Raw genomic sequence first — 57671 nt, 5'->3', positions numbered from 1 at the left:
CAAAGCCGCAGAGGGACGATCTCTGCAATACAGCAGAGCCGATATGCTGAGGTAAAGCAATATCTGGTTCCGCAAGCAGGGCGTGCCCCTCATTATTCCTGCACGTCAGCGTGCTCTCGACGCGTTCCCGCGCTCCGTGCCGTGGATTCTGTGGGTGAGCATCATGCACGTCTGCTATATCTTCCTGCGCGATATCCTCATCTTCATCCTTGACGGAACTAACGGTTCCCTCCCGGAGTACCTTAGGGCCATTGCAACCGATACTGCCCTGAGCGAGGACGTCGTTCCCCTACTCGTGCTTGGTGGCATCTTCCTCGTGATGCCGATTATCTCTGGTGCGTTTATTGCCCTGGTACATCTGCTGATGGTGCGCTCCCCGAAGTGGGTACAAATTACCGCAGGTGCTTTTACCGTACTCGTTGCAGGGGCTCAGCTTCCCGCGTACCTGGGCTGTTCTGGGGCTCATGGGGCTACTCGCCGTGTTCGTGGTCGTCACGGCCTCTCTAGAGCGCACAGCGCGCCTTCTGGGTCGCAACAGAGGTGACAACGTCGCAAGCTTTAGCGAGAAAACGACTACGAGCGCGCCGCAGCCCTCGAAGGCGGAATCTGGAACACCGCCCAGGACTGGGTCGAAGAAAAGAAAATCCACGAACACCGACCCCTCAAAATCGCGCCCTGGGGCAACCTCATCATCATCCCCATGATTGGGTAGATTATTCAGGCAAGCTTCTTCATGCTGCTCGTCTTCGGGTTCTTCATGGGGTTCTCATCCGTAGCCATTAGCGACACCATCATCGAATCGTGGATGGCCGTCAAACCCAAACACCTCAAAATCCTCGGCGTAGACACCAATATCAACGCCGTGGTCATCAAGGTGTCCATGATCGTTGCCGTGTTCTCCGGGCTCAGCTTCGTCGCAACCACCAGTAGCGACGAAAAATATGCCCGAAGCTTCCTCAAACCCATGATTGAGCGAATCAAGCACATCCTGATTATTCGCGATATCTACCTGGGGCTTGCTCACCATGCCTAAAAGCGAAGTACTCGTACCCCTTAGCGAGGAGGAGACTGCGGAAAAAGAGCCTGACAAGGGATAAAAGGTATGGTGCTAGTGGGCGGACAGGTCCATGGTGAGCAGGTTGAATACCAGATACACCATGAGTAGGGCCACCGCCGCGTCAAGTACACGCCAGGCCTCCGGGCGGGCGAAGAGCGGACGTAAAATTCGTGAGCCGTATCCAATCATGAGGAACCACAGCACGCTACCGCAACAGCAGCCCAGGTAATACCACCAGCGGCCGGGATCGCCCTGCGTATTAGCCAGAGAACCGAGGAAAATCGTTGTGTCCAACCATGCCAGCGGGTTGAGGTAGGTGACCGCCGCCGTGGTTAGCAGGGCCGCCTTCAACGACTGCGCATCCTCGGTGCCCTCCTCAACGACAACCGCATGCGGGGTGAAAACACGCTTCGCCGACTCGTAGCCGAACCACGCCAGAAAAGCTGCGCCGACGTAGCGGAGAACCTCCATAACCCACGGGGCGGCGTCAAGTAGCGCACCAAGACCCACAACACCCAAGCCAATCATGAGCGCATCCGAGAGCACGCAGAAGATAATAATCGGGGTAATATGCCGACCCGTAATGCCCTGACGCAACACAAACGTGCCCTGGGCGCCAATGGCGGCCACCAAAGAGATAGTGGTGGTGGCACCCAGAAACAGCAGGGACAGGGATGTGGACATCGTGAAACTTTCTATGTCGATCAAACGGGGTATGAACCCGCGTACGCAGTGGCGGGTAGCGGCTCTCTTACTACCAGCTTGCCAGGCAAAAGCTCGCGACGCAGGGATAAAGCCTGCGTTAGCAGGAGTATGAAGCGCCAGAGACGAGAATACGGGAAAAAGGACCCTAAATCTATCTAAATATTTTCACACTGCGTAAGATATTCTTATGACACGTTTCAGTACCGACCAGCTCACCACCTTCGCCACCGTCATCGAATATGGCACCTTCGACGCGGCGGCAGATGTTCTACGGGTGAGCCCCTCCGCCATCTCCCAGCGCATCAAAGCCATGGAGCAGATCGCCGGAAAGGTTCTGCTGCGCCGAAGCAATCCCGTGACCCCCACGGATGCCGGACAGAGCGTGCTGCGCATCGCCCGCCAGAGTGAATTCCTGCAGCAAGAAATGGAACGCGAACTCATGGGTGCCGGCGGCTTCCAAAGCGTGTCTGTGGCGGTCAATGCCGATTCGCTTGCCACCTGGTTCATCGACGCCGTCGGAACCCTCAGCCGCGAAGACAGCATCTTCTGCGACCTGCGACGAGAAGGCGAATTCCACTCCTCCGCCATGCTCCGATCCGGAGAAGTCATGGCAGTCATCACCTCCAAACCCGAAAAAATCCCCGGCTGCTCCGTCGAAACCCTCGGCGTGGCACGCTACTGGTGCGTTGCCACCCCCGACTACGTGCAGCGGTACCTGCCCGGCTGGCCCAAGACCATGAGTCACGAAGAGCTCAATCGTGCCCCCGTCGTCGAATACGACCGTAAAGACTTTGTGCAGGATGTGGCACGAGCCCTCATTGAAAAAGAGGTAGGCCTAGAGGCTGAAGAAACCTTCGTTCAAAGCCCCACCATCTACATTCCCTCATCTCCAGACTATGCGCGCGCCGTTAGCTCCGGTATTGCCTGGGGCCTCATTCCTGAGGCGCAATGCGCCGAAGAGCTCGAAAATGGGCACCTCGTGAAGCTCGCCGCAACCCCGGTAGAATTTCCCCTCTACTGGCAGCGGTGGAACATTAACTCGCCCGTTATGGAGACCGTAACCCGCCGCGTCCACGAAGCGGCGCGAGGCGACCTTATCTACTAGAAGGGGTGGTTCCGTGGGTTTTGTGGAACGTCACCAGGTGGCCCTCTACCTCGTCTCCATGGCTGCGGGAGTTGCCTGCGCGGGGCGGGGCGGATGGAGTCAGGTCTCCGAGCAGCTCGTGCCCTACGCGCTCGGTGCGCTACTGTGGACCAACTTTGCCCTCATGCCCCTAAGCGGCATGAGCGCCGGTCAGCACAAGAGGCTCACCCATACTGTGGTGCTGGTTGCTGCTTTGGGGACTCCAGTTCTGGTTGCACTGCTCGTTCCCCTCTTTAATCCCGAGGGCGGTCCCGTTGCTTTAGCTGTAGCAATTGTTCTGTTGGCTCCATGCGTGGATTACGTTGTGGTCTTTACGTGTATTACCGGAGGGGAATATCGAGGTTTGCAGGCGGCAACACCCTACCTACTTGGCGCCCAGATCCTTTCTATTCCTATATGGACTAGTGTATATATTTATATGAGAATATTAAATATGGGGGTAGTGGGAGAAATATTCCCCCTCCCCGTCGAAAGCTACCTCAGCCTTGCACCGCTCATCGTGCCCCTAGCAGCCGCTTACCTGGCGCAACGCTGGTCAGCCCGCTCACCGTAGCGTCAGCAAACCTCATGAGCGCCACCGTACTCACCCAAACCCTCACCGAACTGCTCATCATGGTCGCCATGACCGCAATCTTCCGGGTCAGAACAAAGAAAAGCACAGCAGAGGCTCTCTAGCCCCAGCCCTACCAAACACTCAACTCCCAAACGCAGAGAGGCGGCCGCCACATACGGGACGACCGCCTCTCTCATAAAATCTAACGCCTAAGTCTTAACGCCAGCGGGTCATCATCAGCATACTCACCATCATGGCGCCCACGCCGATGCTGACGTTCCACATACCCAAGTCAGGAATCGGGAATAGGCCCTGCGTAATGTAGAAAACAATAATCCACAGGATGCCCAGGGCCAGCAGCGAAAACATGATGACCCGGTACCACAGCGGAGTCTGCTCCTTCAGCTGCGTACCGCTCTCCATCTCATGGGCAATCTCGCGCAGACGAATCTCGCTTGCGTCCTCCACCTCAGATTTCTCGGACTTCTGAGACTTCTTCTTGGACGATGCCTTAGCCGAGTTGGACGACATACTTCCTCCGCTTATTGTTGTATGGGTAACCTAAAAATATACGTTTACACCTATCTTTGCAGACTTGCGGGATGATTTCACCTCGCCCGAGCGTTAAACACAGCGTATGACGGCTGAGAAACGCAATGCCACTAACCCCAAGGAGAGAGCATGAGCCACGGAAAAGCACATAATGCTGCGCGCCGACCCCGCACCGTGCTGCAATGGATCATCCAGATTACCGGCGAGCTCCTTATCACCGCGGGCGTTATTCTGCTTCTCTTCGTTGCCTGGCAGCTGTGGTGGACCAATATCGACGCCGACCGTACCCAGTCCCAGGCCGTCAGCACCCTCGTGCAGGAGTTTGACGCGCATCCGGCCGAAGCCCCGCCCAGCTGGGACCCTAACACCCCTCCCGCCGGGCTGAGCGAACCCGAACACGGTGAGGTCTTCGGAGTCGTCTACATCCCCAAATTTGGCGCGGATTATCATCGTCCCGCCACCCAGGGCACCAGCGCCGACGTGCTCGACTCCCTCGGTCTCGGACACTACGACGGGACCGCCATGCCCGGCCAGATCGGCAACTTCTCCCTCGCCGGCCACCGCCAAACCCGCGGTAAGGTCCTCAACGACATCGACCTGCTCACCGAAGGCGACCACATCTACGTGCGCACCAAAGACGGCTACTACACCTACACCGTCTACAGCCACGAAATCGTGCAGCCTGACCAGGTTGAAGTCATCGAACCTGTGCCCGGCCAACCCGGTGTGGCCCCCACCGAGCGTCTCATGACCCTCACCACCTGCCACCCACGCTACGGCGATACCGAACGATACATCGTGCACGCCCGATTCGAATCGTGGCGTCCCGCCTCCGCCGGCGCCCCCGCAGAAATCGCCGCTTCGGTGGCCGGATCTTAAGGAAAGGAAAAGAACATGTACGGATGGATTTTCCGACACCTGCCCGGGCCCCTGTGGCTGCGCATCATTATTGCCATCGTGCTGGTGCTCGTAGCCGTCTACCTGCTCATGGAGTACGTCTTCCCGCACTTCGCCGAGTACGGCCCCTTCAACCAGAACGTCACCATCAACCATTAGCACTAGGACAACACCATGACCCGCATCCTTGTCATCGACAACTACGATAGCTTCGTCTTCACCCTTGTGGGATACCTGCAGCAGCTCGGCGCCGAGACCACGGTCATCCGCAACGATGAATACGACCTGGACCACGTGCTGAAGCTCGCGGAAGACCACGACGGCGTGCTCATCTCTCCAGGCCCCGGAGCGCCCTCTGAAGCCGGCGTCATTATTGACACCATCCGCTGGGCGGCTGAGGCAAAGAAGCCCCTGCTGGGCGTCTGCCTGGGCCACCAGGCCATTGCCGAGGCTTTTGGCGGCACCGTTACCCACGCCCCCGAACTGATGCACGGCAAGACCTCGAAGATGGTGCACGAGAACGTTTCCGTCTTCAAGGACGTGCCCTGCCCCTTCACCGCGACCCGCTACCACTCGCTTGCGGTCGTACCCGAGAGCATGCCGGACGTCCTGGAAACCACCTCCACGACCGACAACGGCATCATTATGGGCCTGCGCCACCGCGAAGCCCCCATGCACGGCGTGCAGTTCCACCCCGAATCGGTCCTGACCGAAGGCGGCTACCTGATGCTCGGCAACTGGCTTGAAGAAACCGGCCTGCAGGGCGCCGCAGAACGCGCTAAGAGCCTCTCGCCCCTCATGGCCTAACCCTTATAGCCTTTAGAGTCCTCAGTGGCTTATATCGCCTCCAGAAGCTCCGTAGTAGGCACACTACAGGGAAGCTGGAGGCGATACTCTATCTGAGCCCATAGTCGCGAGCAAGCCCGGGCACACGGGCAGGCACACGAAAGGGGCGGCGCCCCACACCCAACGGTGTAGAGCGCCGCCCCTTTTTTTCGCGGCTAACCTCTAAAACCCCTTAGCGGGAGTTAGCGTTATTTGCATTGGCGTTCGCGTTATTACCCTGAATCGTACGGGTACCTGCAGTAGCGGACGCAGCCGGTGCCGGAGTAGCCGAAGCGGTAGAACGCTGCTGGTTCTGGTTACCGGTGGTAGCGTTCTGGTTACCGGTCGAGGCGGCAGGCTGAGTAGCCTGCTGAGTGGCCTGACGCTGCTGGTTACCGGTGGTAGCGTTCTGGTTACCGGTCGACGCTGCTGGCTGAGTAGCCGCAGCAGTCGGGGCAGTCGTCTGAGTCGGGGTAGCAGCCACGCGAATCGTCACGGTGCTGTTCTGCGGCACCAGGGTACCGGCCGCAGAGCTCTGCGAAAGCACGGTACCGGCGGGACGCTCGGTCGTCTGAACCGTCTCAATGTTGGTGTTCAGCAGAACATCCTGAGCGGTCAGAGCGGCAATCGCCTGATCCTTGGTCAGACCCACCAGCGAGGGGACCTTCACCTTACCCGAGGACAGGACAATGTTCACGGTGCTACCGGCCTCAACCGTCTGAACACCCTTATCGTCCGTCGAACCCTTCTCGGGGGACAGCTCAACCACCATACCGGCAGGCACCGAAGCGCTCTCCACGGTGGAGACACGGCCGTCCACCAGACCCAGGTCCTTCAGCGCGTTACGCACGTACGCCTCGCTCTGGCCCTGCAGGTTATCGGGCAGCTTAATCTTCTCCGGGCCGCTTGAGACGGTCACGGTCACGGTCGAGCCCTTATTAACCGTAGAACCGACACCCGGCTCGACGCTGATCACGTCGCCCTTCTTGATGTTGTCGGAGTAGCCCTGACGGTACTCCACCACGAAGCCTCGGTTACGCAGCTGGTTATCGGCATCATCGCGGGAAATGTTCACCACGGCCGGAACCTGAACCTGCGGAACCTCGTTCAGCTTGTTCTGGTAATACAGCACCGAGCCGACGCTAAATGCCAGTAGCGCGGCGATGAGAATACCAACCAGGAAGCGCGTCCACGCACGCTTACGGGGCGAACCCTCATCGTATTCGACGTACTCCTCATCCTCGTACGGTTCCTCTTCATCCTCGTAGTCGAAGAATCCGTTGAGACCGCCGTCCTCCACCGAAGCCTCGGTAATCGAGGTGGTGTACGGGGCGTAATCTTCGCCCAGAGACGCGGTGGTTGCCGACGGCACGAACGCGGTCGTCATGGCGGCGTCCTGAGCCACGGTTTCCTCGCCGGGACGAATCACGGAGACCAGTGCCTGCTCGAACTCGGCAGCGCTCTGATAGCGGTCGTCCGGGTTCTTAGCCAGACCCTTCAGAATGACCGCATCCAGACCTGCCGGAACCTCGAGCGGGGTGAACTTGCTCGGGGGCTCAGGGGTGTCGGAGAGGTGCTTAGCAGCCAAATCCACATTCGACTCGGCATCGAAGGGGGAACGGCCGGCAATCATCTCGTAAATCACGCAGGCGGCCGAGTACAGGTCGCTACGGGCATCGACCTCCTTGCCGCTGACCTGCTCGGGGGACATGTAGCGTGCGCTACCCATCACCACGTTCGCCTTGGTCAGCGCCTCGCCGGCCTCCTCAATCGCGCGAGAAATGCCGAAGTCCATGACCTTAATCTGGCCCGGCTGACCCTTCGCGATATCCTCGCTGGTGCGGTCCAGCACCATGATGTTCGCCGGCTTAATATCGCGGTGAATGATGCCCATCGAGTGGCTGTACTGGAGCGCGCCCAGCAACTGCTCGGCGTAGCCCAGCGCATCGCTCACCGGCAGGTGACCGCCACGCGACAGGATGGTGCGCAGGGTGTGACCCTCCACGTACTCCATCACGATATAGGGGATGAGCGTAGACTCGCCCGCGGCCTCATCCACGCCGTAGCTCTGGGAAGGATCGAACGAACCGGTGTCATACACCGCAACAATCGCAGGATTGTTCAGAGACGCGACGGCCTCCGCCTCCCGCTTGAAACGGGCACGGAAGGTCTCATCCTGGGCCTGCTCCGGACGCAGAATCTTAAGAGCCACCTTGCGGCCGAGGCGGGTGTCCTCGGCAGCGTAAACGGTCGCCATCGCACCGGTACCGATTACCTCGAGTACCTTGTAACGGTTATCAACCGTGTCGGGAACCGACAGGTCCATAAGTTCTCCTGGATCAATAAGACAAAAACTAAATCAAAACGTAGGGGCTAACGCGCCGTGGCGGAAGCCGACGCAGACGGTGCAGCGGAAGCGCTGGCACTCGATCCCCTACCCGAATTGGAAGAGGCCACATACATGTCTACATTACTACCAACCGTCACCTTAGTGCCAGATGAAGGCGTAGTACGAAGAACCGTGCCGGGGGCCGCGGTATCCGAATTCTCGTAGTGAAGAGAAACATTCACGCCGAGCGCTGCGACGGCCTTCGAAGCCTCGTCCACGTTCTTACCCTCAAGGTTCGACGGGAGAGTCACCGACTTCGGACCGGTCGAATAGCGCACCGTGACGCTATTGCCCTGCTCCAAAGTACCCGTCGGAGAAACCGAAATCACCGTGTTCTCCGGTTGAGTGGACTCCACACCCTCCGTCTTGGGGGAAAGGCCGAGGTTCTTCAACTCGTTCACCGCATCCTGCAGCTCACGACCCTCGTAGTTCACCGCGTTCACGGTCACCTTCTTCTTGGAGGAGGTCGTGGCAGCAGCCTCGCTCGTCTCCACCGTCGACACCTTACCGGTGTTTGTCGGTTCCGAAGAGGCCGAAGCGCTCGCCGATGTCTCCGGGGACGTGCCGCCTCCACCATTATTGGTGAAGAACACGGTCCAGATGCCGCCCAGAATCAGCAGGATTGCCAGCAGCATCGCAATCCACATCCACACGTTCGGGCCACGCTTCGTCGAGGAACGGGGCGCCGCGGCAGAACGCTCCGTACTCGTGCGCACCGTCTGGGCGCTCGTGCGGGGGATAGGCGCCGTGGTCGGTTCCGGCGAGAAACGCCCGCCCGAACCAAAACGCGGTGCGGCGGAGGCGCTAATCGGCTCAGCCGCAACGTTCATGGCGTCCATGGCCACGGTTGCATCGTCGGCATTCTCCTCGGCCAGGAACTGGGCCAGGGAGGGCACAGCCTTCACCGCTGCCTTCAGGTCGCGGCGGCGAATCGCATCCACCGCGGAGGCCAGGGCGGTTGCATCCTTGGGACGCTGCGCCGGGTCCTTCGCCAGCAGGCACATAATCAGCGCGCGTGCCGCAGCCGGAATGCTCTCCGGAAGCGGCGGCGGCGGATCGTTCACCTGAGCCAGCGCAATCGCAATCTGCGACTCACCGGTGAACGGGCGTCGTCCCACCAGGCACTCGTAACCGATGATGCCCAGAGAATACATATCAGAAGAAGCGGTCGCAGCCTGGCCGGTAGCCTGCTCGGGAGCCAGGTACTGGGCGGTACCCATCACCTGACCGGTCGCAGTCAACGGCACCTGGTTTGCCAAGCGCGCGATACCGAAATCGGTCACCTTCACGCGGTCGTCCGGGGTGATAATCAGGTTACCGGGCTTCACATCGCGGTGCACCAGGCCCTGCGAGTGAGCGGCAGCCAGCGCACGAGCGGTCTGCGCGATAAAGTTCAGGACGCGGTCCGGCGGCAGGGTACCCTCGCGCTCGATGATACTCGACAGGGGGCTACCCGGCACAAGCTCCATCACCAGGTACGCGGAGTTATCCTCCTCGCCGTAGTCGAACACGTTCGCCACGCCGGGGTGGTTCAGCAGCGCCGTATTGCGAGCCTCCGCGCGGAAACGCTCCAGGAAGCCGGGGTCGCCGGTGTACTCTTCCTTCAGGATCTTGACCGCAACGATGCGACCAAGCACCTTATCGCGAGCCTTCCACACCTCACCCATACCGCCAATTGCGATACGCTCGGTCAGGGTGTAGCGCCCGCCCAGGGTAATATCAGCCGCAGGCCTCACTTGTTCAACACCGCCTCAAAAAGTTGCTTACTTGTACCGGTTGCCAATTGTGCGCCGGTCGCCACGTCAATATCTTCGTACACCACCGCGATGGCAATCTGAGGGTCATCGGCCGGAGCGAAACCGGTGAACCAAGAATTATTCAAACCCGCCGTCGTCTCTGCGGTACCGGTCTTACCCGCCACCTTCACGCCCGCGACACCGGCATTACGTGCAATACCATTATCAACCGAATTCACCATCCACTGCTTCACCTGGTTGGCCACCTCGGGGGAGGTGGAGGTGCGGAGCTTCTCAGCCGAGAACTCCTGCAGGGTGCTCAGGTTGCTGGTCTTCACCGAACGAATCAGGTTCGGCTTCATCTGCACACCGCCGTTCGCAATCGCCGCGGAGGTCATCGCCACCTGCAGGGGCGTGGTCTTCACGTTATACTGACCGACGGCCGACTGAGCCAGCTGGCTCTGCGTCATATTCGAAGGGAACGAAGACTTCGACACGGTCAGCGGAATCTTCAAATCCTGACCGTACCCGAAGTTCTCGGCGGTCTTAGCGATACGCTCCTGACCCAGGTCCATCGCAATCTGCGCGAACGGGGCGTTACAGGACTGCGCCAACGCCCACTCAATCGTTGCCTGAGTTCGGGTGGAACACTGGCCGCCCGTGTAGTTCGGCAGGCTGATGTTCGTGCCCGGCAGAGGCAACTGCGCGGGGTTCGCGATAACCGACTCGGCGTTGTACTTACCCGACTCGAGGGCCGCGACCGCGTCAATAATCTTGAAGGTCGAACCCGGCGAGTATGTATTACCGGCAATCGCTCGGTTGAAGAGGGGCTGATCCTCATCTGCCGTTAGCGCCTGGTAGTTCGCAATCACGGAAGAACCCGAGTGGGAGGACAGCAGGTTCGGATCATAGGAGGGGGAAGAAGCCATCGCCAGAATCTCGCCGGTCTTCGGGTTCAGCGCCACGACGGCACCCTTACGGCCCTGCAGAGCGTTGTAGGCGATGTCCTGAAGCTTCGAGTTGATGGTCAGCTCCACGCTGGCACCCTGAGCGGAGGAACCGCTGAAGAGCTGCGCCACGCGATCGTAGAACTGGCTATCGCTCGTGCCGGCGAGCTCCTTATCCATGGCGGCTTCCAGGCCGGTCGCACCGTAGATGGTGGAGAAGTAGCCGGTCAGAGCCGCGTACTTGAGCGGGTGGTTGTACACGCGCTGGTAGTTGTACTCATCATCGGACTTCACCGAGGAAGCAATCTCCGTGCCGTCCACCACGATGGAACCACGCGCCGAACCGTAGTTGTCGTACAGTGCTCGGCTATTCCACGGGTTAGCCATCAGGGTCTTCGAATCGAAGAACTGAATATAGCTGAGGGTACCCATCAGCAGGACAAACACGCACGCGGCTGACATCCACATGCGGCGAATCGCCCTATCCATTCTTCTCACCTCCAGAATCCTTTGCCGTGATACGGGCCAGGACGCTCGTCGCGCCCTCGGGCTCGTAGCTGGTATCCATATGGTCGATACCCTGCGATGCATCGTAACCGGCCACCAGGTGCGGAGCACGGGCACTATGCGAAATCGACAGCCACAGCGCCACAATAATCCAGTTGGCCACCAGCGACGAACCGCCCGCCGACATAAACGGAGTCGTCAGACCCGTCAGCGGAATCAGACGGGTCACGCCGCCAATCACCACGAACAGCTGCAGCACCATGACCGTGGACAGTCCCGCCGCCAGCAACTTACCGAAGCCGTCGCGGGTGCCCAGAGCCGCGCGGTAGCCGCGCGAAACCAGCAACATGAACATCATCAGGATGGCGCCCAGACCAATCAGGCCCAGCTCCTCACCCAGCGAAGAGATGATCATGTCGGAGTTTGCGTAGGGAACCAGGTTCGCTCGGCCCTGACCCCAGCCGCGACCAAACAGGCCGCCGTACGCCAGGCCGAATACGCCCTGTAGAATCTGGCCCGAACCACCCGGCGAAGCCTGGTAAATATCCGGGTCAAAGGCGTGAACCCACGCGTAGATGCGGGCGTGCACGTGCGAAACGTAGTTGTACGCGAAGTACCCACCCACAGCGATACCGATACCGGCCACGACCAGCCACGACAGGCGGCCCGTCGCCAGGTACAGCATCGCCATGAACAGGCCGAAGAACATGATGGCCGAACCCAGGTCCTTCTGGAATACCAGAACACCCAGGCTCACGAGCCAGGCCAGGAACACCGGTGCAAGGTCGCGCAGTCGCGGCAGGTTTACCGGACCGATGCGGCGGCCCGCCACCAGAATCAGGTCGCGGTGCGTTGCCAGGTAACCGGCGAAGAAAATCGCCAGCGTAATCTTCGCGACCTCGCCGGGCTGGAAGGTGCGGTTGCCGATGTGAATCCAGATGCGCGCACCGTTCAACTCCATGCCCAGGCCGGGAATCAGCGGCATGATGAGCAGAATCATCGACAGCACCAGGGAGGTGTACGTGACCTTGCGCAGCACGCGGTGGTCGCGCAACACGAACACGATGACCGCGCACAGCACCATGGACACGCCCGTCCACATGAGCTGGCCGTCGCCCACCGGCGCGGCAATCTGCGGGTCCAGACGGTAAATCATCGTCAAACCGATACCGTTCAGAGCCACCACCAGCGGCAGGATGAACGGGTCGGCGTAGCGGGCACGGAACTGCAGGACCAGGTGGATCAGGAGCGAACCGGCGCCCAGCACGATGGTGCAGGGAAGCCACTGGCTCTTCGAAGTGTCCAGGGCGTGCTCCGGGTCAATCAGGTACATGCCGAAAGAGCTAATACCCACGGCCACGACCAGCAATAGTAGCTCCGTGAAGCGGCGCGCGCGCGGCGCATCGGAATCGCGTCGGAACGACAGCTTAGCCATGGTTCTCACCGCCCTCCGTGCTCGGGGATTCGGTCGGGGTTTCAGCCCCTGATTCCGCGGGCTCGGGAGCCAACGATGCGGTCGCCGTCGGATCGGGGGTCGGCGAAGCGGAGGCGGACGCCGCCTGCTCCGCCTTGATGCGGTTCTGCTCGGCCTGGGTCTTCAGGCGCGACACAATCTGGTGCGCCTCGTTCAGGTCCTTCGCGGTAATCGAATTACGCAGCAGGGTGCGGGTGTGGTCGGAGAGCTGCGAGGTCGAAATATCGGTATTCTCCACCACGTGCGAGAGGCGAATCGGGCCCAGCGCCTGCGGAATACCGTTGTACACCGCCACCGTGCCGTCGCTCTCGCCCACGTAGTAGCTACGCTCCACGTAGCGCAGGCCGGTCCACGCCGCCAGGGTCAGCAGAGCCGCCACCAGCAGGAAGATGAAGAGACGCACCGACCAGGAACGGCGGGAGGTGCGTTCGGCCGGCTCCTCCGCGATGAGCTCCTCCAGCTCGGCGGGCAGGGGCGCTTCATCCACCGTTAGCGGCATGCGCTGAGCCACCGTGGCGCGGTGCTCCAGGGTACGGGAGGTCACCGCCGGAATCATGCCGGTCTCGGTCGCCACCGCGGCGGCACCGACCAGCTGATGCGGACGCGAACCCAGCTCGCCACGCAGAATCGCGGCGTTGGTGAGGGCCGCATCCACGGCGTTGTCGTAGGTTCCGATGTGGTGGCGCACCGCATCGGAACCGCTGTGCAACAGGGTTCCGGCAAAGTCGCGGGCACGGCGGAAACGACGCACGTTGTGGTGAGCGGACTCTTGCTCCAGCGCAGCGAGGGTTGCCTCCGCGGCCTCGGCGGTTGCGGCAATCTCGGGGAGCTTCTGCGTATTCACGCTGACTTCCTGCTCCGCCACAATCGAGTCGGGCAGCGCGGAATCGGGTAGCGCGGAGGGACCCACCGGCTCGTCCACCGGCAGTTCCTCGCGGTCGATGACCTGCAGGGCCACGACGGTCACGTTATCGGGCGCGCCGCGCTCCAGGGTCATGGAGATGAGCGTGTCGGCAACCTCCGCGAGGTCGTCGTGCGAACGCATCACCTGCTCAATTTCGGGTACGGAAACCACGGCGTCCAGGCCGTCCGAGGACAGCACCCAGCGCTCGCCCACGACGGCGTCCAGGGTCTTGAGCTCCAGCTCGGGGGAAGCGTCAACGTCACCGAGCACGCGCATAATCACGTTCTTATGCGGGTGGTGTTCGGCCTCCTCCGGGGTAATGCGGCCCTCGTTCAGCAGGCGCTGCACGAAGGTGTGGTCGGTCGAAATCTGCTCGAACTCACCGTCGGCACCCGGGCGCAGGCGGTATGCACGCGAGTCACCGATGTGGGCAAACTCGATGCAATCGCCGTCAATCAGCAGCGCGGTGCAGGTGGTGCCCATACCGGCAAGCTGCGGGTCGTTTGCGGCCAGCTCGTTAATAATCAGGTTGGCGCTCTGAATCTCGTCGGCCAGGTAAACGCCGCCGGTGCCGTTCTCAAAGTCGGGGTGGTCCAGCGGGGTCAGGTTTAGCACCGTGGTCGCGGAGGCGACATCGCCGCCCACGTGGCCGCCCATGCCATCGGCGACGACCGCAAGGTAGCGGCCGCCGTAACCGGAATCGTCGTTCTTAGAACGTTTGAGGCCCGTATCGGAGCGCGCCTCAAGACGGAAAGCAATCTTCATCGGCTACCCCCTCAGCTGCATGGTGGTGCCGCCCACGCGGAATTCATCACCGGGTTCAATCGGGGTAGCGCGAGTCAGCCGCTCACCGTTGACGTACGTGCCGTTGGTCGAGTTCAGGTCCTCCAGGAACCAGCGGGAACCCTGGGGGAACAGGCGGGCGTGACGGCCCGAAGCGTAATCGTCCTGTAGGGACACCTCAATATCGTTGGCGCGACCAATCGTGATGGGGTGGTCGCCCAGCTGCATCATGGCGCCGGCCTGCGCGCCCTCGGTAATAATCAACTGCGAGGGCCGCGAGGGCGGGGGCGTGATGTGGGTGGCCTCGGCGGAAGCCTCCACAGGCACTGCGCGGTAGTTCTTACCCAGACCTAGGTCGCGGCGTGCCGCGGAGACCACCAGGAACACGAAGAACCAGATGAGCGCCAGGAACGCGTAGCGAAGAATAGTGACTGTTAGTTCGGACGCCATTAACGGGCACCTCCGGTAGAACTATGGAAGATGATGCGGGTATTGCCCATGCGAAGGAGTGAACCGTTGGTCAGCACCACGGGAGAGCGAAGTGGAGCCCCGTTGACGAGGGTGCCGTTCGTGGACCCCAGGTCGGTGGCAACGACGGCGCCGTTATGCGCCGACAGCTGCACGTGACGACGGGAGACGCCCTTATCGTCCAGGCGCAGGTCAGACTCCGAACCGCGGCCCAGCGTGAAGGGCAGGCGGCTAATCGGGTGCATGCGCCCGTTAATCTCCAGGAAAAGACGGGGAGCCGCCGCGGCAGGAGCAGCCGGGGACGCCGGGGCACCGTGGGCGCCCTGCGGGGCGTGCCCACCCTGGCCGCTACGCGGGATGCGCGAGAGACGAGAGTTCGGCTGCGCCACCGGCTGCTGCGGCTGAACCGGCTGCGCGGGCTGAGGCTGGGCGGCGGGTTTCGTGATGCGCGTGGGCAGCGAAGACTCCCGGGGCGGGCGCACCGGCGCGTAGTTAGCGGCGCCGCGCAGGGTGGGGGAGGCGGGCGCATCCGGAACCGAGAACGGCTCGAAGGTGGCCACCACCTCGAATTCACCCTCGGCCAGGGAATCGAGAACGTTGAAGGTCACGCGCACCGCGCCGATGAGGGTGTATCCCTGGGCGCGAGCGTGAGAGATAGCCAGGTCGCACAGCTCCACGGCGAACGGGTTGCCCCACTCGCGCACGCGCGGAAAATCGACCGGCGCGAAGCGGAGCGTGTAAATATTCGGGGCCATGGTGCGGCCGCTGCCGTCCACGTAAGACTCGTCGTCCATCATGATGCGGACGCGGTTGGCGACATCTGCCTTCTCAAAGGTGCCGAAGCCCTTAGAAAAGCCGACGGTGCGGCCGATGCCCTGTTCCAGCTTTCCTAGCTTGTCGAAAAACTTCATGCCGCCTCCTTCTCAACGACCAATCCGAGCAACTACTGCGCTCGCGGTATACCTCAAAGGGTTCAGTTTAACGAGCGTGTCTGTGCGTTAGCTGTGTGTTCTGTGCGTGAACACACCCGGTTCCATTTTAGGGGATGCACGGGTGAATCGGCCCGGAATCCCGCGTATCGTCTGGGGATTGGGCCGTTAATGCATGAAAAAATCCCCGGTTCTTTCGAACCGGGGATCGTTGGTGCGCGAGGGGGGAGTTGAACCCCCACGCCCTCACGGGCACACGGACCTGAACCGTGCGCGTCTGCCTATTCCGCCACTCGCGCAAGTGTCTTACGGTGTATCACCGCAGGCAACACATAGAACTATACGGGGTGCGTGATGCACTGTCCAATTGAAATGGTGTGACCTTCGTTACCTTAATGGTTGGGGTGGGGGTGTTAGACCCGGACTACTCGGCCCGAGCCGCAACCTCACCGGCTTCCCCAAGTGGAGCCCCGTCCCGCTTCGCCGCCTCCAGCTCCCGCTGTGCGGCCTCCGCGCGCTCGGTACGAACCCGCAAAATCCAAACCAGGGGGCCAAGATACGGCAGGAACAGCACCAGCAGAAGCCACTTAAGCTTCTGCACCTCGGAAAAGTACGGGCTACGGTGCACCGTCAGCAGACCCCACAGGGCCAGGCCGATACCCAGCAGGAAAACCGCGGTCACCACGATATCCACTACGGGCTTCCAGTCCATTACTTCTCCTCACAATGCCTCAATAGCGCCCCGCCTACGCGCGGCGCACCTCCACCAGAATACCGGTGCACGCGACGCCCACCGGCCGAATCGCACCGTTGGGCCCCCGAATAGCGTGAGGGCCCGCCCCCACATTCGGCGGGAACGGGCCCTCACACAGCTCTCAGTCGACGGCTCACGCTCGGTGAACCGCGTCAGCTAGCCTAGCGACCGGCCTTCGCAGCCTTCTTGGCGGCCTTCAGCTTGCGACGCTCGGCCGTCTTCGCATCGTACTCGGCCCAGAACTCGCGGGTCGTCACTACGTCCGTGCCATCCCAAGCCGCAAGGTTCTTAATCTCCGGAAGGTCCGAAGCCCTGAAGATCGGCTCCAGGCCGGCCTTACGCTGCGCCTCGTAATTCTTCAGCACCGCAACAACCTTCGGCGTCATCAGCAGCACCGCCGTCAAGTTCACAATCACCATGCCGGCGTTCAGCATATCCGCGGTCGTCCACACCAGATCCAGCGAAGAAATCGCGCCGAAGAACACGAACACCAGAACCAGCACGCGGAAAATCGTCAGGACCACCTTGTTCCCGGTCACGAAGCGCATGTTCGACTCGCCGTAGTAGTAGTTACCAATCACAGTCGAGAACGCAAACATGAAAATCGCGATAGTCAGGAAGTGAACCGCCCAATCGCCCAGCTGCATAGCCAGCGCCGACTGAGTCAGCGAAGCACCACGCGACTTATCACCGTAGGCCGGGTTTGACAGCAGCACGATAAACGCGGTCACGGTGCAGGCCATCATCGTGTCAAAGTAAACACCCAGGGTCTGCACGTAGCCCTGCTTAGCCGGGTGAGAAATAGTAGCGGTAGCGCCGGCGTTCGGGGCGGTACCCATACCGGCCTCGTTGGTCAGCAGACCGCGCTTCATACCCCAAATCACGGCACCCATGGTACCGCCGGTCACGAACTCCTTAATGCCGAACGCGCCCTGGAAAATCATCAGCAGCATGTTCGGGATCTGGGTGATGTTCAGCAGAACCACCAGCAGACCCAGCAGTAGGTACAGCACCGCCATAATCGGAACCAGCCACTCGGTCACCGAAGAAATCGCGCGAATACCACCGAAAATAATGGCCGCGGTCAGCAGTACCATGACGGCGCCCACGACCATGCGGAAGCCCATGGAGTTCGTACCCGACACGTCGATGCCCAGGGAGTTCGAGGTCGCATCCACCACGGCGTTAGTCTGCACAGCAACGAACACGAACGCATAGGTAATCACGATGAACGCCACGAAGATGTAACCCATCCACCGGGCGTTCAGACCGCGCTTCATGTAGTACGCGGGACCACCGATGTAGGAATCCTTACCGCGCTCCTTGTACAGCTGACCCAGCAGAGACTCCGCGAAGGCAGAAGCCGCGCCCACGGCCGCGATAACCCACATCCAGAACACAGCGCCGGGACCGCCCATAGCGATAGCCAGGGCCACACCCGCCACGGTACCGGTACCCACGCGGGATGCGGCAGAGACCGTAAACGCACGGAACGAAGAGATGCTCTTCTTACCGTCAGCCTCACGAGCAACCGGGTCACCCAGAACACGGACCATTTCCTTAATGGAACGCCACTGCACGCCGCGAGTACGAATCGTAATGTACAGACCAGCCGCAATCAGGGCGTAGTAGAGGAAGTTGCTCCACATCCAGTTCTGCACAGCATACACGGAAGAAGTCAGTCCCGAGGTCTGCTCATTTATGTCCCCGATGATGTTCAGAAGAAAATCCACTCGGTACTCCAATCTAGAAAGCGCGAAAGCCCACACGTTCACACCGAAGGGTGGGTTACGAGGGGCTTCTCTGCTGGTGATGCGGCTTTAGATCCGCGGCGCGCGGTCAAAATGCGCACGATTAGTCATCTCATTGTGGAGTTCGCGGGCTTCGTTCGGCAACTTAAAAGTGGGGCAGAGCTCAAATTGTAACGAATACTTAATATAGGGTCGGGTTAAACATTCACGCCCCGGCGGGCCGCGAAGAGGCGGTGCCGGGGTGAGAAGGCGCGGTGCTGTGCCCTATCCTTGCCCTCTAATCTTGGCGGAACTTCACGAGCGCCGGGGTTTCACGAACGGGAACGAAAGCACGCCGCGAATCTGCGTCTGGGCCAGCAGCATCACAAGGCGATCAACGCCCAGGCCCAGGCCGCCGGTCGGGGGCATACCCGTCTCCAGGGCGTACAGGAAGTCCTCATCCACCTCCATTGCCTCCGGGTCACCCGCGGCGGCCTTCAGTGACTGCTCCGTCAGACGCTCACGCTGCACGAGGGCATCCGTCAGTTCCGAGTAGGCGCACCCCATCTCCATGCCGTTAATGACCAGGTCCCAGCGCTCCGCCAGGCCCGGTACGCTGCGATGCGGAGCCGCAAGCGGGCTCGTTTCCGCCGGGAAATCCGTGTAGAACGTCGGTTCCACGGTGACGGCCTCCACCAGCTCGCCGTACAGCTCCTCGATGATGGCGCCCGGCCCCATGCCCTCGTGAACGCGCACCCCGTGACGCTGCGCGAGGGCCAGGAGCTCCTCGAAATCTGTCTGCAGGTCGACGCGGCGGCCCAGCGCCTCCGAAAGGGCATCGCACACCGAAACCACGCGCCAGGGGCCCGAAACATCCGTCAGCACACGCTCCGACGAGGACTTGGGGCCAAGGGGCAGCTGAACCATGCCGAATACGGCCCGCGCGGCGTCCTTGATGAGTCGCTCGGTCAGCTGGCGCATCTGCACGTAATCGGCGTGGGGGCGGTACGCCTCCAGCACCGTGAATTCGGGGTTGTGGGTTGCGTCCGCACCCTCGTTGCGGAAGTCTCGGCCCAGCTCGTACACCGGGCCGCTACCGCCAACCACCAGGCGCTTGAGGTACAGCTCGGGGGCGATGCGTAGCGTCAAATCCTCGCCGTAGGCGTTGATGTAGGTACGGAAGGGGCGTGCGCTCGCCCCGCCGTGCACCGTGTGCAGGATGGGGGTCTCAACCTCGAGGAAGCCCTCGGCGTCCAGGCGCGCGCGCAGTGCTTTGATAACCGCCGTGCGTAGGCGCAGGTTGTGCATCTGATCGGGATTCACGATCAGATCGGTCGAGCGTCGGCGCAGGCGGGCCTCGGGGTCGGTGAAGGAATCGAAGGGGATGGGGTGCAGGCTCTTAGCGGCCATACGCCAGCCGGAGGCGATGAGCGAGGGGGTGCCCGTGCGGCTCGTGCCGTAGGTGCCAGTGGTTTCGATGAGGTCACCGGTATCGAGAGCTCGGGAGGCGAGGGTTAGGAGCTTCTCGCCAACGAGCTCACGCTCTAGGATGACCTGCAAGGTCTTGCCGGCCTCAAAGAGCGTCACAAAGAGGACTCCACCGTGGTCACGCAGAGCGCGAACGCGACCCGAAACAGTATATTCTTTTTCAGGAATATTTTGGTGGGAGAATATATTGAGGGCCTCGGGCACGCTGAGCACCATAACAGAGCCATCCCAACCATGGGTTTTGGTGACATCCTCACCCTCGATGGGGTACGGGTTCATGCCGGCATCGCGCAGCTCCTGCAGGTGGCGCAGGCGGTGCTGCGTCTGCTGGCTACGGGGCACCTGCGGGTGCTCCTCGGCGCGCACCTGCTGCATCTCGCGCAGAAGAACCAACTCACCCTCGCTCAGCGTGCGATGCTCCTCCCGCGAGCGTCGGGCGGACAGATCCGGCAGGAAGCCCTCCGCCACGCCCGCCGCAACCGCAACGTTCACAAGCGCCAGCGTCGGCTCGCAAGCAAGGTAGCGGGGTACCCAACGCGGAGAGAACTTCAGGTTGAAGCGATACAGGCGACGCAGCTGTAAGAAACGGTCCAGCACGCCCAGGGAACGGGAAGCGAAACGATTCCACGCCGAGGCACCCACCCGGTCGGCCGCGGCGAAAATCTGCCCAAACATCGCGAAATTCAGGGACACCCTGCGCACGCCAAGCGAAGCGGCCTGCTCCATGAGGGAGGCCACCATGAACTCCACCACCCCGTTGGGGGCCTCGGGGGAGCGGCGCATGACATCCAGAGAGAGCCCCGTGGGGCCCCAGGGCACGAAGGACAGTAGGGCCACCATGCGGCCCTCCCCGTCGTGGGCCGATACCAGAACCGTGGACTGATCCGCCGGATCATTGACGCGGTTCAGGGCCATGGAGAAGCCGCGCTCCACGCGACCGTGCCGCCACGCCTCGATATTGTGCTGGATCTGCCGCTTCTGATCCTCGTCAAGCTCGGAGTAGCGGCGAATCTGCACGCCGTACCCGCCGCGTCGCACACGCTGAACGGCCTGGCGCACCGCAAGCATCGAGGTGTCGTTGAGGGTGAATCGGTCGGTCTCGAGCACCGCCTCCTCGCCCATCTGAAGCACGCTCAGGCCCGCCCGACTATAGGCGCGCGCACCGGCCTCGCTGACGCTCAGGGCCGCCGGAACCCAACCGTAGCTGCGGGCCTGCAGCATCCAACGTTCGATGACGTCCTGCCAGGCGTGCGGATCGCCCACGGGGTCGCTGGAGGCCAGGCACACCGAACCCACAGTGCGGTAAGTGATGGCCGCCCTGCGGTCGGAGGAGAAGATGACCTGCTTATCGCGACGGGTCGCAAAGTACGAGAGGGAGTCGTTTGCGCCGTAGTGCTGCAGCAGGGCACGAATCTGTAGCTCCTTCTCGCCGTCCCACTCGTCGGGGGCGCGGTACCCGCGGGCCAGCTGATAGAGGGCCAGCACGAGGAAGAGACCATCGCAGACAGAGGCGATAAAGCCCATGACATCGGCGGACCACAGTCCCGGATGCATACGCTCGATGCCCAGCCCGTGCAGCAGCAACTCCCACACTGAGACGTGGCGTAGCTCGGGCCACCAACCCACCCGGCAGAGGTACCACAGGGCGAGGGTCGTGAGAGCGATGCCGCCCACCGCGGTCGCCAGGGCCCCGGCCCAGGAGAGGCGCCCCACGCGCGCGGGGAACGCCGAGCGAATCGTCACGAGGAAGGGAACCAGCAGCGCGGCGCACAGAATCGAGAGCATGTCGATGCTCGAGGAGAAGAGCCGGTCCTTGGGCATAATGCCGGCGGGAAAAAAGAGGGTGAAAGCGCTATGCGAGGCCAGGAGCGCGCCAAAAATCTGGAAGGCAATGACGACGTATAGGGCGGCGCGTTTACGAGCGATAAGCCCGGAAACCACCACAATCAGGGTGATGGCGCTGGGCAGGGTGTGCGTGGACGGGATATTGAGCAGGTCGGCGATGACCTCCCACCAGGTGAACCCGCGGCCGTGGCGTAGCGGCGAGAGAATCCACGCGAACGAGGTGAGAATCGCGGCAAACGAGTACACCCCGATAACCCAGCGTGCCGAAATTTCTGCGTACCGGGAGGGGACGGCGAGTTTCTGCCGCCTCCTGCCGGTTGAGCGGTGGCGAGCATGCCCATCCGCTACGTATTCCGCGCGTTCAGCGGGGTTGTCCGTCGTGCGACGGTCCCCGCAGGGAGCGTGGTTTTCGGTGGTTTCGATGCGGTGAGACATGGTTATCTTCGGCTGGGAATCGGGGTGTAGCGGGTGAGCGTTTTAGGCCTTCGGCTCGGTCTTCGGCTCGCGGTAGGTTCCCTCGAAGACGTCGGGGATGCCGTTGTCGTCAGCGTCCACGCTTTCCTTCTCAGCCAGGGCACGGTAGTGCTTGTTACGGCGAGACAGGATAGCCGCACCCACAACGGCAGCCAGAACAGAGCCGACGAGAATCGCAATCTTTGCGTCCTCGGTGTGCGGAGAGCCGTGCGGGAAGGACAGCTCAGCTACCAGCAGGGACACGGTGAAGCCGATACCGCCGGTTGCAGCCAGACCGAGCACGTCAATCCAGGCGACGTCCGGGTCGAGGTTGGCGTTCTTGAAACGGGTCACGAGCCAGGTAGTACCGAAAATACCGATGGTCTTACCCGCAACCAGCGCAACCATGATGCCGACCGCCACGGAGTCGGTGAGGGCGCGTCCGAGGCCTTCAAAGCCGCCAACGGCCACACCCGCGCTGAAGAACGCGAAGACGGGCACGCAGATGCCCGTGGAGAGGGGGCGGAAGCGGTGCTCCAGCACCTCTGCCAGGCCGTGTTCAGCGTGCGCTGCCTCGGAGCGTGCGGACATCTTCACGGGCACCAGGAAGCCCAGAACCACGCCGGAAATGGTGGCGTGAATACCGGATTCGAGGAAGAGTGCCCAGGTGATGATGCCCAGGGGCAACAGCAGAACCCATGCGGCGAGCGGCTTCAGGTGCAGCATGGTCTCACCACGGTAGGCGATGAACGCGAAAAGTGCGAGCGGAATCAGTGCGAAGAGCAGGTACTCGCCGTGGAAGTTATTGGTGTAGAAGATCGCGATAATGCAGATTGCAATCAGGTCGTCGACCACAGCCAGGGTCAGCAGGAAGACACGCATCGCAGAGGGGAGGAAAGTACCCACGGCGGCGAGAACAGACACCGCGAACGCAATATCGGTTGCGGTGGGGATAGCCCAGCCGTGCAGTGCGGTGGGGCTGGTGAAGTTCAGCGCCGTGTAGATAATCGCGGGCACCGCCACGCCACCGAAGGCAGCCGCAATCGGCACAATCGCGGTGGAGGGTGACTTGAGGTCACCAATCACGAATTCCTTCTTCAGCTCCAGGCCGGTGAGGAAGAAGAAAACGACGAGCAGACCGTCTGCCGCCCAGGTTCCGATGCTCATCTGCAGGTGGTTGAAGCCGGGGATAACCGGGCCGACCACGGTGTCTCGCAGACCAAAGTAGAAGGTGGAGGCGGGGGTGTTGGCGAGTACTACTGCCAGCACCGTCGCGATCAGAAGCACGGTACCGCCGACGGATTCTGCGCGCAGAATGTCGGCTACGCGGCGTGAGTTGCTATATGAGCCGCGGCTGAGGGTATCTGGGTTGGTGTGAGTCATTCTCTCCTCTTTCTGCCGCGATATTATGCGGCATCTAAGGCTTTTAAGTTTACTCTGCACTGTATGAGTATTCGAGTATCCGCTGGCGGCTTTTAGCTCCTGGATGGTGCACTGTGGTGGGTTTTCAGGTGTTAAATGCATAAACGTTCCGCCCTCGCCGCGGTGTGCGGGGAGGGCGGAACGTTAAATATTCTGCAGGTATTCTGCGGGCTCGACTAGGGGCCTAGCCGCACGAATACGAGATTAGGCGCCTGCGATGGCGGGTGCGCCGGACTCCTGGCCGTGGTCGTCGCCCAGCTCGCGTGCAACGTAGTTCTCCAGGTCGAAGAGGTTGCCGTTTGCGCGCTTTACAACGGTTACGAGGGTCTCCATGGTTGCAACTTCCTCAACCTGTTCCTTCAGGAACCAGAGGATGAACTGCTCGCCCAATGCGTAGTTCTCAGCGCGTGCTGCGGAGAACAGTGCCTCGATCTGGCCGGTGACAACCTTCTCCTGTGCCAGGGACATGTCAACGATTTCCTGGACGTTCTCGAAGTCGTTCTTGACGGCGGGAACAGCGGGGATCTCGACCTTGTGGCCGCGGTCCAGCTTGTACTGAACCATCATGAGTGCGTGCTCGCGCTCTTCGAGGGACTGGCGGTAGAAGAACTTAGCCAGCTGGGGCAGGTCCTCACCGTCAAGCCAGATAGCCATGGACAGGTACTGGTGGGATGCTGCGAACTCGTGGCCGATCTGCTCGTTCAGAAGGTCGTAGAAAGACTTAGACATATGGTTTCTCCTTATATGGTGGTTGCTTTTAGGCGCCGGGATGGCGCGGTGCAACCTGTTGGTATTTATCGTACGGGGTGCTGTGGGGTGTGTACAGAGAGAAAAGGCTAATCGGTGGGGTAGATGAGGCACCCCTGACATATTGTCACCACTACCCTTAGTGTGGGTGACCTGAATACAACCTTTGGGATGGGTGGTATTGGGTGTGTTTCCTTGAGATTTCGCGGTTGAGGGAGGCGTTAGACACCCCAACATCCCGCGTATATGCATGATGCCCCGGCGCCCGACAGCCGGTCATCCGACATTTCAAAGCGGTACGTGATACCGCAAAAATTTTTTTAAAATTCTTCGCATGTATCGATGCTCGGGACAACTTTAAGCGGTTTTAAGGTTCGCGCGTACCGCAGCGCTCGCGACTGCAAGAGCCTATTTAAGAAATCTATTAAAGAGATAAGGCACGTTCCCGGTGGGGAATGTGCCTTATCTCTGGTTCTCTCAACTCTCGCCCGGGGCGAATCTTACCCGAAGGCGGAGGAGGTTATTGTGTGGGGTAGTCCCCACGCTGCAGTGCATCAATCGAGATGACATTCGAGGGGGTGTTGCCCAGGACTGCCTCACCGATTTCTGCGAGGTGCTCAATCTGCTCGGTCGTGAGGTGGTCGAAAATCTGGCGGCGTACTTCGTTCACGTGGCCGGGGGCGACCTCCTGCACCTTCTGCTCGCCTGCGGGGAGCAGGTGGCAGATGCTGACTCGGCGGTCTTCGGCGCTGAGGGAGCGGCGCACGTAGCCGTCCTTCTCGAGGCGGGCCACCACGCGGGAGAGGCGCGCGGGGAGAGTATTTGTGGTGATGGCCAGTTCGGTCATGGTCAGAGAGAGGTCGTTTGACTCGGAAAGCATTGCGAGCACCATGTACTCGACGAAACTAATGCCGGCCTCGCTCTGAAGCTGGTTCTCGAGGCGGCGGGTGAGGTTAAAGATGATGGAGCTGATAAAGAGCCAGCCCTCACGTTCTTCGGCAGAGAGCCAGCGCGGAGACTCAAGGCTTGCAGTGCCGTCCGGGTGCTGCGGTGTGGTCGGTGTGGACACGGAATCGGTTCCTCTTTTATCGGATGTGAATTTTATCGGATAGGAACTCTCCGAGGGAGAGATGTGGTGTGGTTGGCACCCATTGTAGCGAAGCAACAACCGCTCAAGGTTGAAATTGGTACGGTCAAGTAATGCTTGACACTTTGGTGCTAATTTTTAGGAGGGTGCTAGGGTTGTCGATTTATGAGCATCAAGTGCAAAAACAGCAATCTGCCTAGTGACCCAAGACACTTATAAAAAGATTTCTACCGCAAGTATAAACGAGAATGACTCAAAAATCATCTTGGGCCCACCGGGCAACTTCCGCGAAATATCAAGGATTTTAGGGGTATTGATGAAAATTCTGGAGAGTGCAAAGAACTTGCCCTGGGTGAAAAATAACAAAACGATAACAAATTTTTTAAAAAACCCCCGGTTTTAGGTTTGCAGACGTTATGAAACCGTGTACACTGATTACATAACGGGGTCGAAGGAAGCCTCCGAGGCGAGACCGGAAGCTCGCTTCGATAGGTTCGACTCTCTATTTATCGGTGATTGTCGTCGGTGTACGAGTAACTCGTATTTCTACCGACGGATGTGCGGTGCGGATGCAGTTCGTGGTTGGGCTGCATTCCGTACCGTATCTTTTTAATTGCGTTTCTCTATCACTCACTCAAGAGCATCCCGCGGCGGGATGCTCTTTTCTTTTGCCCTTTACGCCCCGACGTCGGCGTCGACGGAAATTTGGCACTCTGGTGCGGCTCCTCGGGGTAGTTTGGTTCCCTGGCGTTCCGGGGGTACGTCTCCCCAATCTTGTCTCCCCCCGTTCTTGTCGGAAAAGAGGTTATCCACAGGAGTTTTCCACAGTGTGGAGAACTTACATGCGTGTGATTCTTGCTCCCTGCGCGGGGGGACCGATGTGCCTTAAAAATTCTGGGCGGCTGGAAAATTCTTGTAATTACAGGCTTCTGCGCTCGTTAAAACCGAGGGGGAATTCTTAAACCGAAAGGTTTCTCGCCTTTAAATCCGCGGATTTAGATTTTCTCCACAGTTGTGGATAACCCTGTGCACTTAATCCACCGCCTCCGCCCCGCGGTCCCAAAAATCGTTAGGTGATGTCACGAGATGTCACATACTTCGGCTGGGGGCGAGGGGCTTGGGCGCGACGTAATCCTCCGCCTATCCCCTTAAAAGATGGTTATCCACAGAAGTTTTCCACAGTGTGGAGAACTTACAGCACTGTTATTCACATGAGTGCATACCCCGATATTTCAAGGCAGAATAGGGTGCCGAACCTGAAAATCCTGCTGATACACAGGATTATCCACAGATGTGGGGAAAAGTCTTTGCCTAAGATCCACAGGCTCGAGCGAGGTTTTACATAAATGTGACGCTCCCCAACTTATGAAAAGTAAAGTAAACGCTACGCTGGTAATCTTTAATGCGAGCCAAGTTTTCTAATGAAAGGCATCATCATGGCTGAAAAGTACACTCTCCCCGAGCTCCCCTACGACTACGCGGCGCTCGAGCCCCACATCTCCGCAAAGATCATGGAGCTGCACCACGATAAGCACCACGCAGCATACGTTGCAGGCGCTAACGCAGCTCTCGAACAGCTTGAAGAGGCACGCGAGAACGGTGCATACGGCAACGTCTCCAAGCTCTCCAAGGACCTGGCGTTCAACCTGGGCGGCCACACCAACCACTCCATCTTCTGGAACAACCTGTCCCCCGAGGGTGGCGACAAGCCCACCGGCGAGCTGGCAGCAGCAATCGACGAGTTCTTCGGCTCCTTCGACAAGTTCCGCGAGCACTTCACCAGCGTTGCACTGAGCATCCAGGGCTCCGGCTGGGCAATCCTCGCGTGGGACACCGTCGGCAAGCGCCTCATCATCGAGCAGCTCTACGATCAGCAGGGCAACATCTCCGTTGCACTGATCCCCGTTCTGCAGCTGGATATGTGGGAGCACGCATTCTACCTGGACTACCAGAACGTCAAGGGCGACTACGTCAAGGCATTCTGGAACATTGTGAACTGGGCTGATGTTCAGGCTCGTTTCGAGCGCGCAGTGTCCCAGACCAAGGGTCTGGTCCTCTAATCTAAGGTTTTCACCGACGCGGTGACGTAGCCGCGGCGGAATAACCGAAACGGGTGCCCGGTGCCTCCACATTCGGAGGTGCCGGGCACCCGTCTCTTTAATGGCTTAATCGGGGTATGTCCGCAATTTTAAGCGTGATGATGTAACAACTGGGATGTGAAATTTGTAAATCTGGTGGTTTTGAGTGGCAAATATGTAACTCTCAATCAGGTTTTGAGTGACAAAATGTAACTTTCCAGCAGATTTTGTCACTCAAATGTAAAGTTCACGCAGGAGTACATACACGATTGCTATGTAACTTTGTCCTAGATGGCGCTCTGGATACTATTTCCTGTCTTAGATGTACAGCGGAGCCCTAGAGCGCCAGCGTGCGGTCAATGCGGATGCGACGGCAGAAATCCTCATCATGGCTCACCAGGATGATTGCCCCCGTGTACAGGTTCAGCACCTGCACCAGCCAGTCCACCGAGGAAATATCGAGGTTATTCGTCGGCTCATCCAGCATGAGAAGTTGCGGCACCGGGTCGGCCAGAAGCACCTGCGCCACCGCTGCGCGGAAACGCTCACCGCCGGAGAGCTCACCGGTCTTATGGTGCACGCTCTCGCGACGGAAGAGCAGGCGCGCCAGCTGATCGCGCAGGTGCTGTTCGCTCACCCCGGGGTTTGCCCGCTGCACGCTCTGCAGGAGAGTCAGCTGTGGATCCAAGCTAATGCGCTGCGGAATATAAGCCCCTTCGATGCAATAGCTGACGTGGTAGGTGGGCTGCACGGGGGAGCGGTACTCCGGGTCTTTGGCGTGGGCGATGGCCTCGAGGAGGGTGGTCTTGCCGCTGCCATTCGCGCCGGTGATGCGCAGGTGCTCGGGGCCGCTGAGAATCAGGTGTTCTGGGCGTTCCGCCGGGGTTCCCTGCTGGTTCTTGTCGCCGGCTTCGGCGGGCGAAAAATGCAGATAATCAACCTTGGCAGGTTGCTGAACGGCAAATGTTTCACGTGAAACCCGAGAATCAACACGGCGGGAATCAACCCTATGTAGCTCCAGCACCTTGCGCCCCGCGGGTAGGGGCTGCTGGCTCAGTTCGGCGTAGATCTTCTCCTGCACGCGCACCTCATCCTGGGCGTTCTGGTATGCCTCCTGAGCCTGCTCCTGCTTGCCGATGCGCAGAACTCGAAGCTTTGCCGCCGCCTGACGTGAGGCGTCCTTGGCGAGGGCAAGAATCGTATCCGGCTGGTCGTCCTTCCACACCTGCGCCATGTTCTTCGAGATAATCTCCTGCGCCTGCACCCACTCGCGATGCGCTGAACGCACCCGGTTTTTCGCCTCGCTCACGCGGCGCTGAGCTGCCTGCTGCTCGGTGTCCAGCGCCTGCCGGTAGGTGCTGTAGTTACCCTCAAAGAGACGCAGATGCGCCAGCCCCTGGCGGTCGGCGTGAAGCTCGGCAATCACGTTCACGCGCTCCAGCAGATCGCGGTCGTGGCTAATGATGAGCGCCGGGCAGGGTAGCGCCTCCAGAGCGGTGAAGAGCTGAGCCTTCGCCGCGGAGTCTAGGTTATTCGTCGGCTCATCGAGCAGAATGAACTCTGGGTCAGAAATCATCAGCGAGGCAAGTGCGGCAATGACCGCCTCACCACCGGAGAAACTGCGCATGCTACGGGCAAAGAGCGCCTGAACCGCCTCCGAGTTGTCACGATCAACCACGGTCGCCGGGGTGAAACCGTAGGTCGCAAGAGCCGCGAGGGTGCGCTCCTCAACGTCCCAGTTCTCCCCGATGATCTCATAGAGTTCGGGGGAGTATTCGCCGGATTCCACTGCCTGCAGCGCCCGCAGAATCTCAGAGATTCCGCAGAGCTCGGCGAGGGTCTGCTCCCGGTCCAGACCCAAATCCTGAGGTAGATACGCCATATGTTCCGGCGCCGCCAAAGAACCGGAATCCGGGGTCAAATCACCCAAAATCAACCGCATAAGGGTTGTTTTTCCGCAACCATTGTCACCAATGAGTCCGGTCAGAGGTGCCGAAAATACCGCCGAAAGGTCCGCAAAAAGCGGAGGCTGGCTCGGGTGCGCAAAGTGCAGATGAGCGATACTAATGTGCGCCGCTGCATGGGAAGTGGCGTGCGAGCGGGCATCGCGGGAAGAAGCGGAACGGGGAAAGGTCGCCTGCGGCTGAAGTACGTGTGTCATACGAGCTCCTTGAGGTATGGATGCTCGGGTGCTCTCAAACTCCGACGGTGGTGCGTTGCAGTAGTGTGCCGGCGGTTTGGGTGCCTATGCTGAGCGCGTGGCGGTAAGAGGATCGCCCCAAAAAGGGTGCGAAAAAACCCGAGCGTAACGGTGGATGTACCTGTGCCCGGGTGCGTGCGCGCTGATTGGAACACGTAGGAAACGTGTCCGTAGAGCTGCTGCGTGAGCGCACGAAAAATTCTTCTGAGTCCGGGCTTATGCTCGGTGGGTCATTTCTTTGATGCCTCCTAGATTCCGAATACCGCCCCGGTCGCGCCTTGGGTGGCTTCGGTCAAACGATACGTTCAGCTCCGCCAGCTACCCCCACACGGTGGGGTAGCGCGGATAGAGAGCTGAGAACTCCAGCATAGGAACTGACTGGGCGCTGAGTCAAACACCCTCCCATGTAGGAGAAGATTCAGCATGCTGATTCCCCGAATGGTTCCTTCCCGAGAGTTTTTGTTGAAAGGTTGAGTGTGCGGTCAATGCGGATGCGGCGGCAGAAGTCCTCATCATGGCTCACCACGATGAGCGCGCCGGTATAAGCTTCGAGCGCCTGCACCAGCCAATCCACCGAAGAAATGTCGAGGTTATTCGTCGGCTCATCCAATATGAGTAGCTGCGGCACCGGGTTGGCCAGAAGCACCTGCGCCACCGCGGCACGGAAGCGCTCACCTCCGGATAAATCCCCAATGCACTGATGTACGCTTTCGCGACGGAAGAGCAGGCGCGCCAGCTGGTCACGCAGATGCTGCTCGCTCGCACCGGGATTCGCCCTCTGTACGGTTTCAAGGAGGGTGAGCTCCGGGTCGAGGATGATGCGCTGCGGCAGGTATGCGGTGTTGTCCAGACGGTAGAGCACTTGGTATGCAGGCGGCACTGGGGAACGGTAATCAGGGTCGTTCGCGTGCGCTATCGCATTGAGAAGCACAGTCTTGCCACTGCCGTTTGCGCCCGTGATGTGCAGGTGTTCGGGTCCGGTCAGGATAAGAACCTCGGGAAAATCTTGGATTCGAAGCAGATAATCAACTTTATAAGGTTGTGTTTCACATGAAACGGTGTTTTGGGTGTATGCATTCTTAAGGTCGGCGCTCTGCGGTGTAGATGCGCAAGAGTCGTTCTTCACCCGATGTAATTCCAGTACTTTCCGCCCCAGTGGGAGCGCATCCTGAACAAGTTCCAGATAGATACGCTCCTGCACGCGCAGGTTCTCTTGGGCTTCTCCAACTGCCGCCCGCGCATCCGCCACCATGCTTTCGTGGGCTGTGTGAAGTTTCCCGGCAGAGCGCTCTGAACTGTTCTTATCCAGGCCCATAGCCATGCCAGGTTTCCGCTTTGACCGCTCAAATTCGCGACCTCGGCGAGTGTTGCGATCGAGCTTAATCTGGTTCTCGGCACGCTCACGCTCAGCCTTACGCGCCTCATTCTTCGCCTCGGTCACGCGACGCTGAGCTGCCTGCTGCTCGGTCTCCAGCGCCTGCCGGTATGTGCTGTAGTTACCCTCGAAGAGGCGCAGATGAGCCAGCCCCTGACGATCGGCGTGAAGCTCGGCAATCACGTTTACACGCTCCAGTAGGTCGCGGTCGTGGCTGATAATGAGCGCCGGGCAGGGCAGTGCCTCCAGTGTCGTGAAGAGCTGGGCTTTCGCCGCGGAGTCCAGGTTGTTCGTCGGCTCGTCGAGCAGAATGAACTCTGGGTCTGAATACAGAAGCGCGGTGAGTGCGGCTGTGACCGTCTGACCACCTGAAAAGGTGCTAAGGAGACGCATCAGAAGGTTGCGGCGGGCCTGTGTATCGGTCGTAGTGAGGGCAGGACCAAAACCATGTTCGGCAAGGGCTACGAGGGTGCGTTCTTCAATATCCCAGGCGTCGCCTATGGTGTCGTAAAGGCTGGGGGAATATTCGCCCGATTCCAGCGCATCAAGCGCCTGCAGTATTTTTGTAATTCCAAAAATATCGGCAAGATGGTGATGCCCACTCAACCCTAAATCTTGCGGTAGGTACGCTATGTGCGGTGGGGCGCTGATTATGCCTTGACTAGGGTTTATGTCGCCAAGAATAAGTCTGAAGAGGGTAGTTTTTCCGGCGCCGTTATCGCCGATAAGCCCGGTGAGTGGCGCAGAAAATACCGCGGAAAGGTCTGTGAAAAGTGGGGGCTCACCCGGATGCGCATACGAAATATGGTCGAGTGTAATGTGGTGTGGCATGGGCCGAGTTCCTTCGAATGGGTGCTCGGATTCCCGCCATCGTAGTGCACGTTAGGCATGAGAATATGAAAAACCCGAGCGCGGTCTGTAGGTACACGTAAGCCCGGGTAGTGGGGTGGACGCATAAAAGCGTATTGACCTGGTGTTGTTGGATCCGGGCTTATGCTCGGTGGGTCATTTCTTTGATGCCTCCTAGATTCCGAATACCGCCCCGGTCGCGCCTTGGGTGGCTTCGGTCAAACGATACGTTCAGCTCCGCCAGCTACCCCCACGGTGGGGTAGCGCGGATAGAGAGCTGATGGCTCCAGCATAGGGAGCGTGCGGGTGCTGAGTCAAACATCCTCCCGCAAAACCTTCTGACAAGTACCGATATCCCCTAGAGAACGCAAAAGGAGGGGCGACACCATTCGGTGCCGCCCCTCCTTTGAAGCATTAGATCTTAGGCATTAAATCTGCGCGCGTACAACGCGCGAAACGCTATTACGCCTCGTGGCGCTCACGGTACATGCCCAGCGGGCCCGCATCCGCGTACGCCTGAGCGTCGTTGTAACGGTACAGGCGCGGCGGGCGGTGGCGGGTGCCCTCCACACGGCGGCCGGTGTCGATAATCGACTTCGATGCCGCAATCTGGCGGCGGAAGTTTGCCGGATCCAGGGTGCGGCCCAGAATCGCCTCGTACACCTCACGCAGCTGCGCCAGGGTGAATTCCTCGCCCAGGAAGGAGTGCGCGATACGCGAGTACTCGACCTTGTTCTGTAGGCGGTAGAGTGCGTACTCAATGATTTCGTTGTGGTCGAAGGCGAGCTCGGGCAGCTCATCCACCGGGAACCAGCGGATGTTCTCGTGCACGCGAGTGTTCGCGACCTCGGTGGCGGGAATCGACGCCCAGTACACCACGGACACCACGCGCTCGTGGTCGGCGGCGGGGGTGGGAACCGGGGCGCCGCTCAGGCGGGCGGCGCGTGCCTCGGGGGCGCGCAGAACGTCGCCGAATGCGTAGAGCTGCTCCAGGTAGCCGGGCTCCAGGTTGGTGGCACGCTTCAGGGTAAAGCCGGCCGCCTCCTCCAGGGATAGGGTCGGTTTGAGGGGGCCGCCGGGTAGCGCCCACTGGTCCTTGTAGGGCTCGCGGAGGCGGCGAACCAGCGGTAGCCACAGGGTCGGGTGGGTTTCGTTGTCTTTGGGGCGCAGTGCCAGAATAACGGTCGAGACGGCGAGGGATACAGAGGTGTGGTCCACGTCGTTGTGCTCTTCGACGGCGACTGCGCCGGGAAGAGGCTCAGATGCGATGCTCATTCAGACCTCCTGTGCGAATGGGTATCGATAGGTGTGCATACTCTACCCATTTTAAGGGGTTAATAGGGTAAAAATGCACGCAAGGCATCCGCTGACCCGAAAACCGGTACCATCCGCGTCGTGTCAAGGGGAAAAGTTCAGGTACCGGACACACCAAAGCGCCTCTCCTGCCTGTCCAATAGGACAGGCAGGAGAGGCGCTTTAGCGTCTACTTATGCAACATCTAACTATGCAGTTTTAGGTGCATGTCAGGGGTGCAGACTAGTCGATCTGCAGCTCGCCCATAGCGTCCCAGCCGTCGCCGTCAACCAGGCGAGAAATAATCTTCGGGGTTGCAGTCAGCAGCGGACGCATGTCCTTCAGAGCCTGCTGGAAGTGGTCAGAGTTCACGTGCGGGCCAGCTGCGTCGTCGTTGAAAGCCTCGAGCAGAACGAACTCGTTCGGGTCCTCAACGCTGCGGGACCACTCGAAGAACTTGTTGCCTTCCTCGGCGCGGGTTGCCTCGGTGAAAGCGCGGGTCTTCTCAATCCACTGGTCAGCGTATTCGGGCTTGACGGGGAACTTTACAGCAATGAAAATCATCGGAACTCCTTGGTTGAAGAGTAGATACGTACCCTTCCAGTTTAAGCCCCGGTGCTCGGCGGCGCTGAAGAATAGGGTGTGAGGCAGCGGTTTTAGCTTGTGGCTTTAACCGCTGTATCGGGTGGCTTTTGTGGGTTTAATGAGCCGCCGCCTTGAGTACCTGCAGGGCGCGTTCGAGTGCCGCACGGTCTGCCGCGATGGCTGCGGCCCTCTGCGGGCTGGCGGAGTCGCCTCCGAATGCCGCGTTGTAGTACATGCCATCACCCAGAAGTAGCACGGTGCGGGCGATCTGTTCATCACCCAGCTCGGCGAGGACGAGCGCATGCCAGCCATCCTGCACGCGGCTCATGGTCTGCTGGGCGAGCTCATTATTGTTCTGAGCCAGGCGGCTGAGGGCAATGAGGGCACGGTCGAACGGGGTGTTATCCGGCGTGGAGGAATTGATGTAGTAGGCGCTTGCCCCCTCGGGTGCCTGCTCCATCGCCGCGAAGTCCTCTTCAGCCAGGGTGAGGGTGCGTTCTGCGAGCGCCTCAAGGAGCGCCTTCTTGGATGAGAAGTGGTAGAGTAGCCCGCCCTTGGAGACCTTGGCGGCGGTGGCGACGGCGTCGAGGGTTGCGGCGCGTTCTCCCGAGCGAATCAGCAGGTCGACGTAGGTGTCGAGGATGTGTTCGCGGGAGTTGTTAGCGCGCTGTTTGCGGTGGTTGGGGGTGGTCATGGGTACCAGTCTAACCGCTTGAAACTATACCGTCCAGTTGGTATAGTTAATCTTCGTTTGTGGACCCGCCCGGCACCCTAAAACCTCCGGGTAAGCCCCGAAACCTCACTAAAAGCCCTAGTCCAAAAGATAGGCCGGGCCGATGCCGCCGCGTCCGCCGCATCAGCCGAAATCCCATAGACGCAGGAAAACAACCCATGACGAATCACAATCCGCACACCACGGCTCTGCCCATTCACGCCCCCGACCAGAAGACCAAGCGCTGGGCGGCACTCGGCGTGCTCATGCTCCCGGTGCTCCTGGTCTCCATCGACAACACGGTGCTCGCCTTCGCGGTGCCCGCAATCGCTAAGGCGCTGAGCCCCTCCTCCGCGGAGCAGCTGTGGATCGTTGATGCCTACTCGCTGGTGCTCTCCGCCCTGCTCGTGCCCATGGGCGCTATCGGTGACCGCATCGGCCGCCGTAAGCTGCTGCTCATCGGTTCGACCGGCTTCGCTGCGATTTCTGCGCTCGCGGCGTTCGCACCCTCCGCACTGATGCTCGTGATTGCCCGTGCCCTGCTCGGTATTTTCGGTGCGATGCTCATGCCGGCGACCCTGTCGATTATCCGCAATATCTTTGTGGATGCGACCGAGCGCCGCATCGCTATTGCCGTGTGGGCTTCGGGCTTCTCCGCCGGTGCGGCGCTGGGCCCGATCGTGGGTGGCTTCCTGCTGGAGCACTTCGACTGGGGTTCGGTGTTCCTGCTCGCTGTGCCGATTCTGATTCCTCTGCTGATTCTTGCCCCGATCATGGTGCCCGAGTCTAAGGATCCGAATCCCAGCCCGGTGGATCCGCTGAGCATCCTGCTGATTATGACCGGCATGACCGGCATTACCTTCGGTCTGACTCACACCTCCGAAACCGGGTTCGATGCGGTGGCTATCAGCACCATCCTTGCCGGCCTGTGCTTCATCGTCCTGTTCGTGCTGCGTCAGCTCAACCGCGAGAAGAACGATATTCAGCCCATGCTGGATGTGCGCCTCTTCCGCAACACCGTGTTCACCGGCGCGATTACCGCAAACCTCATCTCCATGATGGTGGACGTTGGCTTCATCTACTTCGCCTCCCAGCACCTGCAGTTGGTCTCCGGTCTGCCGCCCATGTACGCCGGTATGCTGCTGATTCCCGGTACCCTGGCGATCATTATCGCCGGTCTGGTGATTGCGCGCGTGGCGGTGCACTTCCACCCGGCGCAGGTGGTGTCTTTCGGTCTGGCGCTCCACGCTGCCGCGTTCGCGGTGCTCGCCTTCCTGGGTGCGCACAACGACTTGGTGATTATCCTGATCTTCATTGTGCTCGGTACCGGCATCGGTATTGCGCAGACCATTTCGAACGACCTGATGCTCTCCAGCGTGCCGCCGCGTAAGGCTGGTGCGGCATCCGCGATCTCGGAGACCTCCTACGAGACAGGTACGGTGCTCGGCACCGTCATCATTGGTGGCATGCTCACCGCCGTCTACCGCGCAAATGTGGTTGTACCCGACGGCCTGGATGAGACTCTCGCCGACCACGCCCACGAAACCCTCGGCGGTGCCGTGTCCGTCGCCAGCCATGTAGGTGGCGAGCAGGCGAACCAGCTGCTCTCCTCCGCATTCGCTGCCTTCGACTCGGGCGTGGTGCTGAGCTCCGCATTCAGTGCCGTGCTCATGGGTGTTATGGCTGTCATCAGCTACCTCATGATTCGTAAGGCACCGCGCGAAATGAAGCCCGCAGAACACTAAACGCAGAACACTAATATCGCCCCCGTTCGTCATGGGTCCGCCGCCCGCCCCGGCCTTCTTCGGAAGCCGGCGCGGGCGGCGTTGCGTTACCCGGAGGTGCCGCCCCGGGGGCGCCGCGCGAACCGCCGACCAGTCATGCGGATTTTCCAGCCCGCGCACAGCCGGTCACAGGTGCGGGTGGTACGGTAGAACCCGGAAGATATTGCACCCGAGGCAACGCCCGGTCCGCGTGCGCGCGGAACTCGGGGCGACCGAAACCCCGGTATACGCGTTCAACGAGAAAGGCCGGAATGGGACTCAAAGACTGGATTGCACCCTTCATCACCCTGCTGATCGGTGCCAGCACCATCTTCATCTCCTATAAGAACTATCAGGCGCAGGCGGCGGCAAAGCCCTCCGAGCTGGCGCGACTGGAACTGTGGAGCAAGCTCCTCACCGAAGCCGGCATGGAAATTAGCGCCCTGCCGCCCGCCGATGAGCTGACCTCCGATCAGCGCGTCGTCCTGGAGAATTACCGGGTCTTCCTCAAGCGCGCCTCCCTAGAATCGAAGCTGCGTAAAGTCGGCATCGACAGCAACCGCATCTTCAGCCTGCTCATGAAGCGCGCCCACTCCTCGGTCAAGCCCACCCCCATCCAGATGGGCGACTCAATTAGCTACTACCGCCTGATTCTGCGTGCCCTGCTGTACATTTGGGTTCCGCTGGCCGTGATTTTCATCGGCGTGCCCATCATCGTGGTCACCATCGCCTACCTGATTGGCCTCTTCACGAACCACCGTGGTGACCTGTCTGACTTTGCGCTCTCCCCGCTGGCCGTGATACTCCTCATCCTGGGCGCGGCCGCCGTGGGTGCCCTCGTCATCCTGCAGAACCGCATCATCTCGGCCATTATCGCGAACAACGTGTACTTCTACTTCTGGGATATTTACGGGTCCAAGAAGAACTCCCGCGACTCGGCCCACGCCTACAGCGAGCGCCTGGCGGCTAAAACCTACGCCGACCAGCTGTTCCTTGGTCAGCAGGAGTTCGCCCACCAGTTCCGCGAAAATATGTACATGGCGGGTATCCAGGAGATCGACGAGTACCCGCGTGTGCTCAGCGATAGCGTGATGCTGCCGCGTAACTACCGGGTTGTTGAAACTACCGAGGCGGAGGACCGCATCGACCGCTTCGTGAACTGGGTGCGTTCCAAGATTGGCTTCGAGCGTCTGGAACCACGCATCATCTACACGCTCGAACATAAGGACGCGCACAAGGATGAGCAGAAGGATTCCGCGCACGGTGAGCCGGTAGCTACTGAGCAGGGTGTTTCTGGGCAGCCCGTAGAGACTCCGGCTCAGGATAAGCAGGAGGATATGCAGAAGGCTCCGGAGGCGTCTATCTCGGAGGAGCCCATCGTTGCGGAGGTGCCCGTTGAAGCGCCTGCCGAGGATCCGGCTGATGCACCCACCGAGCCCGTTACCGGAAGTGCCACCGAACCCTCCGCCGCAGCAGTTGCCGTATCCGGGGCAGACGACCCCACGGAGGCGTTCACCCGCATCCCGCACGATGCCGCCAGTGAGGAACCCGGCGCTGAGAAGCCCAAAAACTAAATAGCCCGCCCGGAACACAGAAAAACCCCGGAGTACAGAAAATCCCCGGAGCACCAAATTCCGGGCATGAGAAAAGGGTCGCAGCCTACGAATTCGCCGTTGAACCGTAAGCGTACGACCCTTTTCTTTATTCTCTTCGGGGACGCGCGAAATCGGAGGTACCGCGCGTTCCAGAAGAGCCTATCGATGCGCTCGTCGTGCATCGTACCGGCCATCTCGCCGGGTAGCCGGCGGGCGCATCACGTCTTTCGAGCCGTCCGCTACCGCGGACAGGGGATCCGCTCCCCGGGTGAGTCCTACCCTTTCTCACCCGGGGGCGCATCGAGGGACGTTCACGGTGTCATGAACCATCCCACCGGAACCCCACACTCAACACAGGAGTTCCGGGACCTTGACGGTATGCGTGCCTACCGAGACGTGGGGGCGTCCTCGCGAGCGATAACAACCTTGACCGCGTTGTGCTCGGTCGCGTGCCCGAAGACGTCGTAGGCCTCCTCGAACTGGTCGAAGGAGAAATGGTGCGTCGCCATGGCCTTGGCGTTCAGGCGGCCGGAGCGAACCATGTTCAGCAGGTTGCCCACGGTGTTGCAGTTGACCAGGCCCATGTTGATGTTCACGTTCGAAATCCACATGGTGTTCAGCGGCAGCTCAACGGGCTTGCCGTGCACGCCGGCGTTCGCGATGTTGCCGTAGGGGCGAACAATCTTGGTGCAGGTCTCGAAGGTCTGCGGAACGCCCACGGCCTCGATAGCGACGTCTACGCCCAGGCCGTCTGGGGAGAGGGCCTTAATCTTCTCGATGAAGTCCGGGTCAGCCGCGTTGACCTTATCGGTGGCACCCAGCTCCAGGGCCTTGTCCATGCGGTTCTCGTCGAAGTCGACGGTGATGACGCGACCGGCACCGCAGAGGTTAGCGGTCATAATCGCGCCCAGACCCACCGGGCCCGCACCAATCACGGCGACGGTATCGCCGGGCTTGGTGTTGCCGTTGAGAATACCCATCTCAAAGCCGGTGGGCAGCGCGTCGGTGAGGAAGAGGACGTCCTCATCGGTCAGACCCTCCGGAACCAGGTGAACCGAGGTCTCTGCGTAGGGAACACGCACGTACTCAGCCTGCGTACCGTCAATCATGTAGCCAAAAATCCAGCCGACGCCGCCGACGGTCTGGCAGTGCGAAGGCTGGTTCGCCTTACAGTACGAGCACTTACCGCAGCTGGTCACGGCCGGAATGATGATGCGGTCGCCGACCTTCAGGTCAGTCACCGCGGAGCCAACCTCGGTAATGGTACCGACAGCCTCGTGGCCGAGGATGCGCCCGTGCTCCACCTCGGGGCAGTCGCCCTTGAGGATGTGCAGGTCGGTACCGCAGATGGTGGTGGTGTCCACGCGTGCGATGACGTCCGTGGGCTCGAGGATGGTGGGGTTCGGCACTTCTTCCCAAGCGCCCTTCTGGTCGGGGCCGTGGTAAACATACGCTTTCATGCTGACTCCTCCGTTGAAGTTCATGTAAGGGGTAGCGATGACGTTATCACTGCCGATATCAACCTATAAGAAGTGTTTGATAGGTTGTACTTTCATTAAACAGGGAGTGTTAAATTAAGCGTCTTTATTACACGGAGTGTTCTCTTTGGTTCTTAAGGCTTAAGCATGGGGCCTCTTGAAGGCTTAAGCCGCTGCCTCCGAACTCTGCTTGAGCTGAGCTCGCGCTCGAGAACGAACCGCCGTCACCGCCCACACCAGCACAAAAGCCGCCACCATCGACAGCACAATCGTGCCACCGGTCGGCAGGTTAAACGCCCACGACAGGTACAGGCCAACAATCGAGCAGATACCGCCGAACACCGGCGAGAACACCATCATCGACCCCAGTCGGCGGCACGCCAGGCGCGCTGCCGACGCGGGAATCACCAGAAGCGCCAACACCAGCACATTACCGAGGGTCTGCAGGCCCAGCACCACGGAAATGGTCACCAGAACGTACAGCACAATGTCCAGGGCGAGCACCGGCAGGCCCATCGCGCGGGCACTCTCGCGGTCCAGGCTGACCGTCACAATCTGCCGGTGGAACAGCCACAGCACCAGCAGAATCACGGCGCCCATGATTGCGGCGTTGGTGATGTCCTCATTCGAAACACCCACAATCGAGCCGAACAAGAAATCCTGCACCGACCCCGAATAGCCCGGCGCCAAGGAAATAATCACAATGCCCAGCGCAAAAGAGGCGGCGAAGAAAATGCCGATGACTGAATCCTCGCGCAGCCGCTGATTCTGGCTGAAAATAGCCACCAGAATAGCCGTTACCACGCCCGCGGTCAGGCCGCCCACCATCAGGTTGCCGCCCAGCACGAACGCCACCGCAAGGCCCGGGAACACCGAGTGCGCCACCGCATCGCCGATGAAGACCATGCCGCGCATCATCACGTGGCAACCCACCACACCCGTCACCACCGAGGCCAGCAGCACCGCAGCCAGGGCGCGCGGAAGGAACGCCAGGGACGGGTTGAACAGATCAGCCAGAAAATCGAGAGGAGTAATCAACGGGAACCCCCGGTAGAAGTAGCAGTATCAGCGTGGGCGGGGGAAGAAGCGCAGGAATCCGGCAGTTCGTGGCCGTACTCATCCAACGCACCACCGGCACAGGTGAAGCCCGTGCGGGCGTGACCCTGCGCCTCCTCAATGTCGTGGCCGTGCAGCCACGTGTGCAGCTGTTCCAGGCTGAAGGAGGCCGCCGGGCCGTCCAGGTGAATATTGCCGCGCACACCGCACAGGCGCGAACAGGATTCGCGCGCCGCCAGCATGTCGTGCGTGGACATCAAAATCGTGATGCCCTCGTCCGCCAGCTCGCGGTACAGGCGGGTCAGCGTGGTCTGGGTGGGTGCATCCACGCCCGTGAACGGCTCGTCCAGCAGCAGCAGGGAGGGGCCGGCCGCCAGGGCGCGCGCCAAAAGAACCCTCTGGCGCTGACCACCGGAAAGCTCTGCGATGGAGGCATCCTGCAGGTGCAGGACATCGGTGCGTTCCATCGCCGAAAAGACCTGCACCCAATCCTTCTTCGCCGGGCGGCGGAAGAACCCAATCTCACGCACGCGGCCGGTCATCACCGTATCCTTGACGGTCAGCGGAAAATCCCACTGGAACTGGTGCTTCTGCGGCACGTAACCGATGTGCGCACGCGCCGCGCGGGGCGACTCACCCAGCACCCGAACCTGCCCGGAGGCGGGGCGAATCAGGCCCAAAATGGTACGCAGCAGCGTGGTCTTACCGGCACCGTTGGCGCCAATCAGACCCGCAAACTCGCCGCGCTCCAGGGTCAGGGACAGATCCTTGAGGATGGAGCGGCGCGCGTAGCCCGCGTACAGGTTTGAAATTTCGAGGACGGGCTCAGTGCTCGCTGTTACCGACGCGCTCACGAACGGTCACCGCGCACTTCATCCAGTGCCTCACGCTGAGCGGAGGAACGGCGGCGACGGGAGGCGATGAACGCGCCCACGCCCACCACGACCACGATGCCAGCGACAATAGGACTCCAGGAAATCGAGAACTCGGCACGGAAACCGCTCTGGTCGCTCGCTGCGGCGGCAGAAGAGGAGCCGGTGGCCTGGGTGGCGGAGCTAGACGAAGCGTCCGAAGATGCAGAAGAAGCGGAGTTCGAAGAACCGCGCGCCTGCGCCTCCATCGCGTACAGGGTATCGGCGCTCGCGGAGTCACCCACCGCAAACTTCAGGTAGCGGGTATCGGACACGGTCGAACCGTCAGAGAGCTCAGCGCTCGCGGTAACCTTCAGCAGGTACTCGCCCGGGGCGGTGAACACCCAGTTCGCGTGGGTGTGAGTGTTCTTCTCAACCCACAGCTTCTGCGGCTCGCTCTTGGTCGAGGACCACAGCACCTGCGGTGCCGAGAAGTTGCCGTTCTCCAGGTACAGGCTGAACGTGCCGGGGCCACTCACCTGCTCCAGGGTCAGGTTCACGCCGCGGTTCAGCTTGGACACCAGCTGCGGATCCTGAGTGTTCCAACCCGGCCAAATCACGCCCTTAGTTTCGGTCTGCGGAATCACGTACACCTTAGAGCCGGCGGGCGCACCCACGAAGGAGTAGCGCGGGTCGTTCGGCACCTCAAGGATCGCCTGGTCGCTACCGCGGTAGATGACCTCGTCCAGGCTGCGCCAGACGGGGGTTTCGCCGTGGTCGTCGTGGAGCATGAGCTCAAACTTGCCGTTGTTGAAACGAGGACCCATATCCACGTGACCGGCAGAAATTTCGGTGCGGCCGGATGCGACCGGTTGCTCCGCAGACAGGGTCTGGGTGAGGGCGCGCTCGCCGCGGCTGAGGTTGCTGTCGCTCGGCTGAGCCGAGGCGCTCTCGGTGGTTGCCTCAGCGGTTGCCGGGGTGGTCTCCGCGTGTGCCACGCCCAGGGGTGCGAGCATGAGGCTGGCGCCCAGAGCCAGGGCGGGCAGGGCGCGGCTACGTGAGGAGCGGGAGGTGGTGGTTGAGTTCATCATGAGGACTTCCTTGGATCATGACCGAAACGGTGTGTGAAAGATTATCTATATGCTGATACGACTATATAAGCTTGTGGGGAGCTTAAAACCGGGTTATGAGGCGCTTGCCTCCGAGCAGCTAGCACCCGAAGAATCGCCGCCAGAACTAGCCCCCGAGCACAGTGCAATCGTGTGAGCATTCGCCAGCATCATCTGCGCGTAGTGAGGAGCCTGCGCATCCAGGGTGTCCGAATAGAGCACCCCGGTACGCACCTGAGCCTCCCGAGCCAGCTCCGTGAGAACCGGTGAACGCATCGCCGTGGACTTGTCCAGATAAATCGCTGGAACCTTCAAATCCTCGACCGTGCGGCGCAGGCGCTGACGCTGCTGAATGCTCGGCTCGCCGCTGGCGCTGGCACTCACAAAACCGGCAATGTGCAACCCGTAGGTGCTCGCCAGGTAGCGGTAGCCGTCGTGCGTGGTGACCAGGTTGCGTGCCGACTCCGGCAGGCCCCCGTACACCTGACGCAGCTGAGCGTCCAGGGCGTCAAGCTCCTTCATGACCTGCTCGGTGCGGGTCGCATACTCGCTCGCACCCGCCGGGTCAGCGGAGATGAGCGCGTCACGGATGACCTGCACGCTCGCCTTCGCGTTCGGCACCGAATGCCAAATGTGCGGGTCAATTTCGCCGTGCACGTGCTTGCCCAGAACGGCCTGCGCCAGCAGGTACACCTGACCGCGATGCTCCGAAGCACCCGAACGCAGGAAACGGTAGCTACCGCCCGCGGGCACCTCCTGCAGGGTGCGGGAGGGGACCGCGACCACGGTGCGGTTCAACTCGTACTCGACGGCGCCCTGGGAGGAATCCGCGCGAAGCACGAGCCTGCCGTCGCCGGTACGTGCCGTAATATCGGCGTGACCTGCGGAAAGAACCTTGATCTCGGCGGCAGAAACGTTCTGTTCCTTCGCCAGACGGTCCACCAGCTCCTGCGGGTCACGACCAACCGCGCAGTACAGGGTGCCGCGCGAGGAACGCACCGACTCCGGCGCCTTGACCGCGGTGGCGCTCAGCTCAATGGCGTACTCGCCGGCATCACTAAACGCCCACGACAGGTGCGTATGCGCCTGCAACGGAAGCTCCAGCGAACCCATATTGCCGGTGCGAATCGCGGTGTCCCCCTCACGGGTGAGGTTCACGCCGCGCGCATGCGAATCGCACAGCATCTCCACCGCGCCGAAGGTCTGCGTAATGAACGCCGCCAGCTGCGCATTCGAGGAATCGGTGGCGGTGCGTGCCCGCACGCTCTGCACCTCAAAACGCATGCCGGCCTCCGAAGAGTCGGCGGGGGCGGACTCGTTCTGCCCGCCCTCCTCAACGCGCAAACCCAGCCAGATGGAGTCCAGGGAGGCATCCTCCACGATGGCTTCCAGCTTGCCGCCGTACTGCTCGATTTTCTCCGCAACCGCCACGGACACAACGCCTGCGGGCAGGTTCGCCTCAACCATCTTAGTGAGCTTGCGCTGCTCCAGCAGCAGGCCGTTCGTCAGGGCGCAGCGGGCGTAGGCGACATCGCGGATATCGCGCAGGCTCGGCTCGTACGAGTGTGGGTCGGCACCGGCGGGCACGAGGGAGTGTACGCTGGCGCGGTCGCCAGCAATCTGCTGCGCCAAATCCGCCAGAATCGGGGTCGTGGCGACCACGTGCATCCGGTCGGAGGAGGCATTGACGGTGGTGGCGCATCCGCTCAGCGCGAGGGCACCGGCACCGGCACCCGCCGCGGCACGGGAGGCGAGGGTGAGGGCGGCGCGTCGCGTATAGGCGTGCGAACCCTCGCCGGCGGTATGCCCGCTATGCGGTGCCACCGCGGCGTCCCTTCCGGCGTGCCGAACGCAGAATCATGGCACCGAGTGCCAGAGCGAGAACCGAGGTGCTGACCATGAACGGGTCGATGACCACACCGGTGTTCGGCAGCTTACCCGCCGCGGCCGCCTTCTGGGCGGTGGCGAGCTCCTGGCTGGTCAAGGCGCAATCCTCGCCGGAGGCGGTCTTGCCGACGATGCGCACCTTGGATCCGTCGGGCTTGGTGACGATACCGGTGGCTTCGTCCACGGTGCCGTTGAGCGGGTTCTTGGCGGTGCTCTTCTCGCCGCCGTCGTTGGCGCCGTTAGCGCTGTTAGCGTTGCCGCCGTCCTGCTTGGTGCCCGCCGCACCCTGCGCGTTATCGCTGGCCGGGGCGTTATCGGGGTTGCCGACAGTGAAGTGCAGAACCGATTCGCTGCTGACCTGCTGACCGTTCTTCAGGCGCGCAGTCCAGCCGATGGTCACGGTGTAGCGACCCTCGGCAGTGAACACCCAGTTGCTGTGCTGGTGGGTGTTCGCGGGCACCTGGAAGGAACCGCCGCTACGCGAATCGAAAACCTTCTGACCGGCGGAACCGAAGTTGCCGGAGAGGAAGGTGGACATCGTGCCGGGGCCCTCAAAACCGTTGAGGCTCATGGTGACGGGGCCGTCGAGCTGCTTGAGCAGTTCGGGGTCCTGGGTGCTCCAGCCGAGCCAGGGTACGCCCTGCTGCTGGGTTGCACCAATCATGTGCACGGGGGTGCCCGCCGGGGCGATGTCTTCCATGCCCGCGGGCAGGTTGAGCTTCGCGGCGTCATTGAGTACGAACTCGAGGGCGCCGGGGGAGACGTGGCGGGCGGGGCTGGTGCGGTCGTCCTTCACGCTGCTGGTGAGGTTGCCGCCGTTGAGCACGGGACCCACGTCGAAGTGGCCGTGGGTGACTTCTTCACGGCCGCTGTGCTCGGCAGCGTTAACCACGGCGAGCGTGGGGATGCCGGTCGGCGCCTGGGCTGCCTGGTTGCTCTGCTTGCTGTCCTTCTGAGCGTCCTTGGAATCCTTGGCGTCTTCGGCGGGGACCTCGGTGGCGATGCACTGCTGGTTCAGGCTGCCGGGCAGTCCGGAGGAGAGGATGCCGCCGCCGCTGTTGTTGCCGGGTGCGGTGACGTTCTGGGCGTTGGAGCCCTTCACGCTGCGGGAGTTGCCGCTCTTGTTGCCGTCCTTGTTTTCACCCTTGTCGGAGCCGTTATTGGTGTTGTCGGTGCTGCTGATAGCGGTTACACCGGATCCACCCTGGGATGCCTGCTCACCATTTGCCGCCGCCTTCGCGCCGTTCGGGTCGGTCACCTGCGCGGCGTTCTGACCGTTCACGGATCCATCCACGCGGCGAATACCGGTGGATGCGCTCGCCTCAGCAGAAGCACTCGCCTCAGCACTTGCGGAGGTAGATGCGCTGGGGCTGCTGGTGGCGCTCTCGGTGGCGGTGGAGGTCGCCTCGGGGGTAGTGGTTGCCTCGCTCGTGGCGTCCTTGGTTGCTTCCTTTGCGGCGTTCTGCGCGTTCAGGAGCTTGAAGCCGTCCTCAGCGTTAGTGCCCACAGCGATGGTGTAGGTCGCCTCGGAGCTGACCGGGGTGCCGTCGGCAAGGGTTGCGGTGGCGCGGAAGGTCAGCTGGTAGATGCCTTCGCGGGTGAATGCCCAGCTGAGGTGCTCGTGGCCGCCAGCGGTGATGGTGTGCGGTGCGAGCTGGTCGTTGGTGCTGAAGACGCGCGGGTTGTCGCGACCGGATTCGGTGAAGACTTCGGCGCGGCCGCCTTCGGGTACGCTGCTGCGCACGAGTTCAAGTTTGATGGTGTTGTCCTTGAGTGCGCCGGGGCGGATTCCTTCCGCACCGAGGCCGGGGTAGAGCAGGCCGCGGGTGCGGGTGGAGGGAATGTAGAAGATGTCGGTGCCTTCGGGGGCAATGTAGTCGTAGCCTGCTACGACCTTGGTGTGTGCATCCTCGACGTCGGGCAGGTGGAAGACGGTGCGGGCGGGGTTGAATCGTCCCTGCTGGCCGGGGGCGGTGTCTGCGAGGGTGCCGAGGGTGAACTGGCTGCCGTCGAGGAATGCGTTGAGCATTTCGGTGTGTACGCCCGCGATGACGTAGTCACCTTCTTCGTAGTTGACGTAGGTGCGCGACTCGGTGCCTGCCTGGGTACCGGTCTGGTTTTCCTGCGCCTGGTTTTCCTGTGCCTGTGCGGCGGTGAAGGTGCCAACCTGGGGGAGGGCGAGGGGTGCCCCGAGTGCGAGGGTGCATCCGAGGGTGGTTGCGCTGAGTAGGCTCAGGGGTTTGGTGCGTCCTTGCATGGTGGCTCCTTGGATGACTGCTCGTTGGCTGGCGCGCTGCCCGGTGTTTTCGGGACTTGCCCGGTGCTGGGCCCGGCGGCCTGTTGCCGGTTTCTCCCCTGCGTTCGGGGTGCGCTCTGCCGTGTTTTTCTCTTTGTGGATGTACGTGGTGTGCGTTTTTGGGCGCGCCTCGGCGCACACGTGTTTCTGAGAATCACTATACTCACTTAGGTTCTGAATGACAATTATTTGCAAAAGCGCTACGCTAAGAAATAGAAAAATGAGAAAGGTTGTCATGAGCTCTCAGAAGCAGACCCAACGACGGGTCACCACACACACTCCCGCGCTCTTCATCCCCGGCGGCAAGCCCGCCCTCCGCCGCGCCGCCGCATTCCTCTCCGCCGCAGCACTGCTCGCGCTCGCCGGCGCAGCCCCCTCCATCCCCGCCGCAGCGGGCCCCGACGACGGCAAAATCGTCACCACCAAGGGCCACGTCGACGCCCCCAAGGCATACTGGGACGAACAGAACGGCACCTTCGTCCTCATGAACGAGGCGAACCCCTACAAGACCGGCGCAGACACCTACGAACTGGATAAGACCGTCAACTGGGTCGGCAAGGGCTACAGCACCAGGGACGGCAAGTCGCAGTACACCATGACCCTGGGCGACTCGCCCTCCCTGGCGTTCCTCGGCGAACCCGGCCAGACCCTCTACATGGCACCGCACCTGACCTACGGCAACCAGGACCCCATCTGGGCTGGCCTGGGCGCATCCACGAAGGTGCCCACCGAGCGTTTCCGTGACGGCGTGTTCGCTACCGACATTCTCTCCGTTGAGGGCCCCGGCCGCATGGAGCTCTTCCGTTACAACCCGGACGACGCCCCCGCCGACGTGTACCGCATGCTCTCCAGCAGCTCGACCGGCTGGCACTCCTGGCTGCTCGACAAGGGTAGCCACACCCACAACACCACGACCTTCACCCGCCCCGGCCGCTACGTGGTCACCTACCGCACCGTGGCGCGCTCCACCGACGGTCGCATCATTAGCTCCAAGCCGTCGAAGCTGGTCTGGCAGGTTGGCGGCATGCAGCCCGTGCTCGGTGACGGCACCCCCACCGCCGTGCCCACCGTTGACCGCTACAACGCGGCACCCGTCGGTGACCTGGACGCCGCAAAGTACGTGCTGTCCGTGGCACCGCACCGCCTGGACGCTGACCCGGCTAAGAACAAGGACGCCGACGACAAGCTCAGCGACATCACCTTCACCGCCGCGAACAAGAACCTCAAGGGCACCCTGACCCTGTACAACAACGGCTACTTCCTGACCGACCTGCCGGTCGTGAACGGTACCGCCACCTGGTCTGAAATGCTCGGTAGCGAGGGTTCCCAGCTGCAGGCGGTCTTCACCCCCGACACCTCCGACGCGAACAGCGCGGAAGCGTCCCGCTGGATCTCGCACAAGCTCACCTACGAGCCCGGCAAGGCTGAGAGTGTGTACAGCGATGACGGTAACGGCTCCTGGCCCGAAGAAATCCCGGATCAGGCGAACACCGTACTCAGCACCCAGCAGTACACGCCGACCAGCATGGACTACGACGTGACCGTCACCCCGAACGGCAACGGCTTCAGCACCGTTGAGGTCCGCTTCAAGGACCCGAAGGTGCGCGGCTTCATGCGCGGCGGCTTCTACGCCCAGGATGACCCGGTCTACCCGTACCTCGATCTGGAAGGCTCCGTCGAGGATGGTGTGGCGCGCTTTACCTTCCGTGACGAGTCGTTCTACAAGGGCACGGCTCTGCGCGTGAAGATGCTGACCCACCCGGATATGAACGCTTCCGCCTCCACCACTGAGGTTGCGGCGAACTACGAGCCGGGCACCAAGTACACCGCGCACGGTGCGTTGGCTCCCGATAGCGCACCCATTAGCGATGCGCCGAAGCCTGCTCCGGTGGATCCGTCGCCGAGTGCTGAGCCTACCGTTGCGCCCTCTGCCGAGCCTTCTGCGGAGCCGAGCGAGGCTCCCAGCGAGGCTCCGACCGCTGAGCCGAGCGCCGTTCCGTCGGTGTCCCCCAGCGAGGTTCCGACCGTGCCTGCGGTGCCGACCGCCTCCGCAGAGCCGAGCGTGCCTGCTCCGGCGCCCTCCACTCCGGCACCGACGACTCCGGCGCCCGCGAACCCGACCCCGAGCGCACCTGCTCCGACTAGCCCGGCACCGTCTGCGCAGCCGTCCACCCCCGGAACCCCCGGCCACCAGTGTGTGCCCGGCAAGATTGACGGCCGCACCAAGATTTCGCACGGCCACCTGGACATTCAGGCGACCCTGAAGGACCGCCAGCTGTCCGTGGGTCTGCGCGACGACAGCGGCATCATTGACGCTGATTCGACCGTGCGCCCGCTTGATTCGGTCGTGTGGACGGTCAGCGAGAACGCCCGCCGTGTGCGCACCGAACGTATGGCTGATGAGAAGCTGAACTTCATGGGCCCGGTCGGCACCGCCTTCTACGGCCTGCCGCAGACCCAGCAGAGCGGCCTGCCCTGGCCCGGCTACAACACGCAGGACATTGACTACTCGCAGCTGCGCGGCCCCGTGCGCCTGCACGTGGTGCCGAAGGTCATGCCTGAGGGTGCGCGCTTCGGCATGTTCACCGAGTCGCTGAACGGTGCGGATGTGCTGCTGGATTCGACGACCGGCAAGACCACGATCGACATTGATTACGCGACGCACGCGCACGCGAACTGGGTGTTCTCTGAGCCCGGCCAGTACATGTTTGACGTGCACTATTCTGCGACCCTGGCTGATGGTACTGAGGTGAGCAGCCCGGTGCAGCAGCTTGCGGTTGCTGTGGGTAAGAAGGCGTCGGATGCGTGCTCGTTTGAGACTGCCGTGCCGAAGGACCCGAACGCGGCTGCGGACGACTTTAGTGGTGTGCGCCGTGTGGATTCGGCAACCCCGGGCGGTACCGCTGGTGCTAACCAGCCCGGCTCCGCGCAGTCTGGTGCCGCGCAGGGTGGTCAGTCCGGTCAGGCTGGTGCTTCCGGTGCTGCCGGTGACGTGAACGCGCAGGGCTCCTCTGACGGTTCGGCTGATGGTTCTGCTGGTGGCGTGTACCCGGGTGGTATTTCCGGTGGTGGCACTGGCGGCGGCTCTTTGGGTCAGTCTGGTGTGTCTGCTGCGTCGGGTGGCGTGAGCTCCCAGCAGGGCGGCCTGGCGCGTACTGGTTTTGGTGCGGTGTCTGTGGCTGTGGGTGGCGCACTGGTGCTTGGCGCCGGCACTGTGATGGTGCTGCGTTCTCGCCGCCGCGCTTCGTAGCGCTCGCCGCGTGAGGACGCGCTGATACGGTGAAGCCCCCGCGGCTGAGAGGATGACTCTCGGCTGCGGGGGCTTTCCTGTGCCCGGTTCTCTGCGCTTTGGGGCTCCAGGATTTATCCGAACGGTCCAGATACATAACGCTCACGGAAGATACGGCGAGGGGCGCTCGCAGGCACGGCGACTGCCGCACACGCGAACGCCCCCATCTATCGCATCATCGGTTAATAAATCAGAAGAGCCGGTTTACTTGTCGTTGTCTACGGGGTAGAGCCAGCCGCCGTATGCACAGTAACGCTTGCCGTCCTTCTCGGTGTAGTAGGCGCCCACAAATTCCTTGCTCTCACACTTCTGAATCGCTTCGCGAGCCATCTGCTCACGCTCCGCACGCTTCTGAGCGCGCACATTGTTACCCAGAACGAAGGTGACCATCGCGACTACGACCAGCACGAGCGAAACGATGGCCATGACCTTGCCCTTGCCGGTGCCGCGCTTGACCATCACCAGGGCGATAATCGCGAAAATAACGGTCGGGATTGCGGTAAATGCGCCCAGAATAATGAAGCCAGTAATTGCGGAGATGATGCCCAGAACCAGTGCGGTTACTGCCGCCCACTTCTTCTTTTTCGGTGCTTCGGCGGGTGCGCCGGATGCGGGCTGTGCGGCGGGTGCCTGCTGGGTGGATTGCGGCTGCTGCGGTGCGGCCGGCTGCGGGGTGTTTTCAGACATGGAAGCCCTCATTTCGTATGTGGTTACGAGTTGCTTGAACGTGCGCCCTCTAGTGGAGTGGCATATATCTCATAGCATACCGTACACAAGGAAGGTTCTTGGCGAGATGGGAACAAGCTTGTCTATCTACTAAGATGCGGTATCCACTGTTGGAAATTTTTCCTGCATGGGGATGTTGTGGGCGCTTTTTTATATGAGATGGTGTAGTGTTCAAAGTGGTGCGAAGCACTAAAGGTGCGTATTTGATATTCGCGTGTCTAATGCACATCTTCCGGCAATTCATCGACGAAAGAGGATCACCGTGTCTGATCGCGTACTCTCATCGCAGGCAGCCAAGGATGCTATTACTGCTATGCAGAACATCATTAACGGCGGCCTGCAGAACGAGATTAATAACCTCAACCAGCAGGGTAACCAGCTGAAGGACCCCAACAACTGGGACGGCCCCCTGGCTGAGCGTTTCCGTAATGATACCTGGCCCGGCGTAGAAAACACCCTGCGTAACCTGACTCAGGAACTGACCGACTTGCGTGAGCAGCTCAACCAGATTTCTACCGATATTTTCCAGGCAGGTGGCGGCGCCTAAGCCTCCCCTGGTGAACGCCGTTTACCGCCCCGATCCCCAGTTATGGGGCGGTGTGCGGTAGGCGGCGTTTTCTGTTATTCGGTTATATCCCACGTTGTTTTCCAGACATGGTGTGCATGTCTGTCTACATCTGTTTAATCACCCCACTTCCGCACTAACCACACCGAAAGACAACAGAGCATGAAGCTGAATACTGAAGAAGTCAAGTACGATGATGCTACGTCGGATGACTTTGCTGGCGCTTGTCGCACCATTGCACAGAATATTGACGGTGCGTTACCTCCGCTGAAGAACTCTCTGACGACAGCTTTGGAGGACTTCGTAGGTCACTATGCCGATATCGCGGCAGCAAATATTGATACCACTATTAGTGACGGTCGTAATATTGCCAACGTTTTCCGCCAGCTGGCTGATGTGGTGGACCGCCTTAAAGAGGCGGCTCAAAAAGAAAAGCGAAACCGTGAACTCATGCGTGAGTACGAGAAGAAATATGATGGTAACTGGGGCGGTTTCCGCAAGTGGTGGGATAGTATTTTTGGAGAAGGGGCCCCGACTCCAGAATCGTACGTACCAGATACTACAATCGATACCACCTCATTAGGTCCCCGCGAGAGTACTGAGACTCGTTCGGGGAGCATGACTGTTTCTTCGGCGCGCCTTTCGACTGTTCGGGATCTCTCTAAGGCTTTGGAAAATCTCGGCACTGAGTTTGAATCTGAGCCCGACATTAGTAGACTTGCTTCTGACTTTGCGGATAAGTGCCAGTGGGGAACTGTTGACGCTAAAAGTCTTATTGATACTTTTGAAGCATGGAAACAGTCGAACGCCAAGGATAAAACCTGGCTGAGCATCGTAGCCGATACCTTTGAGCAGTACGGTAGCTCGGGCCAGATTATTACCGTTGCCAATTCCACTCTGGAAGGTGCAATCAGTGCAGCTGGTGCCAGTACTGAGCGTCACGAGTTGAAAGTTCCGGCGCCGACTGTAGTAGGAATGTCTACCACAAGCGGTTATGTGAACGACCCCGTGAACGTTGCGACCGGTAACTTCATTGAAGAAGAGACCGACATGGCGTTCTCCGGCGTGGTTTCTGCCTGCGCTGTAACTCGCATGTACAACAGCGTGGCTGTCTTCGGTCAGCACGCTGTATCCGGTGTGTTCGGTGCGGGCTGGTCCTCGAATATTGAGAGCCGCGTGCAGCTGAACGCTGAGAACGCTGTCTGGACGATGGCTGACGGTCGTGAGGTTACCTTCGACCGAATTGTTCGTGAGGACGGCACCCACGGTTACGCTCGTGCTCCGCGTGAAGCGTGGTGGCTTGAAGAGCTGCCCCTCACTCAGCTGACGGGTGAAGAGGGTTCTACTGCTGACCCCTCCCTGCGTTATATTTTGCACGCTACGGACTATGACGCTTCGTCCCTATTGCGCATCTCCGACAACTCTGGAACCCAGCACATTTTTAGCCTCACCGGTATTTACCTGGGCATGAGCGCTGGAGCAGGTACTGCTGTCGCATACCTGCGCGATGAAGACAGCCGCGTTGGCGCTATCGTGCATCAGCGCGGCGCACGTATCAACGTGGAGTACACCGAAGGCGGCCTTGTCGGCGCTATCCATTCTTCACGCGGCCAGTCTGTGCGTTATGAGTACGTCACCCTTGACGGTCGTACTCACCTGTGTGCTGTACACGGCGATGCCGGTACCCGCCGTTATGAGCACGACGCTGCCGGCCTGATTCACCGCGTGGTGGCCAGTACCGGTGCTGTTGAAGTAACGAACTACTACGACCCGACCGGCCGCATTACCGAGCAGGACACCGAATACGGTCGTCGTGTTCGCTACCGCTACCTGCCGAACGGCATTACCGACGTCGCGAATGAAGACGCCTCCTACACGAACCTGTGGGTTAGCGACCAGTACGCACGCCTGACCGCCATTGTTGACGCGGAAGGCGGGCGTACTAGCTATGCCTACGACGACTTTGGCAACCGCGTGAGTGTGGTGGACCGCGATGGCTCCCGCACCACTCGCTACAGCGATGAGCGCGGCCGCATTATTCGTGAGGTCACTGATGAGGGTGCTGAAACCCTCTTTGCGTATGACGAGTATGACCGCGTGGTCTCTGTGGCAGTGAGTGCTATTGAGACGGATCCGCGCGCTCGACGTGCCGCCCGCCTGGCTCGTCGTGCCCGCATGGAGGCTGAAGCCCAGGGCCGCACTCCTGAAGAAGCCGTTTCAGGCCAGGAGCCTGCCCAGAACCCTGCCGTAAGCCCGATGACTACGGTAACTTACGAATACGCGAACGATTTTGAGCGTAACCCCTCTTCCATGACTGACGGCAACGGTCATGTGACCCGTTTTGAGTGGTCTGACGGCCTGTTGCAGCGCGTGGTAAGCCCTGAGGGCGTTACCGTCTCCTTTGAATACGACGAGTGTGGTCTGCTGACCGGTATTCGTAACGCTGAGCAGCAGCTGACCCGTTGTGAGTACTCTGCTGCGGGTCACCTGGTGAAGATTGTTTCCGCCCTTGGGTTGGAGACTGAGTTCACCTATGATTCTGCCGGTCACATGGTGTGCCGTCAGGACCCGGATGGTTCCCGCTGGCGTTTTGAGTACGCTGCTGGCGGTCGCCTGGTAGCGTCGGTGGACCCTGCCGGTGCTCGCACCGAGTATGAGTACGGTCCGAGCGGTGACATTGTGGCAGTGGTTGACCCGCTGGGTCGCCGCATGGAGCGTTCCTTTGACACGAACGGCAATATTGACCGCATTACCCTGCCGGGTGGTGCGCAGTTCAGCTACGCCTACGATGGTTTGATGCGTCTGGTCCGCACCATTGACCCTGCCGGTGGTGTGTGGACTCGCGAGTATGATGCCGCAAGCACTCTGACCGCGTTGATTGACCCGACCGGCGTGAGCGTACGTACTTCGGTTGATTCCTCTCGCAAGACCTTCACCACTAGTGATGGTGTTGACCGTGTGCGTATCTCGTGTGACCACCTGGGCCGCCCGGTGCGTACCGAGGTGCTCTCCGATGATTCTGGCCCGCAGGTTAGTGCGGATGCGGACGACCCGACTGTTTCCACGATGGTTTATGACGGTGCGGGTAACCCCGTGGAGGTGCTGGACGCTGAGGGTGGTCTGAGCCGCTACGAGTACAACGGTTCGAACCAGATGGTGCGCATGGTTTCCCCTGCGGGTCGTGTGACCGAGTACAGCTACGATGTGTGCGGTCGACTGGCTGCAACCTATGAGGCTGCCGGTACTGCTGAGCAGTCTGTGACTCGTTACGAGTATGACGCTGATTCCCGTCTGATTCGCCAGGTGTACGGTGACGGTTCTGAGGCGCGTGTTCGCTATGACGCGTGCGGTCGTGTGCTGTCCATTACCGGTTCCGGTGTGGCTTCTCCGGTGTTCTATACCTGGGATTCTTGTGGCCGCGTGAAGAGCATCCGCGATAACAAGTGGGGTACTCGTTCGTTTACCTATGATGCCGCTTCTCAGGTGGTTGCGGTGACTAATGGTGCTGGTGGCGTGACCCATTACCGTTATGACGAGGCGGGTAACGTTACCTCCGTGATGGACCCTGCCGGTCGTATTACCAGCTACGAGTATGACCTGATGGGTAATGTCCTGGCGGTAACGGATCCGCTGGGTGTGCGCACTACCTCTACCTATGATGCTGCCGGTCGTCTGCTGACCAGCACTGACGGTAATGGTGCTGTACATTCCTTCGGTTATGACCGTGACGGTGTTCCCTGTTCCCATTCGGTGAATGGTTCTTTGCTGTACCGTATGGAGCGTGATTCTGCGCGCCGTACGATGACGACTTATGACCATGCGGGCGTTGATGCGTTTGGTGCTCCCGTGGTGACCGTTGAGTCGTATGACCGTTTGGGTCGTCTGGTCCGTCAGCGCCGTGAGTTTGGTGCTCAGATTCCGGAGTCTTTCCGTACCGCGTACATGGATGAGACTGGCGGCTATGAGCTGTCCTACGCTTACGATGCTGATGGTCTGCGCACTGAGTTTGTGCACCCTCTGGGTTCGAGCGCTTATGCGTATGATGCTGCTGGCCGCATGGTCAAGCAGACTGATATCACCGCGTACCGCCTGGATGGAACCGCCGTTACCTCTGAGTCTCGTGTGGAGTCTTCCTTCGAGTACAACGCGGTAGACGCGCTGGTGCGTGCGCAGGTGTCTGATTTGGCGGGTACCTGGGTTCGCGAGTTCGGTTACCGTGGCGCGCACATGATTTCTGTGACCGAGAGCCCTGCTGAGGCAGACTCGGCTGTGGCAGACTCTTCTGAGGCTCTGCACACTGAGATTATTCGTGATGATCTGGGTCGTATTAGCGGTGTGGATTCGCCGGCTGGTCTGGTCATGTACACCTACACGGATGCGCAGATGCTCTCTTCTGCCGTTCGTGGTACCGAGACCCTGCGTTGGGCCTATGATGCTGCTGGTGCGCTGGTGCGTGTTGAGTACTTTGATAGCGCCCAGCCCGAGAATGCATGGGTGAAGGTGCTGGTCACTGACGAGGGTGCCCGCGTTCGCGCAGTATGCCTCTACGCTGTGCAGGATGAGGCGAAGACCGGCTCCCAGTCAGCTGAGTTTGCCTCTGCTGTTGAGGACGCTCAGGCGTGGCTGGGCCAGTGCCCGGAGTCCGTGGAACTTGAGGGCGTCACCCTGGTGCCGGTCTCGACGAGCGTGTTCTCCTATGACGGTAATGATTCGCGTCTTCTGCAGGTTTCTTCGGATGGTTCCGGCTCGTCGTTGACCTATGGTGCGGCCGGGTTTGTGAGCTCGGTGGCATCGTGGGGCTCTGCTGAGAATTCGGCTGAGGATTCGGCCGTGTCCTTCTCCCTGCTGTGTGCCTCTACCGATGGTCGTGTTCTTGCTGCCGGTGGTGCGTCTGCTGGTGCACCCGAGTTTGGTGTACCCTCAACCGGTGCTCGCGCTAATGCTGGTTTTGATGCTTCGGTGATGCACCCGCTGGTGTGGGATGAGAATTCGTTTGTTCCGCGTGTGCTGGGTGTGGGCGGCTCGTCGATGCCTTCTGTGGGTTCGCTGGTTCCTGGTGCCGGTTCTGGTGCCGGTCTGCTGGATCCGTATGGTTGGGCGTCTTTGGGTGTTGCTGCCCCTGCTGTGCCGTCTGCTCAGGGTGCTGGTGGTGCGCCGGTGTTGCCGGATTCGCTGGTTGGTGTTTCTGCGGCTTCGGGTGTGGTGCTGGGTTCTTCTGGTTTTGAGGTGTTGGGTGCCCGCGTGGTGGATTCGCGTGTGGGTCGTTTTACTGCGCCTGATCCTTTGGCTGCGCCTGTGGGTGCTGGTTGGGGTGCTGATCGGTTCTCGCTGGTGGGTGGTAACCCGGTTTCTTTGGTGGATCCGTGGGGTTTGTCGCCGGTGTCGGTGGAGGACTTCGAGAAGCAGAGTAGACCTTCTGGTATCGCCGGTTGGGTAAGGAATAACTGGGAGTACGTGGCTGGTGGTGCGATGGTTGTTGCTGGTGCCGTGATTGGTGCTGTTGGTACTGGTTTGGGCCCTCTGGGTGGTGCTGCATTTGGTGCCGCATCGGGTGCTTTGATGGGTGCTGGTATGTCGGTAATCGAGCAGAAGATGTCTGGCGGGAAGGTTGATTGGTCTAAGGCTGGTAAGGAAGCATTGAAGGGAGCTATTACCGGTGCTATAACGGGTGCTGTGACAGGCGGTCTGGGCAATTTGAAAAAAGTTGCTGATATTGCATCAAAGATGAAAGAGGTAGAGAAGGTGTCGGAGATTGCTCAGACAACCTCAAAATTGGCGAAGATGAAGCAAGCTGCTTCCGTTGCGGTTTCAAAGGTAACTACTCCGATTAAATCTGTTGTAAGTCCTTATGCGCGTAAGGCTGGGGCAATGTTGAATGATTGTAAGGCTTTGGAAGATGTTGTAAAGGATAGTACTACAGGTGGCTTAAATAATGTTGTTTCATATTACATGGACGATAATGTGAAAGATAAGAGTTTACTGGGTGCCACGGGAATGTTCTTCTCAGGGGCGGGTGCATCTATGGTAGGGTCTTTGGCCGGTGGATATATGAAATATAAATCAGGTGTTAAAGGATACGTGCCGGAACCTCCTGAGAAGCTGAAGGGTGTGCAGCCGGTAGTACGAAAGAATGTGCAGAAGCCTCTTCTAGTAAGGGCTGGGCGGAGAACTGTTGAGATTGCTCGTGATTCTGCAATTGATGCTACTTCTGGAACTATCAAGAATGGCCTCCAATATTATAGTGATTCACCGATTAAAGGACAGCCTGTATCATTGCAAGGTCTTAAGGAAAAAACAGTAGATGGATGGAGTAAAGACTTTGCAAAATCATCGGTGAAGGGAATGACAAAAATGGATGCTGGGCGAGCAAATTACTATCGTTTTACTGCGGCTCATACGTACAATCAGGTGATGGGTAATTTTTACTTCTAATTAGGGTTAGATACTTCCTTATGATGACCCCATATTTATGAGAGGGGATTTTTTGTCACGAATTAAGCTATTATTTAGATTATTGGATAAATATATTAAAGGAAATTAATAAAATATGTTCCTGGCAGAATTTGCA

Annotated in this window: 40 protein-coding genes and 1 tRNA gene; 13 read left to right on the top strand and 28 right to left on the bottom strand. The window is 60.5% G+C overall.

The window, feature by feature from the left end; all coding sequences use genetic code 11:
* The first annotated feature begins 82 nt into the window (after positions 1-82).
* Both HMPREF2674_RS09525 and HMPREF2674_RS09520 read left to right on the top strand, forming a co-directional pair.
* A complete protein-coding gene (locus tag HMPREF2674_RS09525; RefSeq protein WP_246826160.1) occupies positions 83-544 on the top strand; it encodes a hypothetical protein in 462 nt (153 codons plus the stop codon).
* A gap of 213 nt (positions 545-757) precedes the next feature.
* Positions 758-1033: a hypothetical protein gene (locus HMPREF2674_RS09520; RefSeq protein WP_246826159.1), complete on the top strand. Its 276-nt coding sequence runs from the start codon at positions 758-760 to the stop codon at positions 1031-1033.
* Between the two features lie 75 nt (positions 1034-1108).
* On the opposite strand, the gene HMPREF2674_RS03170 is transcribed toward HMPREF2674_RS09520, so the two are convergent.
* The gene (locus HMPREF2674_RS03170; protein ID WP_049333723.1) at positions 1109-1741 is read right to left on the bottom strand and encodes a LysE/ArgO family amino acid transporter; all 633 of its coding nucleotides are present in this window, start codon (positions 1739-1741) and stop codon (positions 1109-1111) included.
* 208 nt (positions 1742-1949) lie between these two features.
* Between HMPREF2674_RS03170 and HMPREF2674_RS03165 the strand changes: the two genes are divergently transcribed.
* Both HMPREF2674_RS03165 and HMPREF2674_RS03160 read left to right on the top strand, forming a co-directional pair.
* Positions 1950-2867: a LysR family transcriptional regulator ArgP gene (locus HMPREF2674_RS03165; protein ID WP_070824794.1), complete on the top strand. Its 918-nt coding sequence runs from the start codon at positions 1950-1952 to the stop codon at positions 2865-2867.
* A 13-nt stretch (positions 2868-2880) separates the two neighbouring features.
* Entirely contained in the window at positions 2881-3459 is a 579-nt protein-coding gene (locus HMPREF2674_RS03160) for a hypothetical protein (RefSeq protein WP_049342954.1), read from the top strand.
* Between the two features lie 216 nt (positions 3460-3675).
* Here the strand turns inward: HMPREF2674_RS03160 and HMPREF2674_RS03155 are convergent, their stop codons facing one another.
* Positions 3676-3990, bottom strand: coding sequence for a cell division protein CrgA (locus tag HMPREF2674_RS03155; protein WP_049333728.1), 315 nt, complete (start codon positions 3988-3990; stop codon positions 3676-3678).
* Between the two features lie 150 nt (positions 3991-4140).
* Here HMPREF2674_RS03155 and HMPREF2674_RS03150 point away from each other — a divergent pair, with 150 nt between their 5' ends.
* Genes HMPREF2674_RS03150 through HMPREF2674_RS03145 form a run of 3 tightly spaced genes read left to right on the top strand, consistent with a single transcriptional unit; the run spans position 4141 to position 5715 of the window.
* Entirely contained in the window at positions 4141-4890 is a 750-nt protein-coding gene (locus HMPREF2674_RS03150; RefSeq protein WP_049345816.1) for a class E sortase, read from the top strand.
* Between the two features lie 15 nt (positions 4891-4905).
* Complete coding sequence (locus tag HMPREF2674_RS09370; protein WP_049333732.1) at positions 4906-5067, top strand: hypothetical protein; 162 nt, start codon at positions 4906-4908, stop codon at positions 5065-5067.
* A 15-nt stretch (positions 5068-5082) separates the two neighbouring features.
* On the top strand, positions 5083-5715 hold the full coding sequence (locus tag HMPREF2674_RS03145; RefSeq protein ID WP_070648556.1) for an aminodeoxychorismate/anthranilate synthase component II: 633 nt from the start codon (positions 5083-5085) through the stop codon (positions 5713-5715).
* Between the two features lie 211 nt (positions 5716-5926).
* Here the strand turns inward: HMPREF2674_RS03145 and pknB are convergent, their stop codons facing one another.
* From pknB to HMPREF2674_RS03075, 14 genes are all read right to left on the bottom strand, one after another.
* Positions 5927-8059, bottom strand: a complete 2133-nt coding sequence (gene pknB, locus HMPREF2674_RS03140) for a Stk1 family PASTA domain-containing Ser/Thr kinase (protein WP_070824793.1) — start codon at positions 8057-8059, stop codon at positions 5927-5929.
* A 47-nt stretch (positions 8060-8106) separates the two neighbouring features.
* A complete protein-coding gene (locus HMPREF2674_RS03135; protein ID WP_049345821.1) occupies positions 8107-9858 on the bottom strand; it encodes a protein kinase domain-containing protein in 1752 nt (583 codons plus the stop codon).
* Entirely contained in the window at positions 9855-11294 is a 1440-nt protein-coding gene (locus HMPREF2674_RS03130) for a peptidoglycan D,D-transpeptidase FtsI family protein (RefSeq protein ID WP_049342958.1), read from the bottom strand. The genes HMPREF2674_RS03135 and HMPREF2674_RS03130 overlap by 4 nt, the downstream gene beginning before the upstream one ends.
* Positions 11287-12747 carry an FtsW/RodA/SpoVE family cell cycle protein gene (locus HMPREF2674_RS03125; RefSeq protein WP_049333744.1) on the bottom strand — a complete coding sequence of 487 codons (1461 nt, stop codon included), beginning with the start codon at positions 12745-12747 and terminating at the stop codon, positions 11287-11289. Before HMPREF2674_RS03125 ends, HMPREF2674_RS03130 begins: the two co-directional genes overlap by 8 nt.
* The gene (locus tag HMPREF2674_RS03120) at positions 12740-14455 is read right to left on the bottom strand and encodes a PP2C family protein-serine/threonine phosphatase (RefSeq protein ID WP_070824792.1); all 1716 of its coding nucleotides are present in this window, start codon (positions 14453-14455) and stop codon (positions 12740-12742) included. The genes HMPREF2674_RS03125 and HMPREF2674_RS03120 overlap by 8 nt, the downstream gene beginning before the upstream one ends.
* Positions 14456-14458: 3 nt before the next feature.
* On the bottom strand, positions 14459-14923 hold the full coding sequence (locus HMPREF2674_RS03115) for an FHA domain-containing protein FhaB/FipA (protein ID WP_049333748.1): 465 nt from the start codon (positions 14921-14923) through the stop codon (positions 14459-14461).
* Positions 14923-15852, bottom strand: a complete 930-nt coding sequence (locus tag HMPREF2674_RS03110) for an FhaA domain-containing protein (protein ID WP_049333750.1) — start codon at positions 15850-15852, stop codon at positions 14923-14925. The genes HMPREF2674_RS03115 and HMPREF2674_RS03110 overlap by 1 nt, the downstream gene beginning before the upstream one ends.
* Before the next feature lie 230 nt (positions 15853-16082).
* Positions 16083-16169, bottom strand: a tRNA-Leu gene (locus tag HMPREF2674_RS03105).
* Positions 16170-16294: 125 nt separating this feature from the next.
* Entirely contained in the window at positions 16295-16582 is a 288-nt protein-coding gene (locus tag HMPREF2674_RS03100; protein ID WP_049333752.1) for a PLDc N-terminal domain-containing protein, read from the bottom strand.
* 203 nt (positions 16583-16785) lie between these two features.
* Positions 16786-18357, bottom strand: coding sequence for an alanine/glycine:cation symporter family protein (locus tag HMPREF2674_RS03095; protein WP_070824791.1), 1572 nt, complete (start codon positions 18355-18357; stop codon positions 16786-16788).
* Positions 18358-18669: 312 nt separating this feature from the next.
* Positions 18670-22122: a bifunctional lysylphosphatidylglycerol synthetase/lysine--tRNA ligase LysX gene (gene lysX / locus HMPREF2674_RS03090; RefSeq protein ID WP_084824418.1), complete on the bottom strand. Its 3453-nt coding sequence runs from the start codon at positions 22120-22122 to the stop codon at positions 18670-18672.
* A 42-nt stretch (positions 22123-22164) separates the two neighbouring features.
* Positions 22165-23523: a Na+/H+ antiporter NhaA gene (gene nhaA / locus HMPREF2674_RS03085; protein WP_070824790.1), complete on the bottom strand. Its 1359-nt coding sequence runs from the start codon at positions 23521-23523 to the stop codon at positions 22165-22167.
* A 243-nt stretch (positions 23524-23766) separates the two neighbouring features.
* On the bottom strand, positions 23767-24291 hold the full coding sequence (locus HMPREF2674_RS03080) for a ferritin (protein ID WP_049333759.1): 525 nt from the start codon (positions 24289-24291) through the stop codon (positions 23767-23769).
* Between the two features lie 538 nt (positions 24292-24829).
* A complete protein-coding gene (locus HMPREF2674_RS03075) occupies positions 24830-25378 on the bottom strand; it encodes a MarR family winged helix-turn-helix transcriptional regulator (protein WP_070824789.1) in 549 nt (182 codons plus the stop codon).
* Between the two features lie 1454 nt (positions 25379-26832).
* On the opposite strand from HMPREF2674_RS03075, the gene HMPREF2674_RS03070 reads away from it, so the two are divergent.
* Positions 26833-27456: a superoxide dismutase gene (locus HMPREF2674_RS03070; protein WP_049333763.1), complete on the top strand. Its 624-nt coding sequence runs from the start codon at positions 26833-26835 to the stop codon at positions 27454-27456.
* Between the two features lie 355 nt (positions 27457-27811).
* Here HMPREF2674_RS03070 and HMPREF2674_RS03065 read toward each other — a convergent pair whose 3' ends face one another.
* The 5 genes from HMPREF2674_RS03065 to HMPREF2674_RS03045 all read right to left on the bottom strand — a co-directional run bounded on the left by HMPREF2674_RS03065 (position 27812) and on the right by HMPREF2674_RS03045 (position 34470).
* On the bottom strand, positions 27812-29635 hold the full coding sequence (locus HMPREF2674_RS03065) for an ATP-binding cassette domain-containing protein (RefSeq protein ID WP_070824788.1): 1824 nt from the start codon (positions 29633-29635) through the stop codon (positions 27812-27814).
* A 457-nt stretch (positions 29636-30092) separates the two neighbouring features.
* On the bottom strand, positions 30093-31880 hold the full coding sequence (locus tag HMPREF2674_RS03060) for an ATP-binding cassette domain-containing protein (protein ID WP_070824787.1): 1788 nt from the start codon (positions 31878-31880) through the stop codon (positions 30093-30095).
* Positions 31881-32360: 480 nt separating this feature from the next.
* Positions 32361-33173 (bottom strand): NUDIX hydrolase, encoded by an 813-nt coding sequence (locus tag HMPREF2674_RS03055; RefSeq protein ID WP_049333771.1) that lies wholly within the window; start codon positions 33171-33173, stop codon positions 32361-32363.
* Between the two features lie 261 nt (positions 33174-33434).
* Entirely contained in the window at positions 33435-33755 is a 321-nt protein-coding gene (locus HMPREF2674_RS03050; RefSeq protein ID WP_070824786.1) for a putative quinol monooxygenase, read from the bottom strand.
* 136 nt (positions 33756-33891) lie between these two features.
* Positions 33892-34470, bottom strand: coding sequence for a TetR/AcrR family transcriptional regulator (locus HMPREF2674_RS03045; protein WP_070824785.1), 579 nt, complete (start codon positions 34468-34470; stop codon positions 33892-33894).
* 197 nt (positions 34471-34667) lie between these two features.
* Here HMPREF2674_RS03045 and HMPREF2674_RS03040 point away from each other — a divergent pair, with 197 nt between their 5' ends.
* Entirely contained in the window at positions 34668-36233 is a 1566-nt protein-coding gene (locus tag HMPREF2674_RS03040) for an MFS transporter (protein WP_070824784.1), read from the top strand.
* Between the two features lie 290 nt (positions 36234-36523).
* Positions 36524-37825, top strand: coding sequence for an NADH dehydrogenase (locus HMPREF2674_RS03035; RefSeq protein WP_070824783.1), 1302 nt, complete (start codon positions 36524-36526; stop codon positions 37823-37825).
* Positions 37826-38232: 407 nt separating this feature from the next.
* Here HMPREF2674_RS03035 and HMPREF2674_RS03025 read toward each other — a convergent pair whose 3' ends face one another.
* The 6 genes from HMPREF2674_RS03025 to HMPREF2674_RS03000 all read right to left on the bottom strand — a co-directional run bounded on the left by HMPREF2674_RS03025 (position 38233) and on the right by HMPREF2674_RS03000 (position 46484).
* Positions 38233-39306 carry an alcohol dehydrogenase catalytic domain-containing protein gene (locus tag HMPREF2674_RS03025; RefSeq protein WP_070483207.1) on the bottom strand — a complete coding sequence of 358 codons (1074 nt, stop codon included), beginning with the start codon at positions 39304-39306 and terminating at the stop codon, positions 38233-38235.
* 183 nt (positions 39307-39489) lie between these two features.
* Complete coding sequence (locus HMPREF2674_RS03020; RefSeq protein WP_049333785.1) at positions 39490-40362, bottom strand: anchored repeat-type ABC transporter permease subunit; 873 nt, start codon at positions 40360-40362, stop codon at positions 39490-39492.
* Positions 40359-41234: a metal ABC transporter ATP-binding protein gene (locus HMPREF2674_RS03015; protein ID WP_049346920.1), complete on the bottom strand. Its 876-nt coding sequence runs from the start codon at positions 41232-41234 to the stop codon at positions 40359-40361. Before HMPREF2674_RS03015 ends, HMPREF2674_RS03020 begins: the two co-directional genes overlap by 4 nt.
* Positions 41231-42322 carry a TIGR03773 family transporter-associated surface protein gene (locus HMPREF2674_RS03010; RefSeq protein WP_070824781.1) on the bottom strand — a complete coding sequence of 364 codons (1092 nt, stop codon included), beginning with the start codon at positions 42320-42322 and terminating at the stop codon, positions 41231-41233. Before HMPREF2674_RS03010 ends, HMPREF2674_RS03015 begins: the two co-directional genes overlap by 4 nt.
* Positions 42323-42415: 93 nt before the next feature.
* Positions 42416-44164, bottom strand: coding sequence for an anchored repeat ABC transporter, substrate-binding protein (locus HMPREF2674_RS03005; RefSeq protein ID WP_070824780.1), 1749 nt, complete (start codon positions 44162-44164; stop codon positions 42416-42418).
* Complete coding sequence (locus tag HMPREF2674_RS03000) at positions 44151-46484, bottom strand: TIGR03773 family transporter-associated surface protein (protein WP_070824779.1); 2334 nt, start codon at positions 46482-46484, stop codon at positions 44151-44153. The genes HMPREF2674_RS03005 and HMPREF2674_RS03000 overlap by 14 nt, the downstream gene beginning before the upstream one ends.
* 274 nt (positions 46485-46758) lie before the next feature.
* Between HMPREF2674_RS03000 and HMPREF2674_RS02995 the strand changes: the two genes are divergently transcribed.
* Positions 46759-49773, top strand: coding sequence for a choice-of-anchor M domain-containing protein (locus HMPREF2674_RS02995; RefSeq protein WP_070824778.1), 3015 nt, complete (start codon positions 46759-46761; stop codon positions 49771-49773).
* Positions 49774-50016: 243 nt separating this feature from the next.
* Here the strand turns inward: HMPREF2674_RS02995 and HMPREF2674_RS02990 are convergent, their stop codons facing one another.
* Positions 50017-50499, bottom strand: coding sequence for a DUF4190 domain-containing protein (locus tag HMPREF2674_RS02990; RefSeq protein WP_070824777.1), 483 nt, complete (start codon positions 50497-50499; stop codon positions 50017-50019).
* Positions 50500-50800: 301 nt separating this feature from the next.
* On the opposite strand from HMPREF2674_RS02990, the gene HMPREF2674_RS02985 reads away from it, so the two are divergent.
* Together HMPREF2674_RS02985 and HMPREF2674_RS02980 are read left to right on the top strand one after the other, a co-directional pair.
* The gene (locus HMPREF2674_RS02985) at positions 50801-51085 is read left to right on the top strand and encodes a WXG100 family type VII secretion target (RefSeq protein ID WP_070824776.1); all 285 of its coding nucleotides are present in this window, start codon (positions 50801-50803) and stop codon (positions 51083-51085) included.
* A gap of 180 nt (positions 51086-51265) precedes the next feature.
* Positions 51266-57535, top strand: a complete 6270-nt coding sequence (locus HMPREF2674_RS02980) for a DUF6531 domain-containing protein (RefSeq protein ID WP_084824417.1) — start codon at positions 51266-51268, stop codon at positions 57533-57535.
* Positions 57536-57671: the final 136 nt, after the last annotated feature.

The organism is Rothia sp. HMSC062F03 (genome assembly GCF_001836905.1).
Taxonomy (GTDB): Bacteria; Actinomycetota; Actinomycetes; order Actinomycetales; family Micrococcaceae; genus Rothia; species Rothia mucilaginosa_A.
The sequence above is the reverse complement of the archived record's forward strand: the minus strand, read 5'-3'. Positions and strand labels throughout refer to the sequence as shown.

Coding starts and splice junctions, on each gene's coding strand:
- HMPREF2674_RS09520 (WP_246826159.1), top strand. CDS start 758: ATGGGGTTCTCATCCGTAGCCATTAGCGACACCATCATCGAATCGTGG.
- HMPREF2674_RS03170 (WP_049333723.1), bottom strand. CDS start 1,741: ATGTCCACATCCCTGTCCCTGCTGTTTCTGGGTGCCACCACCACTATC.
- HMPREF2674_RS03165 (WP_070824794.1), top strand. CDS start 1,950: ATGACACGTTTCAGTACCGACCAGCTCACCACCTTCGCCACCGTCATC.
- HMPREF2674_RS03155 (WP_049333728.1), bottom strand. CDS start 3,990: ATGTCGTCCAACTCGGCTAAGGCATCGTCCAAGAAGAAGTCTCAGAAG.
- HMPREF2674_RS03150 (WP_049345816.1), top strand. CDS start 4,141: ATGAGCCACGGAAAAGCACATAATGCTGCGCGCCGACCCCGCACCGTG.
- HMPREF2674_RS09370 (WP_049333732.1), top strand. CDS start 4,906: ATGTACGGATGGATTTTCCGACACCTGCCCGGGCCCCTGTGGCTGCGC.
- HMPREF2674_RS03145 (WP_070648556.1), top strand. CDS start 5,083: ATGACCCGCATCCTTGTCATCGACAACTACGATAGCTTCGTCTTCACC.
- pknB (WP_070824793.1), bottom strand. CDS start 8,059: ATGGACCTGTCGGTTCCCGACACGGTTGATAACCGTTACAAGGTACTC.
- HMPREF2674_RS03130 (WP_049342958.1), bottom strand. CDS start 11,294: ATGGATAGGGCGATTCGCCGCATGTGGATGTCAGCCGCGTGCGTGTTT.
- HMPREF2674_RS03125 (WP_049333744.1), bottom strand. CDS start 12,747: ATGGCTAAGCTGTCGTTCCGACGCGATTCCGATGCGCCGCGCGCGCGC.
- HMPREF2674_RS03120 (WP_070824792.1), bottom strand. CDS start 14,455: ATGAAGATTGCTTTCCGTCTTGAGGCGCGCTCCGATACGGGCCTCAAA.
- HMPREF2674_RS03115 (WP_049333748.1), bottom strand. CDS start 14,923: ATGGCGTCCGAACTAACAGTCACTATTCTTCGCTACGCGTTCCTGGCG.
- HMPREF2674_RS03110 (WP_049333750.1), bottom strand. CDS start 15,852: ATGAAGTTTTTCGACAAGCTAGGAAAGCTGGAACAGGGCATCGGCCGC.
- HMPREF2674_RS03100 (WP_049333752.1), bottom strand. CDS start 16,582: ATGGACTGGAAGCCCGTAGTGGATATCGTGGTGACCGCGGTTTTCCTG.
- lysX (WP_084824418.1), bottom strand. CDS start 22,122: ATGTCTCACCGCATCGAAACCACCGAAAACCACGCTCCCTGCGGGGAC.
- nhaA (WP_070824790.1), bottom strand. CDS start 23,523: ATGACTCACACCAACCCAGATACCCTCAGCCGCGGCTCATATAGCAAC.
- HMPREF2674_RS03080 (WP_049333759.1), bottom strand. CDS start 24,291: ATGTCTAAGTCTTTCTACGACCTTCTGAACGAGCAGATCGGCCACGAG.
- HMPREF2674_RS03070 (WP_049333763.1), top strand. CDS start 26,833: ATGGCTGAAAAGTACACTCTCCCCGAGCTCCCCTACGACTACGCGGCG.
- HMPREF2674_RS03065 (WP_070824788.1), bottom strand. CDS start 29,635: ATGACACACGTACTTCAGCCGCAGGCGACCTTTCCCCGTTCCGCTTCT.
- HMPREF2674_RS03060 (WP_070824787.1), bottom strand. CDS start 31,880: ATGCCACACCACATTACACTCGACCATATTTCGTATGCGCATCCGGGT.
- HMPREF2674_RS03055 (WP_049333771.1), bottom strand. CDS start 33,173: ATGAGCATCGCATCTGAGCCTCTTCCCGGCGCAGTCGCCGTCGAAGAG.
- HMPREF2674_RS03050 (WP_070824786.1), bottom strand. CDS start 33,755: ATGATTTTCATTGCTGTAAAGTTCCCCGTCAAGCCCGAATACGCTGAC.
- HMPREF2674_RS03045 (WP_070824785.1), bottom strand. CDS start 34,470: ATGACCACCCCCAACCACCGCAAACAGCGCGCTAACAACTCCCGCGAA.
- HMPREF2674_RS03040 (WP_070824784.1), top strand. CDS start 34,668: ATGACGAATCACAATCCGCACACCACGGCTCTGCCCATTCACGCCCCC.
- HMPREF2674_RS03035 (WP_070824783.1), top strand. CDS start 36,524: ATGGGACTCAAAGACTGGATTGCACCCTTCATCACCCTGCTGATCGGT.
- HMPREF2674_RS03025 (WP_070483207.1), bottom strand. CDS start 39,306: ATGAAAGCGTATGTTTACCACGGCCCCGACCAGAAGGGCGCTTGGGAA.
- HMPREF2674_RS03010 (WP_070824781.1), bottom strand. CDS start 42,322: ATGATGAACTCAACCACCACCTCCCGCTCCTCACGTAGCCGCGCCCTG.
- HMPREF2674_RS03000 (WP_070824779.1), bottom strand. CDS start 46,484: ATGCAAGGACGCACCAAACCCCTGAGCCTACTCAGCGCAACCACCCTC.
- HMPREF2674_RS02995 (WP_070824778.1), top strand. CDS start 46,759: ATGAGCTCTCAGAAGCAGACCCAACGACGGGTCACCACACACACTCCC.
- HMPREF2674_RS02990 (WP_070824777.1), bottom strand. CDS start 50,499: ATGTCTGAAAACACCCCGCAGCCGGCCGCACCGCAGCAGCCGCAATCC.
- HMPREF2674_RS02980 (WP_084824417.1), top strand. CDS start 51,266: ATGAAGCTGAATACTGAAGAAGTCAAGTACGATGATGCTACGTCGGAT.